Genomic DNA, 57,671 nt, shown 5'->3' with positions numbered 1-57,671 from the left:
TACCACCTGTTTTTGTATAGTAATCTTGAGCCGTCATTTGAGCAGCAGTACCACCAGTTGTAACCACGTTTACCATACCGCCATTAGTGTTTCTGGCATTTGCCGATGCTTGAGATACACCGTAAAAATCGTTTACAGCTTCGGTAACACTCACAACATCGCCACCAAATTTTCCATCAATTAAAAAGTTTAAAGAGAAATTTTTAAAGTCGAATGTATTGTTCCATCCTAATGTAAAGTCTGGTTGTGCATGAGCAATAGTTTCAAAATCTGTAGCTTCAATAGTTAAACTTCCAGAACCATCGTCGGTTACTAAAGGTAAACCGTCTGCATTTCTTTTAATTGAACGTCCTCTGATACTTCCAAAATCTTCACCTTCAACTAAGGAATATCCATAACCATTAACTCCAGGAGCTGTTAAAATAGCTTCACCGTTATCAAGCGATGGATGTACAGAAACCACCTTATTTTCGTTAGTTGCAAAGTTTAAAGCGGTATTCCATTTTAAATTGCTACTCTCTATTGGTTTAGCATTTAAAACAAGCTCAATACCTTTGTTCGAAATTTCTCCAGCATTCACGATGTTTTGAACATACCCCTGAATATTAGGTTGTGCAGCAATAAAGAATATTTGATTTTCTGTATTCGAACTGTAGTACGTCAAATCTAAACCTAAACGGTTGTTAATAAAACGCCATTCTGTACCAATTTCAAACGATTTTTGGTTTTCTGGTTTTAAAGTTTCACCTTCTCTAGGTGCAAATGTTGCTTGGTTTGCAGAACCAATTGTCCCTCCAGAACCTGTAGTTCCAATAGTTCTTAATGGAATGGTTGCAAAGGCTGGAATATCTTTACCTACTTCGGCATAAGATACACGTACTTTTGAGAATGATACAGATTCTGGCATTTCAAACATTTCGGTCAATATACCTGTTAAACCAATAGAAGGATAAAAGAATGAGCTTGAAGCAGTGTTTACTAAAGTTGATGACCAATCGGTTCTTCCTGTAATGTCTAAATATAGCATGCCTTTATATCCAAAATTAGCAGCTCCAAAAACAGATTGTACCTCTCTATTTGATACTTTTTGAGCAATTCCATTTGAAGATTCAAAATTTGCGATAGTAAATTCGTTAGGGAACTTTAATCCTTCAGGTCCTGAATCTAATAAAATTTGATCGCCTGTTGAATATTTTGTTAAACTTGTTCCTAAGGTTAAACCAAACTCTAGGTCCTCAGAAATGTTTTTAGAATAGTTTGCAATTAAATCTAAATATTGTTGCGTGTTTTCTGTTTTTTCAAGAATGTATCGTCCTGTTGTTGGTACAAAGGTTAAATCACTACCGGCATACATTCTTTTATCGAATGTGAAGAATGATTTATCAAAACTTCCACGAGATTGTAAAGAGAAATTATTGGTAATTTGATATTTCGCGCTTACACTTGCTAGTACCCTTTGAACAATATCTTTACTGCGGTTACGGTTAATAATCCAATATGGGTTTTGTTGAATATTTTCATCAAAAGACGTTGCGTATTGGTCCATCATATTAGTTGCAGTATTGAAATATTCAAACTTATTTTTATAAGTATTTAAATCAATTCCAACAGGGTTTAAGTATAAACCAGTTAAAGCATTTGAATATAAACCGTTGGTTGGGCGGTTCCAAATTCTTTGGTCGGACAAACTAATGTTTGCAGAAACCTCAATTTTATTATCCAAAAAAGCAGCGGTTTCACGTAAGTTCAAAACATTTCTGTTTAATCTGTTTTCTGGCATCACGCCATTTGCAGAAGTATTGGCAAACGAGAAATAGGTTTGAGCCTTTTTAGTACCAGCACTTAATGAAAGCGCTTGTGTTGCCGTATAGCCTGTTTGGAAAAAATCGTCTACTGTATTAGATAAACCGCTGGTTTTGGCACCCCAAGATTTAGGGTTGGTTACTCTACCATTTTCGGCAATGGCTTGTCCTACAGATGGCGATTGGTATTGCGTTTGAAGCTTAGGTAACGAAATAACCTCATCAACAGTAAACGTTGAATTTATATTCACTTTAAGCACACCTTCTTTACCACTTTTTGTTGTAATTAAAATAACACCATTGGCACCTTGACTACCATATAATGCTGCAGCCGAAGCTCCTTTAAGTACGGTCATGCTTTCAACATCATCTGGATTAATAAGCGATGTAATGTCTCCACCATCTCTGTTTCCAATTTGACTACCAAAAATACTGGTTCCTGGTTCTTCGCCATTTTGCCCATTTCCGCTATTAAGCATTGGAACACCGTCAATAACATAAAGCGGGTCGTTGTTACTTGTAGAAGAGTTTCCTCTTAAAACAACTTTTGTAGCACCACCCACGCCAGATGAACTTCTGGTAATAGTCAATCCAGCCGATTTTCCAGATAAACTATTAACTGGGTTGGTTTGTTTTACTCTAGTTAAATCGTCACCTTTAACATCTTGGGCAGAGTAGGTAAGTGTTTTTCTTTCCTTTTTAATACCTAATGCCGTAACAACAACTTCGTTTAGTTGCTGAGCATCTTCTGCTAATTGTACATTAATTACATTAGACGCTCCAACAGTAATTTGAATACTTGTCATTCCAATGTAAGAAAATGATAAAATGTCTCCAACAGAAGCAATAAGTTTGTAATTGCCATCAAAATCTGTTTGAGCGCCAGTGGTAGTTCCTTCAACCAATACATTTACCCCAGGTAGAGGAATGCCATCAGCTTTAGAAGTAACCGTTCCTGTAATTTCTTTTTCCTGCGCAAAAGTTACTTGAGCAGTGAATAATAAAAAAGAAAACAAGAAGATAGTTCGTAAGGTTTGTTTCATAATTTGATTATTTTAATGAGTTAATTTGAATCAATATTATTTATTAAAAAAATAGTTTTAAAAAAAAATATCTAAACGACGGGATTTTACACATAGACAACGGATAATGGTCGATAAGTGATTTCTTAAAATAAAGAATCAACAATATAATTGTTATTTTGATATTATATTCCTAAAATTGCTTCATATTTAACGATTTATTATTAATGTTTTAATCTTAAAGAAACAGTTATTATTATATTCAGTAAAAATATCCGTCATAACATCCCTGCAAAATATCATGTACTATTTTGGTTGGGTTATTTCACCTTTAATGTAGTAAGGTGGGGGAGCTATTTTGATGATTATTGGTATTCATTCAAATCAAATTTAGTTGAGTTTCCTATACATATTATTGTAGTATATATTAATGTATACTATTTAATACCCAAATATATTTTAAGGAAGAAATATCAAAAATACATTGCATCGGTAGTTTTAATGTTGATTTTGGTTTATTTGGTAAGAACCGGATTGAATTACCTTTTGGTTACAAAAGAAATATGGCCAGAAGCAGAAAAAGCAGGAAAATTTCTAGAAACCAATCATATTATAGCAGTTGTATTAGGTGAACTTTATGTTTTGGGTTTTGTTACCGCTATTAAATTATTGATTGATTGGCCTATTGAATTGAAACGAAATGAGGAATTGGCAAAACTTCAATTAAGTACAGAGCTTAAATTTTTACGAGCTCAAATACAGCCCCATTTCTTTTTTAATACCTTAAATAGTTTGTATGCTTTGACCTTAACAAAATCGGACGAAGCTCCAAGGTTGGTTATTAAATTGTCCGATTTAATGCAATATGTATTATATGAAGTAAAGAGCTCTAAAGCAAGTTTGTTTGAGGAAATCAAGCATTTAAACAATTATATTGATATTGAACAGATTCGATTTAAAGACAGGATTGATTTAGAAATGGACATTACCGGAAATATTGAAAATGTAGAAGTGCCCCCGCTTTTGTTTTTAAATTTTGTTGAAAATTGTTTTAAACATGGTTTAAAGGAAAACGAAAAAGTAAAAATTAACATGAGTTTTGAAGTTTCAAAAGAAAATTATTTGGAATTTAAACTTGCAAACAGTTTTAGCCCTAACTCAAACCAAAAAAGTAAGCAAGGTATTGGTATCAAGAATACGGAACGACGATTAAAATTATTATTTGCAAACGATTTTGTTTTAGAATCTAAAGTTGAAGGTGAAACTTATAACTTGTATTTAAAGATTCCTGTGAAACAAAATGAACAAGACTAAAGTTTAAGAATACTTGATATTTTTAATTTAGAAAGTCATATTATTACTAAAAAAATAAAAACAGATGAAAATAAAATGCGTAATAATAGATGATGAACAATTAGCTATTAGTGTCATTGAAAATCATTTAAAAAACTTTGATCATTTTGAGGTTGTAGGTACTTTTAATAACCCCATAAAAGCATACTCCTTATTAGAAAAAGAAAAAGTGGATGTTATTTTTTTAGATATAAATATGCCTCAAATGACAGGGTTTTCTTTTATAGAAAATTTAAATTCCAAGCCATTGATAGTCATTACAACGGCCTATAGAGAGTATGCTGTAAAAAGTTTTGAATTGAATGTGTTAGATTATTTAGTAAAACCAATTCCGTTTGACAGATTTTTAAAATCCATCAATAAAATATATCAACAATTATATACCAACAATGCTGTTGGAGATACAAGTTTACAACAGGAACCCCATATTTTTTTAAAAGTAGATAAAAAGTTGTTGAAAATAAATTTGAATGATATTCTTTATATTGAAAGTCTTAAAGATTACATAAAAGTAATAACAAAAATAGGTGATTATGTGGTACACAAATCACTTACGGCTATTACTGAGGAATTACCATTGTCCAATTTTTTAAGAGTACATCGGTCATATACTATTTCCATAAATAAAATTTCAGCCATTGAAGGCAATACTATTGAAATTGCAAATAGAAGAATCCCCATTGGGCGAAACTATTTAAAACAAACCAAAGAACGAATTTTAAACACCAACGAAGATTTAGAAAACTAAACCCAATTATAATATTACTTAAAATTAACTAAAAGCATTATGTCGAATACCACTCAACAGTCGCCTCAACCAAAAAATAGCACTTTAGTGCCAATCATGATAATCGCTGGATTATTTTTTATTTTCGGATTTGTAACATGGATTAATGGAGCTTTAATTCCATTTATGAAAACCATAAACGAGTTAACCGATGCGCAATCGTATTTAGTGGCGTCTGCTTCCTATATTTCTTTTGTAGTTATGGCGTTACCTGCATCGTACATTATCAATAAAATTGGTTATAGAAAAGGGATGTCCTTAGGTTTAATTGTTATGGGATTAGGCGCTTTAATTTTTATACCAGCTGCGGAAGCAAGAACTTATTGGATGTTTTTATTGGCCATTTTTATTCAAGGAGCAGGCATGACCTTGTTACAAACAGCTTCAAACCCCTATATTACTATTTTAGGACCTATTGAAAGTGCTGCTAAACGTATCGCGATTATGGGCATTGCGAATAAAGTAGCAGGTGCATTGGGGTCGGTTATTTTTGGAGCCCTATTGTTATCTGGTATCGATAAAATAAAAGATCAATTGCTTACCGTTTCTGATTCTGAAAAAACAGATTTATTAGATATAATGGCAGACAGTGTTGTAACACCATATATTGTTATGGCTATTGTGTTATTTATTTTGGGTGTTTTAATAAGAAAAGCACCGTTGCCACATGTAGAGGCAGAACCTATTGAAGCTTCCAAACCAGGAGAAACAGTAAAAACAAGTATTTTTCAATTTCCACATTTATGGTTGGGAGTGTTGGCATTGTTCGTTTATGTAGGTGTTGAAGTTATTGCTGGAGACACTATTATTTCTTACGGTATTTCATTAGATATTCCGGTTAGTCAGGCAAAGTTTTTTACCTTATTTACCTTACTTGCAATGGTGGGCACTTATGCTTTAGGTGTCTTTTTAATACCTAAATATATATCGCAATCTTTAGCCTTAAAAGCCAGTGCTTTTTTAGGTGTTGTTTTAACCTTTTGTATTGTATTTTCGAGTGGATTGACCTCTGTACTTTTTGTAGCTGCTTTAGGAATTGCAAATGCTTTAGTATGGCCTGCAATATGGCCTTTAACATTAAAAGGGCTCGGTAAATTTACTAAAACAGCATCGGCGTTACTTATTATGGCAATTTCTGGAGGAGCCATTATTCCACCATTATACGGTAAACTTGTGGACAATAATAAAACCGATTTGATAGCCCAAGGAATGGATAGCGTATTGGCTTCAGCAGAAGCTGCTACAAAAGGGTATTGGATTTTACTTCCTTGTTATATCATCATTTTATATTATGCTTTTTGGGGGCATAAGGTTGGACTAAAAAAAGCATAGCTATTTCACAATGAATAAGCGAATTGAAGCGGTTGATATTTTACGTGGATTTACAATAGTAGCTATGATTCTGGTTAACACATCAGGTTCTTGGAGCTATGTTTATCCACCTTTATTGCATGCGGAATGGCATGGATTAACACCAACAGATTTAATATTTCCGTTTTTTCTATTCATAGTGGGTATTTCAATATTTTACGCCTATCAAAATAAACCCAATGCTAAATCCACTTATTTTAAAATTGTTATTAGAAGTTTAAAACTGATAGGTTTAGGATTATTTCTCAACTTGTTTTTACCCTATTTTCCTTTTTTTGATAGTTTTGAAACGTTTAGAATCACAGGAGTGCTTCAGCGTATTGGGATTGTCTTTTTAGTATCTTCAATATTGTTTCTTAATTGCAATTGGAAAACATTGTTAGGTATTTCAGTAACCATATTAATTGGTTATTGGTTGCTTTTAGGTTTTGTTCCATTCCCTGACGGAACGCAACCAACATTTAATAAAGCGTCAAACAATTGGGCAAATTATATTGATTTAAAAATTTTAGGAAAGCATATGTGGCAACCCGATTATGACCCTGAAGGGCTAATAAGCACTTTTCCATCAATAGCTTCATGTATTTCTGGAATTTTAATAGGCAAGGTGCTTACAACGCTTCACAATAATGTATTAAAACTCGTTTTAATAGCTGTTTTGCTTTTCTTATTAGGATACTTGCTTAATATTTATTTTCCAATTAATAAAGCAATATGGAGCAGTAGCTTTGTATTGGTTACAAGTGGTTGGGCAACATTAATTCTTGCAATAATTTATTACTTAACGGATGTTTTAAAATTAAAGTTTGGATCAATCTTTAAGTATGTTGGCATGAACGCTATAACTATTTATTTTCTTTCCAGTTTTATATCAAAATCTTTTTACTTAACTAACATAGGTAAGAATAGTAATCTTCATTCTTATTTATATAATTCTTTGTTTGTCAATTCATTTTTTTCTGAAAAAATGTCGTCGCTTCTTTATGCTTTAACAGTCGTATTATTTTATATGGGAATGGGATATGTCCTTTTTAAGAAAAAAATATTCATAAAAGTTTAATTGGTTTTTTGTTGATCAAGCATTATATTTTTAAATAATCAGAGATTAGAATATATGTTGCTTAAGATGCTAAAAATAATAGATCCCTTTTTTACATCAGCAAGTAACTCATTATCTTATATTTAATACATTTTCACTGCTACTATTAATAGGTGTTAGTGTGTAAATACGTGATTGTTTTTACTTTTCTGAATCATAGAACAAAAAAATACAAGAAAAAATTCGATTAAACGCTTGTTTTTAACGATTAATTGCATAGATTTGTTTTTTGAACCCCTAAATCGTAAGTATGAAAACAAAAATTATTCTATTTAGTGTTGTTTTATTTTTAATGGCGGGTGTAAGTTTTGCACAAAAAAAGAATGAGCCCAAAAGCATTATTAGTGAAAAAGTAGCTATAAAAAAGTACCATAAAAAGGAAGAGTTGGAACGCATGCAAAAAGGCGAATTATTGACTCTTTATATGGAACGTATAGAGGTGTTGATTAAAACACTACCGTATATAGCATTTGCTACAAAACCAGGCATTACTATGTCTACTTTAGGAATTCCTAATGATAGTGATAATAGAAAAATATTAGATAACCAGTTTGAAGCTACTGATGATTATTTAGAAGCTACCAATGAATTTCAAACTAGAATATTGCCATATTCGGACACTAGTAAATTAGTTTCTGCAATTATTTTTTATGAAGAAATAATGAAATCTTTGCATGAATACAGTGCGTATAATTAAAAAATAAATTTCAGCTAGACCAAATAAGTATCAAATAATATTTAGTTACCATATTTAAATCAATCTTAAATTTTTAAGGTTGATTTTTTTTTCTTCAAATTACCTAAACCTTAGCAATTATTAAATTGTTCTAATTGCTTTTAAAATTAGAAAAGTTTGATTTTTTGTATAAAAACACGTTTTTAATCTGTTAAAAGTGCATTTCGTCGATAAAATTTATCTGTAAAATTACTTATTTTGTGTATTTTGGCGAAATATTTGGTATTTCATGGAATATTTGTATAAATTTGATAACTAATTCGTAGAAAAATCTTATTCAGTTTTAATAAAAAAATATCGTTATGAAAAACTTTACTCAAATAGTATTAATAGGTCTCTTTATAATTGGGAATGTCTATGCACAACAGGAAAAGGGAATTATAGGAGGTAATAATTGGTTGTACAACTGGACAGAGTTTAAACCAAACCAAAAACAATATGATGAACCTACACAAATATTGGCGGGTAATATTGATAAAGACACAAAACTATACAAGAGGGAAACTTACATGTTGCTCGGTAATGTTTTTGTAACAAATAACGCAACACTTTTTATAGAACCAGGTACAGTTATTATTGGTGATTTTGCATCAAAGGCATCTTTAACCATTGCTAAAGGTTCAAAAATTATTGCAGATGGTTTAGAAACAGATCCTATTATTTTCACATCAAATCGCGGTATTAAAAGATCTGGAGATTGGGGTGGAATTATTATTTTAGGTGATGCGCCAACTAATAAGTTTGGTAATGGTTCAGTAGCTTCTTTTTATACCGATTTATCTCAATCTGCATATGGTAATACAAATTTTGGAGGCACAAATGTAGAAAGTAATTCAGGTATTTTAAGATATGTAAGAATTGAATTTGCAGGAAAAAGAATTAAAAATGATGATTATTTCAATGGTTTATTATTGGCATGTGTTGGAAACAAAACAATTTTAGAAAATATAATGGTAAGCTATTCAGCAGGAGACTCTTTCGAAGTATGGGGTGGCGATGTTTGCTTAAATAAATTTGTGTCGTACAGATCGAACAGTAACGATTTTAAATTCAATTATGGATCACAATGTAAAATAGATAATTCATTAGCTATCAGATCACCTTATGTTTCAAGTAGTTCAGCAGCCAGATGTTTACAGGTTGCATCGTATGATAAAAAGGAGGAAGTAGATTTTACTAAAAAGGCAACCAATGTAGAAGCAAAAAACTTAACCTTTCTAAATGATAGTGAAAATTTAAAGTCTGATATAGAAAAGGGATTGGTAAAAGAGGCTGTTTATGTAGGTCAAAATGCTAATTTAGATATGAATAAAAGTGTAATTTCTGGATTTAACCCCGCAGTATTGTTAGAGAGCACCATTCATATCAACCAGCAAAATTTAGAAAAAATCAAGTTTGCCAATATGTACTTCAATAATTGTAAAGGAAATATTTTTGTTGAAAACGATTCTAATAATGAAGATTTAGAAAACTGGTATGGTAACAGTTCGTTTTTTAATGTGTATTCTAAAAGCAATAATGCAGAAACGTTTATTGATTTTGCAAATGAAAAACGACCAGATTTTAGATTGCGAATTAATAAAATAATAGCTTCAAAAGATGCTGTTTATGCCAAAGAAGATTTGAGAATTAACGAAAACTAAGCTAATAAAGAAAACACGCTATTTAGTTGATGAAACTCTAGGTCCTTTACTTTCCTTTTTCGCCCTAAAGAATTAAAATTCTTTTGTAATTAAGGTTTGATAACGATAAAAGTTTCTATAAGTTTTATTTTAAAAAGAAAACAATATCGCATGAAGAACTTTACACTAATCAACTTTGTTGTTTTTTTTGTATTCTTTTCAGTTGAAACTATTAATGCTCAACTGGTTATTGGTAAGCCTAGTTTGGGTTTTAGTCAGGCGTGTGCGAGTCCTTCTTTCAATACCTATAACACAACGTTTACTTTTTCGCCAGATACAGCTTTAAGTGGAACGAATCAATTTATTATAGAATTGTCGGACGATACAGGTAGTTTTACAAATCCTACAGTTATATACACATCGGCTCAAGGAAGTGTTACAACTTCACCTGCAACTTTAAGTTTTTCTTTACCTACTACAACAGCTGGTGAAGCTTATAAAATTAGAATTAAAAGCACTGCTCCAATAGCAAGTAGTGTCCCATCTAATGCATTTGCAGCATATTATAAATTGCAGGATACACCATTTACAATCAATAATTTAATTGCAACGGGTGCTTATTGCGCTGGAGGTAGTTATTTGCTAACTATAGATAATCCAGGAACAGGAGATAACGATTCACCATTAAAATACCCATCACTTACTTTTAATTGGTATAAAGTTAATGAAGCAACAAATACCAATGTATTTGTTGCTTCAGGCGAAACTTTATCGGTAAGCACTCCCGGAACTTATTTTGCAAGAACAAATTATGGCACTTGTACTTCAGATTCGTATTCAAATCGTGTAACGGTTAGTGAAGCTTCAACCAGTGGAGCATTTTCAATTAGTTCTAGTTTAGGAAATCCTTATTGTTCAAGCGAAGGCGCTACTACATTAAGTGCTATAAACGGAAATAGCTATAAATGGTTCAAAAATGGTACAGAAATACAGGGAGCTACCAGCCAAATGTATGTAACAAATGAAGCGGCAACTTACTCTGTAACAGTTAATTTAGGAAGCTGTACTACAAATGCATCCATAAATCTTGAAAATAGCGGATTTACAAGTAGTATAGATGTGCCAGAGTTTAATACCATTGCAACTGGTGAAACCTTGGAAGTTACCGTAACTACAGATGCCAGTAATCCAGAATTTGAATGGTATTTTAATGAAACCATTATACCAAGTGCTTCTAGTAATAGTTTTGAAGCTTCTGAAATGGGAAATTATAAAGTAATCGTTACCCAAACTGATGGTTGTATAGCTTCAGCTGAACATGTTTTTTCAATATCAGAACCCTTTCCCGATGTGGCAAAGATACCTAATTTAATAAGTCCGAATAATGATGGTATTAATGATACTTGGGTTCTTCCACAAGAATATGTAGCAGGTACCAATACGCAAGTGGTTATATTAAGTTCTCAAGGGAAAGTGGTACTTCAAACAAACGATTATCAAAACAATTGGCCAGAGAATCAAATTGATTTTAACGCTACAAATCCTGTTTATTACTATATCATCACAACTTCAAATAACAAAATAAAAAAAGGCTCCATAACCGTTGTTAAATAACATGATAAAGCGTTTGTTGTATATAGTAACATTTATCTGTGCTGCACAGATACTCCATGCTCAACAAGAGGATGGTGTTGTTGCTTTTAAATTACCCGTTAGAAATTCTTTAAAATTCAACAAATACGCAATCAACCCAACTTTTAGTCTTGTAAGAGAGCAGAACAAATATTTGAGTTTCACTAATAAACGCGAATGGGTTCAGTTTGAAAATGCTCCACAAACCTATCTATTTAGCTATTCGGGCAGATTTTCAGAAAATACAGGAGTTGGTATTGGTTTGTTTCAGCAAAATTATGGTGTATTAACCACTTTTGGAGGCGTTATAAATTATGCTTACAATGCTGTTTTAGATAGAGATAGTAACTTAACTTTTGGAATGAACTTAGGGTTTTATAAAAGTGGAATAAACGAAGGAAACGTAATTACAAACTTTCCTGATCCGTCATTGCAAAACATTCCTTCAAACATGTTGATTACCGTAAACCCCGGAATTAACTACGGTACTACCTTTTTTGATTTTGGGGTTTCATTGAATAATATAGTAACCTATAATTTAAAAACATCACAAATACTTAAAGAAAACCCAGAACAGAGTATTCAAGGGCACATTATGTATACGGGCTATGTAGATAGTCGTGGTTTTTTTGATAACAGTAAGTTTTCAGGGTTAGTTCGGTCTGAATTTAAAAAAGAACAAACCGTACTTTCCGGTATCATGATGCTTACCACAGCAAAAGGTATTTGGGGACAAGCAGGCTACAATACGTTATATGGTATGTCGGCAGGCATCGGACTAAATATTACAAGTCAAATTGCTTTGGAATATAATTTTGAAAAGGAAGTGGGGGACTTGTCAACTTTTGGAAATTCGCACGAAATTACTTTAGCGTTTAGATTCAATAAAAAATACAGATATAATTATGGTGATGAAGACGAAGATGATGTTGCCTTAATTTCACCAGCAAGAAAATCAAGAAGTACCTCATCAAAACGAAATACATCTAATGGCGGAAAAGTAGATAGAGAAGCCATTGCAGAATCGAAAAAACAGGCTAGAGCTGAAGCATTAGCTAAATTGGAAGCTAAAAAAGCAGCTAGACTTCAATCGATTGAAGCTGCTAAATCTAAACAAACTACAGATACTCAGGCCAAAGCGGAAGAAGCAGCTAATATTAAGTTAGCACAAGAAGCTCAAACTAAAGCTGATGAAGAAGCCAAAATTAAACTTGCAGAAGAGACTAAAGCCAAAACTGAAGAAGCTACTAGAGTTAAACTAGCGCAAGAAGCTAAAGCCAAAGCCGAAGAAGCCGCTAGAGTTAAACTAGCGCAAGAAGCTAAGGCTAAAGCAGAGGAAGCAGCCAGAATTAAACTAGCGGAAGAAGCTAAAGCCAAAGCCGAAGAAGCCGCTAGAGTTAAACTTGTGGAAGAAACAAAAGCCAAAGCCGAAGAAGCTGCTAGAATTAAACTAGCACAGGAATCTAAGGCTAAAGCAGAAGAGGAAGCCAGAATTAAACTAGCAGAAGAAGCTAAAGCCAAAGCCGAAGAAGCCGCTAGAGTTAAATTAGCGCAAGAGGCTCAAGCTAAAGCTGAAGAAGCAGCTAGAATAAAGGCAGAACAAGAAGCAAAAATTAAGCAAGAAGAATTAGACGCTGCTTTAATTTTAGTACCAACGGATGCTACAGGTATCGCTATGAACAATTTATCAAAATTAGCTACAGATTCCAAAATAAAACAAGAAGAGTTATTAATAAAACTTAACGAAACCGTAGCAAATAGAGAGAAAGACTTAAAAGATTTAAAAGAGGAAAACGATTTAAGCGAACAAGGTATTTATAAAGAACCAAAACCATTTAAAAGTGTATCGGCAGAAAATGCAGCGTTAGAATCTTTAACAATTGAAATTGATGACATTATAAAATCGCAAGATTTAAAAATAAAAGAATTAGAAAACTTGTATAAAGAAAGACTTAAAAAAGTTCCAAATGAAGAGGATTCTGTAAACATGATTTATCTAAATGAAATTCTTATACTTAAAGAAGCACAAGCAAAAGCTAAGCGCTCTAAAGAAACTTTGGTGTCAGAATTGGAAAGCATTAAAATAGCGACAGAAATTGAACGTAAACGCCGTATAAAACGTGCTGCTTACGATAACGAGCAAGATAGATATAATAAAGATAAATTAGCTCTTGAACAAATCAAGAAATTCACTGAAACAAGTGCAGTTCCGCTTAAGAAAGAAGATTTTGATTTTGGTGATGCACAAAGCGACAATATTAAAATTGTTAAAGATATTAGAAATGTTGAAAGTGGTTATTATTTGGTGCTAGCAGTACATAGTGATGTTGCTAAAAGAGATGAGTTTTTAACTAAGGCAGTAGCAGCAGGACAAAACAATATTAACTTCTTTTACGATGTAGCTACAAGTAAATATTATATTTACTATGAGAAATTTGATGACATAAACAATGCAAGAAATGCTATGCAATCTAAAGGAAGTACTCCATACAATGCTAATATGTCTATGGTTAAAATTGAAAACTAATCAAAAAATAAACTTTACACACTTAATGAGATACTACCTATAAGCAATTGCCCATGCACCCAAAACCCTGTGCATTATTAATATCTTTTTATAAGATAAAACCAAAGCGTTACACTATTTTTGCATTTTAAAAATACAGCGTATTTCGTGTTTTTATAAAGGTAAATTATAGTATCACCAATGGAGTTAAGGCAAAAGCAGCGCATTGCATTAAGTATATATTTTTTTCTATCCGGTATTTGTTTTGCATCTTGGGCATCACGTATTCCGACCATTAAAGAATTTTTTAATTTGAATGAAGCCCAACTCGGTACCATTCTATTGGCAATGCCTATAAGTTCTTTGTTAGGTTTGCCAATTTCGGGTTGGTTGGTCTCAAAATTCGATAGTCGTATACCGCTTATCGTATCATTTATTTTCTTTTCAATAGCTTTAACATGCATTGGTTTTGCAACCACACCGTTTTTGTTGGTAGCATCGGTATGTTTATTTTCATTTTCCATGCGTATATTAAATATTTCGGTAAACACGCAATCCATTACCTTACAGAAAAAGTTCGAAAAGCGTGTGGTAGGTGCTTTTCATGGGTTATGGAGTACGGGTGGTTTAATAGGTGTTGCTTTTTCAACGTTGATGGTGAAAATGGATGTATCAATTCAAATACATTTGTTAAGTATTTCAATTGCAGCATTAATTATAGCATTTGTAACCTTTCAATTTACCATAAAAGACGATAAATCTACCACAGGGAATAAACTTATTTTCGGAAAACCAGACCCGTTTATTTTGTATTTAGGCGTCCTTATATTTTTTGGAGCCATTTGCGAAGGTGGTATGTTCGATTGGAGTGGGGTTTACTTTAAAGATGTTGTAAACGAAGAAATCTTCACCTACGGTTATTTAATGTTTATGACCACCATGGCACTTTCGCGGTTTTTTTGCGATAAGCTTGTGGTTAAATTTGGCTTGCAAAAAATGTACATACTAAGTGCGGTATTAATAGCGTCGGGTATCGCTATAGCGGTTATTTTTCCATTTTTTTGGTCAGCTTTGTTGGGGTTCTGTTTTGTGGGTTTTGGTACAGCGGCCATTTTCCCCGTTACCTTATCGTTGGCAGGAACTTCCAAAAAATATTCACCCGGAATGGCAATTTCCATAGTAACTACCTACGGTATTGTAGGCATGCTTATAGGGCCACCGCTCATTGGGTATTTAGCCCAAGCTTTTAATTTACAAAACGCCTTTATTTTGTTTATAATCATTGGTTTAATGTTTATTCCCGTTTCGCGCGCATTCTTTAAGTTTCAGGCAAAGAATAATTTATAAGATTTAGGGCGCTTCCCTCATCCTGAAACAAGTTCAGGAACCGGGTCGGGTTATCCACTACGAGTCCTCGTTCGTGCCTCACTGTGGGCTTTCCGTTACTACCCCTTGCACGGGCGTATTTGCAAAGCAAAAGGCTTACCTAAAAATAGAAGTGATTTTGTAAAAGAACTTTCCAATGCTGCTGCGTTCAATATCACCATTTTTTATTTTTTGTCTATGAGCTTTGTGCTGTTTTTTGTAAAACTCTAAACTATTGGATCTTCTAAATTTGTTTTGCTTTTTACGTTCTAATTCTTCAGGAGAGTAAACGTATTTTGTTTCACTTTCATCTATAACCCCATATCCAACCACAACCATACCACCCAATACAGCTTCATCCATAAGAAGAGTTATGTTGTTTTCTTTTTCTGTAATTTTTAATTCTTTAGTTTCAAATCCAATATAACTCATCATTAAAACATCTCCTTTGTTTGCTTTCAAAGAAAATTTACCGTCAAAATCCGTAGTTATTCCGTTGCAAGTTCCTTTTACAATAACATTCACACCAGGTAAAGGTATGTTGTCCTCATCCGTTATAATACCGTTGACGAGGTTTTCATCTACCAAAGGTTTTGGTTTTATCTTACCAACAATATGGTTATGTTTAGTAGAATCTGTTTGAACCATTTTAGGTTCACCTTGTGCATGCATATATGGACTTCCTAAGCCCATAAAGGCAAAAATTCCAGAAGCTAAATAAGTAGCGTAGCTGTTATTCTCTTTTCTACTTAAAACAATATCTCTTTGTAGTTGTGTGGTTTTAAAACGCCCGCAAAGGTTTTTGTTTTGCTCAAAAGTTTTAATTATTTGCTCGTCGGTTTTGGTAGTAAAATCAAAAACGTTTTTTTGGCACGTAGCACAATGTCGCCCTTTTTCATTTGGCGTCATATTATTCCAGTTTTCGCTACAAGGCTTCGGAATATCTATATTCATTACTTTTCTCATAGTTCAAATTACTACAAGAAAAAGCAAAATTAAAAGTTAGAATGAGTGAGCGTGCTGTTTTGTTGAGTAACGTTTACTTTTCAACAATTTCAACCTCAAATAATTTGTCCCAACGTTTTCCAGTTACAAAAATGGTTTTAGTATCAGGATTGTAAGCAATACCGTTTAAAACATCTAAACCTTCATGCTGTGTTACTAATTTTTTTAATGGAGAAAAATCAATAACACCAATTACAGCACCGTTTTCAGGATTAATTAAAGCAACACCATCTTTTTGGTAACGGTTGGCATATATAATACCATTAATCCATTCCATTTCGTTAATCTCAACAATTTTTCCTTTGTTGGTATAAACTTGTATGTGGTCTTCTTCAACTAAAGTATCAGGATTTAAAATCCAAATATTTTCGGTACCATCACTTTTATAAAGTTTCTTTGAATCGTTGCAAATGCCCCAACCTTCTTTACTGTTTCCGTATTTAAAGCTATTTAATTTTTCAAACGTATTCACATCGTAAATAAAACCGGTTCCTGCTTGCCATGTTAGTTGATAAATTTTGTCGTTAAGTACGGTAAGCCCTTCGCCAAAAAAAGCATCGGCTAAATTAACATTCTTTAAAATTTCGCCTGTTTTGTAATTAACTTGTCTTAATTTCGATTCTTTACGTTGTCCTGTACTTTCGTATAAATTGCCTTTATAGAACTCCAAACCTTGTGTGTACGACGTTATGTCGTGCGGGTATGTATTTATAATTTTATAGGTATACACTTTTGGAACTTCACTGTTTAAAATGGTAACCGTTGTAGTGGCCACTTGCTTGTCATTATTAAAATAAATGGTAGCATTTATGTTGTGCTTTCCTAACTTAAAACTTTTTAAATTGGATGTGTTGCTTATTTTTTTACCATACAAAGTATAGCTTACAGAGTCAATTGGATGGTTTTTTTTGTTTTCTATGGAGAGATTTAAGGTCTCATTATTAGAAATATCGCCTTTAATAGCATTGGTTTTTATAATAAAATCACTTTTATTTTGCCCTGTATTAGAACCACAAGAAATAATAATAGCGCTTAATAAAATGATTAATAGGTGTTTAAATGTATTCATCTGAAATATTAAATTTGAAGCAAGATATTTATTTAAAATCAGTTTAAAAAATCATTGTGAAAATTTTAAAAGGTTGTATCTTTGCAGCGGCAAGTCCTACACAACCAGCTCCTGTTGAATCCTCCAGGGCGGGAACGCAGCAAAGGTAAATGGTCGTAGCGGTGTGATGTAGGTAGCTTGCCTTTTTTTGTGCCTTATTGTGAGGTACTAAATCTCACGTTTTTCTGCTCAAATTCATTCAAAAACTTTCTTTTTATCTGGTATTGTCAAATTCATTCTTAATTTTACATTATCAATTATCAATTATCAATTATCAATTATCAATTATCAATTATCAATTATCAATTGAAATATGCCTAAAGTTGTATTAATTACAGGAGGTTCTTCTGGAATAGGAAAATCGGTAGGTGAGTACCTTACCGAAAAAGGATTTAAAGTTTATGGAACAAGCCGAAATCCCGAAAACTATAAAGCCAGTAAATTTTCTATTTTAAAGTTGGATGTAAAAAACATTGAAACCATACACCAAACCGTAAAAACAATTATAGATGCTGAAGGTAGGCTAGATGTGGTTATAAACAATGCAGGTGCTGGCATTACGGGTGCTATTGAAGAAATTCCGGAAGCTGAAATTAAAGCAAATTTTGACACTAATTTTTTTGGCCCCATTAACGTTATTAAAGCCGTATTACCACAAATGCGCAAACAACAAGCTGGTTTAATAATAAATATAACCTCAATTGCTGGCTACATGGGTTTACCTTACAGAGGTATTTATAGTGCCAGTAAAGGTGCTTTAGAACTGGTTACTGAGGCTTTTAGGATGGAAATAAAGGACTTCAATATAAAAATGACCAATATAGCCCCTGGAGATTTTGCAACCAATATAGCTACTGGCAGGTATCATGCACCACTTTTAGACAATTCACCCTATAAAAAACCGTATGGTGATACTTTAAATTTAATGAATACCCATGTGGATAATGGTAGCGACCCAAACATGATGGCGCAAGCGGTACTAAAAGTTATAAATACCGAAAACCCAAAAGTACATTACAAAGTAGGGGAGTTTATGCAGAAATTTTCGATTGTGTTGAAACGAATTTTACCAGATAAGGTTTATGAAAAAATGCTGATGAAGCATTATAAATTATAAGTTATTTTCTATTTATAGCTCCTAAAAGTTGTTCTTCAAAACCCATTGAAAAAATGTTTGTATTGCTATAAACTATTTTTTTGTATTTATCTATAACAATGGTTTTGGTCATAGGTTGAATAGCCAAAACTTCAATAGATTCTTTTGGATTTTTAAATTGATATTCATCTTTAAATTTGAATCTGTTCTCCTTTAAAGAAGTTTTTGGTCTTTCTGAACCAAAATCATCAATATTAATAACAATAAACCTTACTTCAGGATACTTTTCTTTAAGTTCATCAAGTTTGTAATGACTTTCTTTAAAGTGATTATAATAGGTATTAGACCAAAAACAAATTACCGTAGGCGATTTAATTAAATCTTTAACATCAAATACACTGTTTTTATAATCAACAATTTTAATATCAGGAAAACTAGCGCCTACTTTTAAGTTGTTTAAAGACGCTGCAAAACGTTTTATTTCAGTTTTCTTTGCTTCATCAGTACTTATATCTAAGTAAGTATTTAAAAGCATTTCATTGTTTTCTGAATTGTTGCTTTTTGAAAGATGGTTGGCAGTAAAGTAATAAAGCAGTTCGTTTTTAACGGCTTTGTCGTTAATTAAACTGTCAACAATTTTAAGTCTGTCTAAATTATAGCATATGGAGCTTCTTTTAAACACATCGTCATCACTGCTATGTTTTAAATGCCCTCTTAAAGATAGATTGTTCACAGTATATCTTAAAAAAGAATTGTAGTGGTTGTGTTCTTTAAAAAAAACATCATTATAATCAATATGCTTTCTATAATTATAAAAATCTTTAGGAAGCGAATTTAAAATTTCAGCTTTGTTATTGCCATGATGCACAAACGGATATACTTCTTTACTTGAATAATAACTGTAATCTATATTGGCATTTGCTATTTTATCAAATAAAGGCGATGTACCGTATTTAGCTTTAAAAGTATTTAACTTATCTAATTTTAATGCTTTTAAAGAATCGACCCTTCTTTCGTAAGTGTCCGGATTTAATTGGCAAAATTTAAAAATTTTCTTTTCTTGAATTTCATTTTCTAGAAATTCGTTAACTAAGTAGTTGTTTTTTTTGTCACCAATTCCGGTAAAAACCAGCGACTCGTCAAACTCAAGAGTATTCAATCTAAAAAGCAAACTGTCTTTAGGTTCCAATAAAACCATTTGAATTTCCCCACCATGGTAAAATGTATATAAACCTTCTTTTAAATCGTTAATTTTATAAAGAAACCTATTTCTATTATCTAACTTTATGGTATCAATTACCTCATCAGCTTTAGATAAGATAACAAAATCGCTATTCGGATTCATAATCTCACCCCCTAAATAAGCATAATTATTCTCTGAATTATTGCTGTCTTTTTTGCAATTAAACAATGTAAGTATAGTTATTAAGCCTAAAAAGTAAAATTTCATAATCCCTTATCACTGTGTTTATCGTAACACAATTATATTATACAAAAATATGTGTTGTATTTATAAAGTGTTGTTAATGCGCTGTTAAATGTTTCAATGTAGTAAATACGTTCAAAAATGGCATATTTTTTTTAATGGACAAAGTATTGTATTTAAAATAGTAACTAAGTTTCGACTTACGGTTTGAATTTTTTACTTTTGCAGCAAACTTTCAAAAAGAGGGATGTTTAAGTATAAATCTTAATATGATTGAAAGTTCACGACGGCTTATATAAGCTATTAAAAATAATCTGAGTAAATTTAAAATACCCACTATGTTATCAGTATCAAACCTTTCGGTTCAATTTGGCAAACGCATACTTTTTGATGAAGTAAGCACCACCTTTAATACAGGGAATTGCTACGGAATTATTGGCGCTAATGGTGCTGGAAAATCTACTTTTTTAAAGATAATATCTGGTAAACAGGATCCCACGTCTGGACAAGTACATTTAGAACCAGGTAAACGAATGTCCGTTTTAGAACAGGACCATAATTTATACGATGCACACACCGTTTTGGAAACTATTTTAATGGGAAACAAGCCATTATATAAAATTAAGACGGAAATGGATGCGCTTTATGCAGATTATTCAGATGAAAATGCTGATAGAATAGGAGAGCTTCAAGTACTATTTGAAGAAATGAACGGATGGAATGCCGATAGTGATGCTGCTGCCATGTTATCAAATTTGGGTATCAAAGAAGAATTCCATTATACTTTGATGGGAGAATTGGATGGTAAACAAAAAGTGCGTGTGCTTTTGGCACAAGCCTTATTTGGAAATCCAGATGTGCTAATTATGGATGAGCCTACCAACGATTTGGATTATGAAACCATCTCTTGGCTTGAAAACTTTTTAGCTAATTATGAAAACTGCGTGATTGTTGTATCGCATGACCGTCACTTTTTAGATGCTGTTTGTACACATATTTCAGATATCGATTTCGGAAAAATTAATCATTACTCTGGTAATTACACCTTTTGGTATGAATCGTCGCAATTAGCAGCGCGTCAACATGCACAACAAAACAAAAAAGCCGAAGAGAAGAAAAAAGAATTGGAAGAGTTTATTCGTCGTTTTTCTGCAAACGTTGCAAAAAGTAAGCAAGCAACCAGTAGAAAGAAAATGATTGAAAAATTGAACATTGCTGATATTAGACGTACAAGCAGAAGGTATCCAGCAATTATTTTTGAACGCGATAGAGAAGCTGGTGATCAAATATTAAATATTCAAGGGTTGGCCGCATCGAGTGAAGAAGGTGAAGTATTATTTAAAGACATCGATTTGAATCTGGCTAAAGGCGATAAAGTTGTTGTGTTTTCTAAAGATTCCAGAGCCACTACAGCTTTTTATGAAATATTAAACAATAATGAAAAAGCGGATGCTGGTAAATTTGACTGGGGAGTTACTACAACACAATCATATTTACCATTGGATAACAGTGAATTTTTCAATAACGATTTAACATTGGTTGATTGGTTACGCCAATGGGCAACTACTGAAGAAGAGCGTGAAGAAGTAAATATAAGAGGTTTCTTAGGAAAAATGATTTTTAGTGGTGAAGAAGCCCTAAAAAAATCGAATGTGCTTTCTGGAGGTGAAAAAGTACGTTGTATGTTGAGTAGAATGATGATGATGAGAGCTAATGTGTTAATGTTAGACGAGCCAACAAACCACTTAGATTTAGAAAGTATCACGGCGTTTAACAACTCGCTTACCAATTTTAAAGGTACTATGTTGTTTACAACGCACGATCACGAATTTGCGCAAACAGTAGCAAATAGAGTGGTTGAATTAACACCAAATGGAATTATTGATAGATATACTACGTTTGATGAATATATGCAAGACCCTAAAATAAAAGAATTGCGCAATAAAATGTATGCGGTTACCGTATAGGTGACTATTATATAAACAGAAAAAGGAGCAATTTTTACAAAAAATTGCTCCTTTTTTATGGAAGTAGGTAAAATTACGCTTCCAGTTCCGAAGTTATATCATTAACTACTTTTGTAGCTTTTTCAAGTTCATCTTTATGTACGTAAACTTCTTGGAAATCAGGAGCCAACGTACCACCAAATCCGCCTAAAATAGCAGATTCCGCTTGGTCCTTAACCACAGGGTTAATATCCATATCATTTAATTCTATTGTAATTCGCTTTACAACAGCAAAATTACCTGTGTATATTTTTATATAATTTGAATCTGTCATAGCATGAGTTTTAAGTGTTCATTAAATATACGCTATTTTTAATCTAAATCAAATGAAATAAAAGTAATTGTGCTCTTAAATAACGCTTTTATGAACAAAATAAAGCTGATTTTTAGTATCTTTAATAAAGATCTCGAATTTGAAACATATTGAATATTACTTTCTGTTGTTCGCTTTTCTAGCTGAAATTATTGGTACTGTTGGAGGCTTTGGTTCTTCAGTTTTTTTTGTACCTATTGCCAATTTTTATTTCGATTTTCAAACAGTTTTAGGAATTACAGCGGCGTTTCATGTGGTTAGTAATTTAAGTAAAATAGCTTTGTTTAAAAAAGGTATAGATAAAAAACTTATTGTTTATATTGGAATTCCCGCCGTTTTATTTGTGATTATTGGAGGGTTTATAAGCAAATTGTTAAACACCCGATTTTTAGAAATCATTTTAGGTGTTTTTTTAGTAACATTGAGTTTGTTATTCTTAATTAAGAAAAACTTAATCGTTAAACCTCATAAAAAAGAAGCCATTATTGGAGGTACTTTATCTGGATTTGTAGCTGGTATTTTAGGAACCGGTGGTGCAATAAGAGGTTTAACCATGGCAGCTTTTAATCTTGAAAAAAACGTATTTATCGCAACTTCTGCCATTATTGATTTCGGGGTTGATTTAAGCAGAACCATCGTGTATTATTTTAATGGATATATCACAAAGGAGATCTTAATTTACATTCCTTTTTTAGTGGTTATAGGTGTTGTTGGTACGTATGTAGGGAAATTGCTACTCATTAAAATATCTCAGGATAATTTTAAAAAATTCTCTTTGTTTTTAATTTTAATAATTGGCGTCATTACTGTTTTTAAAACTATCTTACAGTAAAAAAGTCGACAATTGCCGACTTTAAAATATTCTTATTAAAGCAAACTATCTCAACTCCGCACCCAATTGATTTTCAAACTGGGTTTGTAGCGTATTCATTATTTTATCTATTTGTTTATCGGTAAGCGTTTTGTTTTCATCTTGCAATGTAAAACTAACCGCGTAACTTTTTTTACCTTCGGGTAAGTTCTTACCTTGGTACACATCAAACAAATTCACGCTCTTTAATAACTGCTTTTCACTTTGTTTAGCAATTTTATATATAGATTCAAATGTAACTTTGTCATCTAGTAATAAAGCAAAATCACGACGCACTTCTGGGTATTTAGGTAATGTTTTAAAACTAACCGAGTTGCGCTTAATGACATCTAAAATAGCATCCCAGTTAAAATCGGCATACATAACTTCTTGCGAAATATCAAAATGCTTTAAAATTGGTTTTTTAATCAACCCAAAATCTACCAACTTCATTTTACCTAAACCAAAACTCAAACCTTCACTAAACAAATCATTATCAATAGGCGATTCGTTAAATCTTGAAATCCCTAAACGCTCCAAAACACTTATAATGTTTCCTTTCAGGAAGAAAAAATCGCTTTTTCTGTTTGGTACATTCCAATTTTCTATATTTTGGTTTCCTGTTACAAAAACAGATAAATGTTTGAATTCTTCACGTTTATCGCCATAACCATGATAGGTTTTTCCAAATTCAAATAATTTTAAATCAGCACGTTTTCTGTTAATGTTAAATGAAATGGCTTCCAAACCAGAAAACAATAGCGATTGTCTTAAAACCGACAAATCGCCACTCAACGGATTCAAAATATTTATGTTATGTTCGTTTTTCAACTGTTCGCTTAAGGCTACATAATTAGGCGTAGTCAATGAGTTGGAAAGGATTTCGAAAAAACCTTGTGACGCTAATTGGTTCCCAACTAAATTTTGAATTTTATGATCTTCAAAACGGTTAGAATTTGAGATAGAAGCATTTAACTTTTCAGTAGTTTTAATATTGTTATAACCGTAAACACGTAGTATTTCTTCAATAATATCGGCTTCACGGGTTACATCGTTTCTGTAAGCAGGTACCGTTAATCCCAATCCTGTTTCAGTAACGTTATTCACTTTAATTTCTAAAGAGGTTAATATACGTTTGATAATTTCCTTCGGAATTTCTTCACCTATCAGTTTTCTAGCATTTTCAAAACTTAAACGCACTTGGAAATCCTCAATCTTATTTGGGTAAATATCTACAATATCACTGGTTATTTCTCCTCCAGCTACTTCCTGAATTAATAAAGCGGCACGCTTTAAAGCATATTCTGTAATATTTGGGTCAATACCACGCTCAAACCTGAAAGAAGCATCGGTATTTAAACCATGACGTTTAGCCGATTTACGAACGCTAACAGGATTAAAATAAGCACTTTCCAAGAAAACACTAGTAGTTGCTTCCGTAACCCCCGAATGTACACCACCAAAAACACCCGCAATACACATTGGTTTTTCGGCATCACAAATCATTAAGTCATCTTCGTTTAATTCTCTTACCACACCATCTAAAGTGGTGAATTTTGTACCCGCAGGCAAGGTTTTAACCTCTACTTTGTTGCCTGTAATTTTAGCAGCATCAAAGGCGTGAAGTGGTTGCCCTAAATCGTGCAATACATAATTTGTAGCATCTACAATATTATTAATAGGGTTTAAACCAATGGCTTTTAGGCGGTGTTGTAACCAAGCGGGAGATGGTTTTACCACAATCCCAGAAATGGTAAGTCCGCAATAGCGTGGCGCCAATTCCTTGTTTTTTACGTCTACATCAATACGCAAGGTGCGGCTATCAACATGAAACGCACTTACAGATGGGGTAATAAACTCTAAATTTATGTCCTTTTGTACCAAGCCAGCTTTCAAATCGCGGGCAGTACCTAAATGGCTCATGGCATCGGCACGGTTTGGTGTTAAGCCAATTTCAAAAACCTGGTCGTTTTCAACCTCAAAAATAGCGGCAGCATGTGTCCCGACTTTAATATTTGCATCTAAAACCATAATACCATCATGACTTTTTCCTAAACCAAGTTCATCCTCGGCACAAATCATACCGTGGCTTTCTTCACCTCTAATCTTACCTTTTTTAATGGTCCAAGCTTCGCCTGTTTCAGTGTATAAGGTTGTACCAATAGTTGCTACAGGCACTTTTTGTCCAATAGCCACGTTAGGTGCGCCACATACAATTTGTAATGGGGCATCTTCACCAATATTTACAGTGGTAATTCTTAATTTATCAGCATTTGGGTGCGGTATACAGGTTAAAACCTCGCCAACAACAACGCCTTCCAATCCGCCTTTAACCGATTGATAGACTTCTATACCTTCAACTTCCAATCCTAAATCGGTAAGTAATTCGCTAGTTTGTTCTGGCGTCCAATCAATCTTAATAAATTGTTTTAACCAGTTGTATGAAATTTTCATAGATTAATTCCTATTTTAAAGTGTGCAAAAATACATATTTTATTTCTAAAAAACTTTATAAAGCACGCTTAGAAGCACTGACTTTTGAACATAATAAAGCACAAGAAAATTGAAAACAATAACTTTTTGTGAGCGTTAACTAAAGGTCGGGCTATTTGCTGTGAATGAAGTTTGGAACGTTCAGAATACTAATTCATTTCAATGGTTTATATTCACCAATAAGTGAATTTAGTCTTAAAAAATCAATATGTAGTCTTGTAATTATAAACGAAGTTTTCAACAATCACAACTTATTTCATGGAATGTAAACCAAACATATTGCCTTCAGTATCGGTGGCCAATACAATAAATCCATATTCCCCAATAGACATTTTGGGTCTTACTACTTTACCGCCAGCGGCTTCAATGTTTGCTTCTTCGTGGCAGTCTTCACTATAAAAATATACCAAGGTACTATTGCCACCGGCATTAAAACCTTCCATTTTCACTAAGGCACCTCCAGAACCGTAACTGGTCATGTTGCTGGGAAAAGTGTGCATAATCAAACCTCCTTCTTCTTCAGGTGCGGGAAGTTTTTCTAAAGTGGTTTGAAATACAGCTTCGTAGAATTTTTTGGCTCTAGGCATGTTGTCTACATAAATTTCGAACCAAACTATAGGATTAGATTGTGGATTTTCCATGATTTTAAGTTTTAAAGTTTCTTAAAATTAGAAAACAAAAGTGGAATGTAAAAACAAAGATTTGTATAATTATAAATCTTCCAGCATCAATTTAAAATCGTACTGCAAATCTTCATGAAGCGTAGAAACTATTCTTTTTATCAGTGTTATTTGCCTATTATACATGTTTTGTAACTGTGTGCTGTACTTAATACTGGGAGAAAAAGCTTTTAATTTTTCGCAAAAATAGAGGAGAAGTGTCGCTTCGGTTTCCTTGTTCTGTGAATACCTAATGAATTTTTTTGTATTGGTGAGAATTTTCCGGGTGCTTTTTCGGATGTAAAAATAACTGGCAGTGTTAATTAACTCAAATTGCTCGTCTATATAACTTTTAACAGATTCGATATAGCCTTCTTCATTATGGGATTCAAAAAGTAGATAAGTAAGGAGTTCTTTGTTTTCTTTTTTAAATCTGGCAAGACGCAAGCAAAGTTCCGCCATGTCATCATACGATTTATGGCTTAGTTCTTTTTTTATTTCAGCAAGTGAAGCACCTTTCAAATGTATCTATTTTTTAAACCCGTCAACTGAATATTTACCAGCACCAGTGAAAAGTAAGACTAAAAAACCAAATAAGAATAGTAATGCTTTTTCTTTAACATTTAATGGGTCGTTGGCGTGTATAACAAAAGCAGCTACAAACATGGTAATAACAGCTGGTATGGCAGCTAATTTTGTTTTGAAACCAATTAAAATTAAAAGAGGAGCTACAACTTCGCCTATTAAAGCTAAAATTAAAGAAGTTGTTTCGCCAAGACCAATAGGATCTGCAAATTTTATGGAACTTTCAAAAAGTGAGTTTATTTTTGGGATACCGTGAGTAAGCATCAAACTTGCAAAACCAATTCTTAGAATTAGTAAACCTAAATCGGGGAAATTTTTATTCATTTAAATATTGATAATTACGTGAAATCTATCTTAATTTGGGAAATTCACTTGGATTAACTTCATGCATAACACCATAAACAGCTTCAAAAATATCTTCGGCCGATGGTTTTGAAAAATAATCACCATCATTTCCATAAGCTGGTCTGTGTGCTTTAGCTGTGAGGGTTTTTGGTTGGCTATCTAGATATTGATACGCATTTTGAACGTTTAATATTTCATTCAAAATGTAAGCAGAGGCACCTCCTGGTACATCTTCATCAATAATCATAACACGATTGGTTTTTTTGATACTTTTAGTGATATCATGATTTAAATCGAATGGTAACAGCGATTGTACATCAATTATTTCGGTATCAATACCAACTGCTAATAAATCTTTAGCTACTTGTTCTACAATTCGAAGTGTTGAACCGTAAGATACTAAAGTAATATCTGTTCCTTCTTTTACGGTTTCAACCACACCAATTGGTGTTTGAATATCACTTAAATTGCTTGGTTTTTTTTCTTTTAATCTATATCCGTTAAGGCATTCTATAACTATAGCGGGATCATCACCTTTTAATAGTGTGTTGTAGAAACCTGCAGCTTTGGTCATGTTTCTAGGTACTAATAAATTAACGCCTCTAACCAAATGTAAAATACCACCCATTTGAGAACCTGAATGCCAGATGCCTTCTAATCTATGGCCGCGTGTTCTAATAATTAAAGGCGATTTTTGTTTCCCTTTGGTGCGGTAGTGTGTGGTAGCTAGATCGTCGCTAATAATTTGAAGCGCATAAAGAATATAATCTAAATACTGGATTTCCGCAATTGGGCGTAAACCGCGTAGCGACATGCCAATACCTTGGCCAACAATAGTAGCTTCTCTAATACCAGCATCTGCAACCCTTAACTCGCCATATTTTTCCTGTAAACCTTCTAAACCTTGGTTTACATCACCAATATTTCCTGTGTCTTCCCCAAAAACAAGTGCCTCTGGGTAGTTACTGAAAATAGCATCAAAATTATCACGAAGAATGATGCGTCCGTCTACTAGTGCTGCATCTTCATCATACAACGGCTTTACTTCTTTTATAAGGGCATTGGAGCGGTTGGTTTCAGAATATAAATGTGAACTAAAATTAGGTTGAGTATTTTCGAATACTTTATCAATCCAATTTTTAAGTTGTTCTTTTTCTAAAAAGGATTCTTTTGCAACAAGCACTAAGGTTTTACGGGCTGCTGACAAGATATCTTTTCGAGTAGGCTCATCTATAGCGGATAATGTATCTTTTATCTTTTCAATAAAAATTGCGTTAGCGCTGTTGGTAGCTACTTGTTTTAATATGGATATTAATTCGGTTTGTTCTTTTAAAATGGGCTTTAAAAAAGTATTCCAAGCATTTTTTTTGGCTTCTCGTACCTCTCGTTTTATTGCTCTTTCAATTTCTATAAGGGCTTCATTGCTTGCAATACCGCTTTCAATAATCCATTCGCGCATTTTGGTATTACAATCATGTTTTGCTTCCCAAGTCAGTCGTTCAGCGTTCTTATAGCGTTCGTGCGAACCTGATGTGGAATGGCCTTGAGGTTGGGTTAATTCCAAAACATGTATTAAAACCGGAACGTGTTCTTCGCGAGCAATAACGGCAGCTTCTTGATAGGTTTCTATTAGGTTAGGGTAATTCCAACCTTTAACACGAAGTATTTCAAAACCCTTTTCTTCGTCGGTTCTTTGGAATCCTTTAAGAATTTCAGAGATGTTTTCTTTAGTGGTTTGATGCTTAGCGTGTACTGAAATTCCATATTCATCGTCCCAAACACTAATCACTAAAGGGACTTGTAAAACACCTGCTGCGTTTATGGTTTCGAAAAATAAACCTTCGCTGGTACTTGCATTTCCAATGGTACCCCAAGCCACTTCATTTCCATTTACTGAAAAGTTGGTAGTATTGATACCCTCTACTTGTCTGAAAATTTTAGAAGCTTGTGCTAACCCCAATAAACGCGGCATTTGAGCTGCTGTAGGCGATATATCGGCACTGGAGTTGTATTGTTTTGTTAAGTTTTTCCAGCTGCCATCGTTATTTAAAGAATGGGTTACAAAATGACCACCCATTTGACGACCGGCAGACATGGGTTCTAACTCCAAATCGGTGTTGGCGTATAAACCTGCAAAAAACTGTTCGGTAGTTAGCTCGTCTATTGCCATCATAAAAGTTTGGTCTCGGTAGTAGCCTGATCTCCAATCTCCTTTTTTAAAGGCTTTGGCCATGGCTAATTGTGGTACTTCTTTACCATCACCAAATATCCCGAATTTTGCCTTTCCTGTAAGCACTTCACGACGACCTAGTAAACTACATTCCCGACTTTTTACAGCAATTTTATAATCGTTTAAAACTTCTGCTTTAAAATCTTCAAATGATATATTGTTTTTCAAATCTGGAATAGTGTGCATGAATAGAATGCTTTAACTTTTGCAAAAGTAGTTAAAGTTTGCGGTTTTTCCAATTAAAATATTGATGTGTGTAATTGTGAAATTATTAAAAATACCAACAAATAATACTTTTGATTATTAATTGTTTATTTAAAACTTGAATTTAATGATAATTAGATAACAATATGAACTCTTAGAACCAGCGTCTTCTAAATAAACCTAGAAGCGCTTGTGGATCTACTGTAAATTTAAATCGTATTTTTTGATCGTAATGAGGTTGCCCGATTTCCCAACCTAAGTTTGAATATATTGGTAGGTATATTTCAAAATAATCGGTAACTAAATTAATGCGAATGCCAGAATCGTAAACAAAATGAGCATTGTCGAATTTGTTTTTAACCAATCCAATATCTCCATACATTAAAACATATTTCCATAAAGTGGTACTGGCATTTAAGGTGGAAATCCACTGATTTGCAAATGGTGTATCTAATTTTGATTTGAAACCACCTTCAGCATCAATATATTGCTGACTAAAAATACCTGAAGCTTCAGATCTTCCTAAGTAAGGGTATTCAAATAAATAATCTGTTGGTCTATCCAATGCGAAACTAAAGTAATTAGAGTTAGGGTCGTTATTGTTTTTTAAAAATGTACCTGCAAAAAAACGTAAGTTTAATTGTCTGTTGCTTTCAAAAAGGCGTCTATATTCATAATTAAATGAAAGTTTACTAAAGTTTTTTGCTATTTGAACATCGGTGTACCACTTGCTGAAATTAATTAAATTATCGTTGGAATCTATATAACGCGCATTAAACACGCCGTAATTGGGTTCATTTGATGTTAAAATGTTGTTTATGTCTTTGTCTCTATGTATATCTACATACCTAAATGTAAGGGATTCTCTTTTGTTTGATCGAAAATCGGTTTTCTCTCTAAAAAGAAATGTTAATGAAGGTGAAATTTGCCTAACGAATAAGTTTGGAGCATAAGATGAATATCCAGCACCTATGCCATAACTGATGGTATAAAGGTCGCTGTTTTCTAAATAATGGGTCATATAAAGAACGGCGGATCCTGTGAGTGTTCTGGATTCCAATGAATATTGTGGTTTAATACTATAGTTAAATGGTTTTCTTAAAACGGTTTTGTTATAAATTCTTAAGCCTAGATTTACTCCATCATAAATATTATTAAACTCAACAATAGGCATAAAAAACACTTGATTGTAATAGGGGTCTTCAATATCTTGAAAAAGTCTAAATTGTAGAGGTTTATTGTTGAAGAAAAAACCCTTTAATGATTTCCAATTATCACGAAGGTTAATTTCGGGAATGATACTATTGTAGTTCAAAACAAGCTTGTTGGCATTGTTTCTAGGAATGGTAATGGTTTTGTTTTCATAAACATTTTCAACCCATGTTTTTGAAACAATGCTATCGTTATTTAAAGCATATAACGAAACAGGCATGCTGTTGTTTTGCTTGTTTTTAACTATTAATGTGATGGAGTCTTTTGTTTTAGAAACTTTTCTTATTTTAAAATCTAACTTTTTGCGCGTGTTTAAATAATCGGTAAAAAACCAATCGATGTTTTTATCGGTTCTAGACTTTATATAGGTTTCAAAATCTTTAGTTGTTACGGGTTTTAATTTGTTTTCTATAACGAAAGATGATAAGCTGTTTTCAACGATGTCATGGTTTATGAAATCGCCCAAATACTTTAAACCTACACCAGCTTTATATTTATTGGCAATACTATTATTGAATTTCAATAATGAATCTTTAGGCATAGTAAGCGGTTGGTCTTTATTGGTACGTGCCATAATCATATAGGCTAGCACGTATTTATCGTTAAATTTCATATCGGCAGCATGAAACGAGCGAACACCCCAAAAATTAGCCAAAGAGCCTAAAAACTTCATGTTTGGATAATGCTCGTCAACATAGTCCATTAAATAATATATCTGTATACCGTCAAGCAACCACTGTTCGGTCCTTGGATTTAAAAGGAGCGTGTTTTCTAAATAATTGTGAAGTGCCACTTTTAGTAGTTTTAATTCGTACTGAAAGTGGGGTGGGTAAGTTTTAATAAAATTTGGTAAAAAATTTAAGCCATAAACGGGGTCTTTGTTGTAATCTATATCGGTTAAAACAAGTTTGTTTTGTGGGTGTTTCCCAAGTTTGTCTTCAATAAAAGTTGTGACTCTTTCAGTAATTAAAACCTTGTCAATCATTTCTAAACCATCATCATTAATGTTAGAAATAAGAGAGAATCCATTCCTTTCGATAGTATTGAATGTTGATGCTTTACTTAAGAACAATTTATTATTTAAAACATTTTTCCCTTCTAAAGTAATTAATTGTCTGTTAGACAGTTGAACCCTGTTACTTTCATTTAATTCTGAAGTTAATTTATATTCCTTAGGATAATCAATTTCAAGATGCACATCGGCAGGAGGTATGTACAAATCATCTAAATCCTTATTGCTGTAGTAATGCCATTTACCATTGTAAATAGCGGGTGTAATGTACCAATACCTTAAGTTTACATCGCCTGTACTTGTAATACCGTAGCTTGTGAATTTGTCGCTAGGTATTTGCACTAAATATTCTAATTCAATGGTATAAAACCCATTTGGTTTTAAAGGTTCTTTTAGTTGAACCTCAATAACATCTATTTGACTTTTTAGTTGCTTAAAAATTAAAGCTTCTCCATTTTCTTTGATGGATGTAATAACAGAATAACCTCTTTCTTCATTTTTAGCTAAATGAAACACATTTTTGTATTCATCTGCCAATCTTTGCGCAAGAGGTGTTTTTTTTGTTGAATAACTATTGTTCCAATCGTTTAGATAAATAGTTTGAAGTTCATCTTGAGTTGTGTTTTCATATCGAATGGTTTGCGATATTCTTATTTGTTTATTTTCAATATCAAAAACCGCCTTTAAGTCAATTTTATTTTGACCAAAGCCTGCATAACATACAAATGCATATAACGTACAACAGAAAAGACGTAATTTCAATTTAATTTTAAACATTTAGAGGTTAAAAATTCGTAAGGCGTTGCAAGATAATAAAATAAACCTGCAATTTTTTGTTTGCAAGTTTAAGTTAGAAATTAGGACTTAATCCAGACCCATTATAAAAAGAGTCTAGAATGGTAACCACTTCTTCATCAGTATCTACAAGATGTATTAAATCTAAATCTTTGGCACTTATATTTCCAAATGAATCTAAAAGAGTGGTTTTAATCCAATCTAAAAGTCCTTCCCAAAACTTTGTTCCCACTAAAATAATGGGGAATTTTTCAATTTTATGTGTTTGAATAAGTGTGATAGCCTCAAACAACTCATCTAAAGTACCGAAACCACCGGGCATGACAACAAAGCCCTGTGAATACTTTACGAACATGACTTTACGAACAAAAAAGTAATCGAAATCCAAGCTTTTATCAGAATCGATATAAGGGTTATCGTGTTGTTCAAAAGGCAGTTCTATATTCAATCCTACCGATGTACCGCCACCTAAATGCGCACCTTTATTTCCCGCTTCCATAATACCAGGGCCGCCACCGGTAATAACACCATACCCAGCTTCTACAATACGTTTTGCAATTTTTTCTGCAAGAAGGTAGTATGTGTCTTCTGGTTTTGTTCTGGCGGAACCGAATATGGATACACACGGACCAATTTTACTTAGTTTTTCATAACCATTAACAAATTCGCCCATGATTTTAAAAATAGCCCAAGAATCGTTTGTTTTAATTTCGTTCCATGCTTTACTATGTTTTTCTAATCTCATATTGTGTTTATTTGTTTGTTGTTAAGTTGTTTGTTGTTAAGTCGAGTGTAAATTAAACGACTCCACGACAAACAACCAAACTAAATTTAATTATCAATTGCCAATGGAGCTAATTCCTTTTTAAGAAACTTAGCCGTATAGCTTTTTTTGTGGTTGGCCACTACTTCGGGAGTACCTTCAACAATTATTTGTCCGCCACCTCTTCCACCTTCATAACCTATGTCAATAATGTGGTCTACGGTTTTAATGACGTCCAAATTATGCTCAATAATTAATACCGTATTGCCTTTATCTGCCAGTTTATTAAGTACGATCATTAACACCCGAATGTCTTCAAAATGCAGGCCAGTTGTGGGTTCATCTAGAATGTAAAACGTGTTTCCCGTATCGCGTTTACTTAATTCGGTTGCCAATTTAATGCGCTGTGCTTCACCTCCAGAAAGCGTTGTACTTTGCTGTCCTAAAGTGATGTAGCCTAAGCCAACATCTTTAATGGTTTTTAATTTATTGTGAATTTTAGGAATGTGTTCAAAGAAAGGCACTGCTTCGTTGATGGTCATATCCAACACATCGCTGATGCTTTTTCCTTTATATCGAATTTCTAAAGTTTCACGATTGAAACGCTTGCCTTGACAGGTTTCGCATTCTACATATACATCGGGTAGGAAATTCATTTCGATAACCCTTAAACCTCCACCCTGACAGGTTTCACAACGCCCACCTTTTACATTGAAACTGAAACGGCCTGCTTTGTAACCACGAATCATAGCTTCAGGAATTTTTGCAAACAAGCTGCGAATTTCGTCAAACGTTTTAGTGTATGTGGCAGGATTGCTTCGTGGTGTACGACCGATGGGCGACTGGTTAATATCAATCACTTTATCAATATGTTCTAAACCGCTAATGCTTTTATAGGGCATCGGTTTTTTAACGCCATTAAAGTAATGAGCGTTTAAAATAGGGTAAAGGGTTTCGTTAATTAAAGTCGATTTTCCACTACCAGAAACGCCTGTAACCCCAATCATTTTTCCTAAAGGAATTTTAACAGATACATTTTTTAGATTATTGCCTGTACAGCCTTTAAGCTCGATAAACTTCCCATTGCCTTCACGTCGTTTTTTAGGAATTTCAATTTGTTTAGTACCGTTTAAATAATCGGCCGTTAGGGTATGGTGTGTTAAAAGCTCTTTTGGGGTGCCGATGCTTATTATTTCGCCACCATATTTCCCAGCTTTTGGTCCAATATCAATCACATAATCGGCACGCTCAATCATGTCTTTATCGTGTTCCACTACAATTATCGAGTTACCAATATCACGAAGTGAGACCAGTGAATTTATCAATTTTTCGTTATCACGCTGATGTAAACCAATACTAGGTTCATCTAAAATATAAAGGACACCAACCAATTGCGAGCCAATTTGTGTTGCCAATCGAATGCGCTGTGCTTCACCACCCGAAAGAGATTTTGAGCTTCGGTTTAGCGATAAATAATCTAAGCCAACATCCAATAAAAATTGAAGTCTCGATTTTATTTCCTTTATAACTTCTTCAGCAATTTGTAATTGTTTATCAGATAAATGATGGTGTAAATCGTTGAACCATTGGGTTAACTCCACAACATCGGCATTAGCTAGTTCAGCAATATTTTTGTTGTTTATCTTGAAGAAAAGTGATTCTTTTTTTAAACGAGACCCTTCACATTCTGGACATTTTACTTTATCCATATAATCTTTAGCCCATCGCTTTAAAGATGTAGATTCGGCTGTTTTATATTGGTTTTCAATAAAATTAGCGACACCTTCAAAATCAATTTTATAATCGCGGGTAACACCCAAGGTTTTGCTTTCTACCGAAAATTTTTCATTCCCTCCGTACAAAATCATTTGTTTGGCTTCTTCTGGAATGTCTTTATAAGCATCGGTCAATTTAAAATTGAAACGTTGCGCAATGGTTTCAAACTGTTTAAAAATCCAACTGCTTTTTTCGGGTCCGTGTGGCGCAAGAGCACCAGCTTTTATAGAAATACTATCGTCTGGAACTATTTTCTTTTCGTTCACCTTGTAAAGTGTACCAATACCATTGCAGGTATCGCAAGCGCCTTTTGGCGAGTTGAAAGAGAAATTGTTGGGTTCCGGATTTGGGTATGAAATACCTGAAGTAGGACACATTAAATTCCGACTAAAATAGCGGGTTTCATTGGTGTCTTGGTCTAAAACCATCAGCACATCATCACCATGATGCATGGCGGTATTTATGGTTTCGGTAAGTCGTTTATCGTTATCTGCTGAATCGTCAATAACCAATCTATCTATAACAATTTCGATATCATGAGTTTTGTATCGGTCCAGCATCATGCCTTTGGCAAGGTCTTTTATCTCGCCATCCGTCCTCACTTTTACAAAACCTTGTTTTGCTATTTGTTCAAATAATTCACGGTAATGCCCTTTACGTGAACGTATTACAGGGGCTAAAATATTAATGCGCTTGCCTTTAAAATCGCTAATAATGAGTTCTTTAATTTGTTCATCACTATAGCTTACCATCTTATCGCCCGTATTGTAACTGTATGCATCACTGGCACGAGCGTATAAAAGACGAAGGAAGTCGTAAATTTCTGTGATGGTACCCACCGTAGATCGTGGGGATTTGCTGGTTGTTTTTTGTTCGATGGCAATTACGGGGCTTAAACCATCAATTTTATCAACATCTGGACGCTCCAATCCACCTAAAAACTGACGCGCATACGCCGAAAACGTTTCAATATATCTACGTTGTCCTTCAGCATAAATAGTATCAAAGGCCAATGATGATTTTCCACTACCAGATAAACCTGTAATGACTACAAGTTTTTCACGAGGGATAGATACATCAATATTTTTAAGGTTATGGACTCTAGCGCCTTTAACTTCAATAAAATCGTCAAATTGGGTCATAAATTGGCAAAAGTGCAAAGTTACGATTTTAGTTGTTAAATTCTTGTGAAGATTTATTTCATCTTTAACTACTGTCTATTATTTCTGAAGATAAAATGAAATACTAGAATTTTTAATTCTCAAGCGGTTCTTCAAGCACTTCAAGATTTACAATTAAATACCCACGTAATTTAAATTTGGCAATTTCCATGAACGCTTTTTTTGATAAATCGATTTCTCTGCCTTTTACAAAAGGACCTCTATCGTTTACAGTTACAATAACCGATTCGCCATTAACCGTATTGGTTACCTTAACTTTAGTGCCAAATTTTAGGGTTTTGTGCGCAGCGGTGTATAAGTTGTTGTCAAATTTCTCTCCACTTGCAGTTTTTCGACCATTGAATTTGTCGTGGTAGTAAGATGCGTGTGCATTTTCCAGATATGGTGTATATGCAGTTGACGTAGAATCTATAAATGTTGAATCGCTTAAAATGGAATCTATTTGAACAATATTATAGGAAGCACTTTTTTCAGTTCTAGTATTTGAAGACTTAAAGCTGCTTAAAATAATAAGTAACCCTAAAAAACCTATAATTTGAGTCGTTAACTTCATGTACTTCTTTTAATAATTCTTATTAGTAACGAAAGAATTGATTTTTAATTATACGCCTAAAATAACTTTTTGGACTTTTTGTTTCAAAAAAAAAGAAGCTATGTCCTTTAGGACATAGCTTCAATTTGCATGATTTATTCTGTTTTTACGGATTAACTTTAGACATTTCTCCAGAAGTTAATGCTTTTGTGTAGTTAGCTTCTACATGTTTTACAACTCCAAAAAATTTGGTGTTGTCTTCGTTTTCTAATAGTACTTTTGTATGGCCATTTTCATTATTAACAACCTCTTTTACCACAACACGCTTTCCATGTACACTTTTGTAATTAGCAATATTTCCTTTTTTTGCTATGATGTTTAATTGTGGAAAATCTATATGGTTATACTTAATATTGGATGTTGAATTGATTACTAAAACGTCGCCAACTTTTGGGTCGTTTTGTATCGATTCAAGTGGTTGGGTGTTATTAGCAAAAGTAAAACCAGACACGAGTAATAGCAATAAATAAATTTTTTTCATAACTAATATTTTTAAAGATTATTAATGTTCGAAGACTAAAATAGGAACGAAAAATCAATTTCTAATACCGTTTAGAATTGTTTAACTTTTTAAGAATTTTTGAATAAAAATGAACAACCCTATCTAAATATGGGTATATATAATGGAAGAAGATATTTAATGATTTTTTGGTGTTCTTTTTTATGTGCTAAGGTTAAATAATAGATGGTTTATGTAATTTTCACCCTTTAAAAAATATGGGTGTTCTATAGGTTTAATTTTTAAATAATTAACAAAAAATTAACGTTTATATATGCTTAACAAATTTCTAATTTTTCAAAATTCAATTTAGGTTTTTGTGAAGTTTTAGTATCATTGTAAATAGAATTAACTTAAAAATATCAATATGAAATTATTAGGAATAGGCTCCAGGATTAACCATGCTGAACACGGAAAAGGTGTTGTAACCAATGTAACATCGCAACATTATTGGGTAACTTTTATAGAAAATGGATTGGAAACTATTGATTTAGATAGTGAATTTGAAGTTATTGAAGCTGCCGATGGCGATGTGGATACCGTAAGTTTTTTTGATGTTGAAAGTAGTTTGGTGAGCATTTTAAAGAAGTGGAGCGATGCTAGTGAAATTGTTCCAATTGCCGATAAATATAAAGGAGGGAAACTTATTTTAGAGCCAGCAGATAGCAATTTAAAGTCATACGAATTGCCAATTGACACTTTTTTTCATAAAATAACCATGGTGCGCGACCGCTTACGTGTTATGGAGCAACGCATTAATGCCAGTGATTTGGATGAGCAAGGTAAAATAGATTTGCAACAATATATTACTAGAATTTATGGCAGTTTAACCAGTTTCAATATTCTGTTTAAATCGGATAGCCACCGTTTTGTGGGGCAGAAGGGGAGTTAGTACTTAGTTTGCAGTCGTAGTCGCGGTAGCGATTTTTACTGAAAACCGAGACTGTGATTGCAAACTTAGTTCGTTCCTTTAATATGGCTAATTTCTAACCCAAAAACTCCCATTTTATGGAATGTTGGCAATTCAGCGCCACTTTCTGTTGTGGTCCAATCGTTCCAAGTAGCTGTTAAACCATTAATAGGCAAAATATCAACCCACATTTGAAATCTTATGGGTTTTCCGTTATTATCCAAATGCCATAAATACGAATCTCCTGGAGTTGTACCGCCAGAAGTGTAGGTAACCAAAAGGGCTTTCTTATTGTTTTCTAAGTTTACCATTCTGCGTTCAGCCCCTTTGTCAAATACTTTGTAAGGAGCCACCAACCAAAACGAATCGTTGTTAAAGTATTTAACGGCTTTTTCAATAAGCTCTGTAGATAAATCTTCATCCATTACTTTAAAACTATGAACAAATGCTTGATTTTGCGATGCATCGTTTAAATCAAGGCTTACCTTATAATCTTTCCAGTAAACATCACAGGTGTTTTTGTTTTTCTGCCACTTAAACAGGTGTCTTCGTTTAAAAGTCCATTCTAAATAGTCTGTATTTTCAAAAGCTTCATAATTAAGTGCTTCCAACATTTTGTAAGCTAAAGCATCCGCTTCCTTTCCTTTAGCGCCTTCGGGTAAATCTTCGTTATACTTAAAATACAAAAAACAAAAAAACAGTAAACTGGGCAGTGTAAAAAACACGAGAACTCCGGTGGTTATTTTTACAATTTTTTTTGATTTCATTTAAGAGTGTTCAGGTAATAAAAATTCTAAATTATTAATTACTAATATATTAATCAAAGAAAACTGTTAAAAACCGACAGCGGCATGGTCTATTCGATTATCTGTATGTCTGTTTGCATTTCATCCTTGAAATTAGGATGCTATCGAGCCTGATTTTAATCAAAATTTATTGAATACTCTTTTAGTTTTTCTTTTGAAAAGCTTATAAGTTCATCGAAAAAAGAGGAGAATTCTGCTTCAAACTCATTGTAAAACAGTTCTAGTTCATTAACGGCTTCATCCATTCCGGAAACATTCTTGGTACGTCGGTTCATACCTGCCAAAACTCTAGAAATTCCTTCTATGGAAGCATAACTCAACAACCAATTATCGGACAACATATAAGGCATCATTTTTTGAATACGCAATGGCAGGATCTCATAATTATTTTCTAACGAATTATAAAACGTCTCAACATAGTTTTTTAATGGAACTTCACTGTATGTGTTCCAGTTTTTTGCTAGAAAATGATCGTATAGAATATCTACTATAATACCTGAATAATGCCCATATTTTTCATGCAATCGTTTGGTACTTAACCTAACGGTTGGGTGCGCATCGGTAAATGTGTCAATATTTCGATGAAGCAAAATACCAATTTGAATGTCTTTCGGATATTTTTCATACGATTTTCCTTTAATGCCATCTGCAATAAAGTTTCCTATGGTAATCAAATCGTTATCTCCAGACAGGTAAATGTGCGCTAAATAATTCATTTGTGAAATTTACGAATTCCGAATTTAGAATTACAAGTTTGAAATCGCAATTAATAATTCTTTTAAAAAATTAAGCACTAATAAAGATAAAGCGATACCATATGACTATAAAAAACAATAAAATATACATATGAAATGGTATATTTGTTTAATAATATGAAGAAAACTTTATGACACTTATAAAATCAATTTCAGGAATTAGAGGAACTATTGGCGGAAATGTGGGTGATAATTTAACACCTATTGATGCTGTAAAATTTGCAGCCGCTTATGGTGTGTGGTTAAAACAACAACGCCAAAAGGATACTTATAAAGTAGTGGTTGGTAGAGATGCACGTATTTCTGGAGCCATGATTCAGAATTTAGTAATGAATACGTTGGTTGGTTTGGGTATTAATGTAGTTGATTTAGGTTTGTCCACAACACCCACTGTTGAAATGGCTGTACCTATGGAACATGCCGATGGCGGTATTATTTTAACGGCAAGCCACAACCCAAAGCAATGGAATGCTTTAAAATTATTGAATGAAAAAGGGGAGTTTTTAGATGCGGTTGAAGGCGCTAAAATTTTAGATATTGCCGAAAGTGATGACATGAGTTTTGCCGATGTAGATAGTTTGGGTAAAATCACAAAAAACAAAGCATATATAGATTTACATATTATAGAGGTTTTAGATTTACAGTTGGTAACCGTTCCTGCCATTGAAGAAGCCCGTTTTAAAGTGGTGGTAGATGGCGTTAATTCTACCGGAGGTATTGCTATTCCATTACTTTTAGAGCGTTTAGGGGTTGAAGTTGTGAAACTATATTGCGAACCAAACGGACAGTTTCCGCACAATCCGGAGCCTTTGAAAGAACATTTAACAGATTTGTCTGAAGCTGTAAAAAAACACAATGCTGATTTTGGAATTGTAGTCGATCCAGATGTAGACCGTTTAGCGTTTATGGACGAAAATGGCGAAATGTTTGGTGAAGAATATACCTTGGTTGCTTGTGCCGATTATGTACTAAGCAAAACCCCAGGAAACACAGTAAGCAATATGAGTTCTACCAGAGCATTGCGTGATGTAACCGAAAAACATGGCGGCATGTACGAAGCCAGTGCGGTGGGCGAAGTGAATGTGGTAAAATTAATGAAGAAAAATAAAGTGGTTATTGGTGGTGAAGGTAATGGCGGTATTATTTATCCAGAATCACATTATGGTCGTGATGCGCTTGTTGGCATCGCCTTATTTTTAAGTTTATTGGCAGAAAGAGGTATTTCGGTAAGTGAACTTAGAAAAAGCTACCCTAATTACTTTATGAGCAAGAAGAAAATTGAATTAACGCCAGGGTTAGATGTTGATGGTATTTTAAAGAAGATTGAAAACCGTTACCAAAACGAGCAATTAACCACTATTGATGGTGTAAAAATTGATTTTTCTGAAAGTTGGGTACACCTACGTAAAAGCAATACCGAGCCCATTATTAGAATCTATACCGAAGCAAAATCACAACAGGAAGCTGATACTTTAGCTGATAAATTTATTGCAGAAATTGATAGTATAGCGAAAACTTAATTATAAAAAACACAAGCATGAAACACACAGATACATATAGTCTATTCATTTTAATAGTTATTTTGTTCTTTAATTATTCATGTGAAAAAGAAAAAGAAATAAGTTCGGTGCATCCTACAAACTGGAAACACCGAACTGTTAACCATCCTTTAAGCGATAGTTTGGAAAAAGGTAAAACCTATTTATCTGTTTATTCTGAAATTTATAGTGAAACCGAACATAGGGTACATAGTTTAACAGCTACTGTTAGTCTTCGAAATATCAATACAAACGATACGGTTTATATAGATAAAGCTATATACTACAATACCCATGGTGAAGCTATTAGAACCTATTTTAATGAAACCATTTTTATAGCGCCTATGGAAACTGTTGAAATTGTAATAGACGAGCATGATAAAACAGGAGGCACCGGAGCTAATTTTTTATTCAATTGGAGTATAAAACCACAATCTAACGCTCCTTATTTTGAAAGCGTTATGATTTCCACTTCGGGTCAGCAAGGTATTTCATTTACAACACAAGGAAAAACCATCAACTAATAAATTACTTAATTTTCACTTAATTAGTTATGTCAACTAAGCCTATAAAAGCGTTGCCATCTGAACAAAAAGAAGCACTAATCAAGACACTAAAAGTTCGCTTTGAAAAAAATACCAAACGTCATTTAGGTATGGATTGGTCTCTTGTAGAATTGAAGTTACGCGCTAACGAAGAAAAACTTTGGTCATTAAATGAAATGGAAGTAACAGGCGGCGAACCCGATGTGGTTGCATATGACAAAACCTCCGATGAATTCATTTTTTACGATTGTTCTGGTGAAAGCCCCAAAGGACGAAGAAGTTTTTGTTACGATCGTGAAGGCTTAGATGCCCGAAAAGAGCACAAGCCAAAAAATAGCGCAATTGATATGGCTAAAGCTATGGGAATTGAAATGCTAACAGAAAATCAATATCGAGAATTACAACAACTTGGTGATTTCGATTTAAAAACATCCAGTTGGTTAAAAACCCCCGATGATATTAGAAAACTTGACGGTGCTATTTTTGGAGATAAGCGTTATAACAACGTTTTTGTATATCATAATGGTGCGCAATCGTACTATGCCGCTAGAGGGTTTCGTGGTATGCTAAAAATTTAAAATTAAGTTCTTACTGCTCGCTTTTTCTTTTGTGTTTCCAACGTTTGTGTGTCCAAAAATAGTATTCAGGTGCTTCGTAAATTTGTTTTTCAACTTCACGCAAAAACATATCGGTTAGTTGGTAATCTTCATATTCATTTGGGTTTTCAGCAAGCGTCTTAATTTCAGCTTTATAATGTCCTCGTTTAATTTTTGTCACTTTAAAAAAAGCGGTAGATAAATCTAATTTTTTAGCAAGTCGTTCAGCACCAGTAAAACAAGGCGTTTCAATACCCATAAATTCACCCCAATACACTTCTTTTGTGCGTTTGGGAGATTGGTCGCTTAAAAAACCAATGATACTTTTAATACCCTTAGCTTCATTTTCATTTATTACAAAAATGGTTTCTTTTGTGCTTATTAAATCGGTATTGAATTTTGAACGTATATCCCTCACTAACTTATCGAAATATTTATTGGCCAACTTTTTATAAACAGCCAGCCCCTTAAAATTTATGTAATTCTGCAAAACAATAGACCATTCCCAACTTGCATAATGTCCAAATGTAAGAATCACACTTTTGTTCAAACTTTCTAAACGTTTTAACTCTTCAGGATTAACAATAATAAAACGTTTTTTCAGTTGTTTTTCAGAAATGGTCATGGTTTTTGCCATTTCTAAAAACATATCACATAAATGCTTAAAGAATTTTTTTTGAATGAGCTTTAATTCTTTTTCAGTTTTATTAGGCAAAACAAGTTTTAAATTGCTGTAAACTACCTTTTTGCGGTACCCAATTATATAATAAAGGAATAGGTATAAACCATCGGAAATTAAGTACAGCAATCTAAACGGAAGTATGGAAACCATCCATAAAAGTGGATAAACAAGAATATATGCTAAAAGTTGCATGAATTAATTTTAGATTTGTAGCAGCAAATATATGTTAATTTGAAATTAAACGATTACACTTCATGGGCAATTTAGATTTAATAACCATCATTATTATTGCAGCAAATGTTATTATATCCTATAAAGGATTTGGCGATTATGCTTTTTTCGATACCTATAAATTCAATATTGGTGGCGTTCAAAGGGGTGAAAAAATACGCATGTTTAGTTCCGGTTTTTTACATATAGACACACAACATTTATTGTTTAACATGTTAACCTTGTACTTTTTTGCAGGTACGGTAATTGATTATGTAGCACCCTTAGGCTTCATTATAATTTATGTGGTTAGTTTGCTTGCAGGAAGTTTGCTGTCGCTGTATTTTCATAAAAACGAATACCATTACAGTGCCGTTGGTGCAAGTGGCGCGGTAACAGGGATTTTATATGCTGCTATTTTGTTGCAACCCGGTATGAAACTTATGATATTTTTTATACCCATTGCTATTCCTGCATATTTATTTGGTATTGGTTATTTGTTGTATTCTATTTATGGGATGAAAACCCGAATAGGCAACATTGGTCATGATGCCCATTTTGGTGGTGCCATTGGTGGTTTTCTCGCAACATTAGTATTAGCACCTTATTTGTTTCAAACCAATTTGCTTATGATTGGGTTACTACTAATGCCCATCATTTTATTGTTTGTTTTGAAGAAAGCCAGAAAAATATAAATTCGTAATTCTTAATTCAACATTCGTAATTTCAATATTGGCATAGCTATTGAATTTATATACTGAATGAATAGGATATAATTGTTTTAAATTATTGATATTCAGAACAATATTGTTTTTTGTAAATTATTAAAAATTAAGGATTCAATAGTTTTTATGACATATTGACCTAAATACATATATGAAAAAATCTAATTTTATATCTCTAGACAGTTTGTCATTACAGGATTTTGATGAAAATTCAGAATTAATCCCGTTAATGACACCTGAAGACGAAGAAGAAATAAATAACGAAAAGTTACCCGAAACACTGCCTATTTTGTCTTTGCGCAATACGGTATTATTTCCAGGGGTGGTTATTCCTATTACTGCCGGTCGCGATAAGTCCATACGATTGATTAATGATGCCAATAAAGGCAGTAAGGTTATTGGAGTGGTGGCTCAAAAAGATGAATCTGTTGAGAATCCAACAGCAAAAGAAATTCACGAAATAGGTACGGTTGCCAAAATTTTACGTGTTTTAAAAATGCCCGATGGTAACGTAACGGTTATAATTCAAGGTAAAAAACGTTTTAAAGTGGCTGAAGTTCTTACAGAAGAGCCATACATGAATGCCACTGTTAGGGAAATTCCAGAAGCACGACCTGCACTAAAAAATAAAGAATTTATAGCCATCATTGAGTCTATTAAAGATTTGGCTCTTAATATCATCAAGGAAAGCCCAAACATTCCAAGTGAAGCTTCTTTTGCTATTAAAAATATAGAAAGTGATTCGTTTTTAATCAATTTTGTGTCGTCTAACATGAATTTGTCTGTTGAAGAAAAACAAGCACTTTTAGAAATTGACGACCTAAAAAAGCGTGCGCTTGCAACACTTAAGTTTATGAATATGGAGTTCCAAAAACTGGAACTTAAAAACGATATTCAGTCTAAAGTGCAGATGGATATGAGTCAGCAACAACGTGAATATTTTCTGCATCAACAAATGAAAACCATTCAAGAAGAATTGGGAGGTGTTAATCATGAAGAAGAAATTGATGAAATGCGTTTACGTGCTGATGAAAAATTATGGGACGAAAAAGTGGCAAAGCATTTTGAAAAAGAGCTTGCCAAAATGCAACGCATGAATCCGCAGGTGGCAGAATATTCCATTCAACGCAATTATTTAGAGCTGTTTTTAGATTTGCCTTGGAACGAGTTCAGCAAAGATAAATTCGATTTAAAACGTGCCATGAAAATTTTAGACCGCGACCATTTTGGTTTAGAAGATGTTAAGCGTCGTATTATTGAGTATTTAGCGGTTTTAAAACTGCGAAACGATATGAAGTCGCCTATTTTGTGTTTGTACGGACCTCCAGGAGTTGGTAAAACATCTTTAGGAAAATCTATTGCAGAAGCTTTAGGTAGAGAATACGTGCGTATTTCATTGGGTGGTTTGCGCGATGAAGCTGAAATTCGTGGCCATAGAAAAACCTATATTGGTGCGATGCCTGGACGTATCATTCAAAGTTTGAAAAAAGCAGGAACATCCAACCCGGTTTTTGTTTTGGATGAAATTGATAAACTTTCAAATTCAAACCAAGGCGACCCATCTTCTGCTATGTTGGAAGTATTGGATCCAGAACAAAATAGTGAGTTTTACGATAACTTTTTAGAAATGGGTTACGATCTTTCTAAAGTGATGTTTATAGCAACGTCGAATAGCTTATCAACCATTCAACCTGCATTGAGAGACCGTATGGAAATCATTAATGTAACGGGGTATACCATTGAAGAAAAGGTAGAAATTGCAAAACGCCACTTACTTCCAAAGCAATTAAAAGAACACGGTTTAACCGAAAAAAACCTTAAAATAGGTAAAGTACAATTAGAAAAAATTGTTGAAGGTTATACCCGTGAATCTGGTGTGCGTGGATTGGAAAAACAAATCGCAAAAATGGTGCGTTATGCGGCCAAAAATATTGCGATGGAAGAAGATTACAACATTAAAGTAACGAATGAAGATATTATTGAAGTATTGGGTGGTCCTAAAATGGAACGCGATAAATATGAAAACAATAATGTGGCAGGTGTGGTTACCGGTTTAGCGTGGACCAGTGTTGGTGGCGATATTTTGTTTATTGAATCCATATTGTCAAAAGGAAAAGGTACGTTGAGTATTACCGGTAATTTAGGTACGGTTATGAAAGAATCGGCTACTATTGCTATGGAATACATCAAATCAAATGCTGATGAATTTGGAATTAATTCTGAAGTTTTTGAAAAATACAACGTACATATTCATGTGCCAGAAGGTGCTACCCCAAAAGATGGGCCAAGTGCAGGTGTAACCATGTTAACATCCTTAGTGTCATTATTCACACAAAGAAAAGTGAAGAAAAGTTTAGCTATGACTGGAGAGATTACACTGCGCGGAAAAGTACTTCCTGTGGGTGGTATTAAAGAAAAAATTCTGGCGGCAAAACGTGCTCGAATTAAAGAAATTTTATTATGTGAAGAAAACCGTCGTGATATTGAAGAAATAAAACCCGATTACTTAAAAGGTTTGACGTTCCATTACGTTACCGATATGAGTGATGTTATAAAAATAGCGCTCACAAATCAAAAGGTTACAAACGCAAAAACGTTATAGAAGCTTGGATATAACAGGTCTGTTCGAGCGCAGTCGAGAACTATATTATTTTGGAAATATTAAAAAAACATCTCGACTGCGCTCGATGTGACTTAGTAAATCTGTCTTATCTCTTTTTGCTTCATTTAAAATAAAAGATACATGCTACCGTTTTAAGATAGATTTACTTACTTTGCGATGTAAATATGCTGAAAAAAATTATCACGCTTTTTTGTTTGCTTCTTACAGTCTTAACCTATGCGCAGGTAGGGGGTGAGTCTACCTACCAATTTCTGAATTTGGTATCATCGCCACGTCAGGCAGCTTTAGGGGGAAAAGTGCTTACCATTGTAGATTATGATGTAACACAAGGACTTTACAATCCGGCAACCATAAACGCTAATATGGATAACCAATTGGCATTAAATTATATTAGTTATTTAGGAGGTATCAGTTACGGTACGGCGGCGTATGCCTATACGGTAGATAGACGCACACAAACTTTTCACGCAGGTATTACTTATATTAATTATGGGTCATTTGATGGTTACGATGAAGAAGGCAATTCAACAGGAACCTTTTCAGGAAATGAAGCCGCCTTGTCATTTGGGTATGCAACTCAAATTGGGTACTCCGATTTTTATTTAGGAGCCAATGCAAAACTGATTACGTCTAAGTTAGAACAATATAGCTCTTTTGGTGCTGCGGTTGATATTGGTTTGCTATACATCAATGAAGATATCGATTTTCATGCCGCTTTAGCTATTAGAAATTTCGGAACACAAATTACAACCTATGCAGGTTTAAATGAAAAATTGCCTTTTGAAGTCGATTTTGGTATGTCGCAAAGTTTAGAGAATGTCCCCATTCGTTGGCATGTTACTTTAGAAAATCTACAAGAGTGGCCTATAGCTAGACCCAATCCTGCGCGTTCTACAAGCGATTTAAGTGGCAACCAAACCGATGAAAAAATTGGTTTTTTGGGTCAAGTAATGCGACACACTATTTTTGGTGCTGAAATTTTTCCTGAAGGCGGATTCAATATTCGTTTAGGCTATAATTTTAGACGTGCCGAAGAATTACGGATTGTAGACCAACGTAACTTTTCAGGCTTATCCGCTGGTTTTTCAATAAAAATGAACAAAATGCGCTTTAGTTATACACACGCCAAATATACAAGTGCTGCCAATTCAAACTTTTTTGGTTTACAGATAGATTTACAATAAAAGTTTATAAAGTTTGCATGTTGAAAGTTTGTAAAGTAAAATTCAATTAAATAATAGAACTTTTTAACTTTACTACTAATTTGAATTTAATGAAAAACATCACAATCGCCATAGACGGGTTTTCGTCTACAGGAAAAAGTACGGTCGCCAAACAAATTGCTAAACATTTAGGCTATGTGTATGTCGATTCTGGTGCGATGTATAGAGCGGTTACTTTTTATGCCATGCAACATGGTTTTATAGATAAAAATCATTTTGATGTTGAAGGTTTGGTTGCAAGTTTAAAAGCTATTACAATCAGTTTTAAGTTCAATAAAGACGTGGGGTTTGCCGAAGTTTACTTAAACGGTACTAACATAGAAAAGGATATCCGCACATTAGAAGTATCAAGTTTTGTTAGTAAAGTTGCCGAAATATCCGAAGTACGCCAAAAACTGGTAGAACAGCAACAGCAATTGGGTAAAAATGGAGGCGTGGTTATGGATGGACGTGATATAGGCACCGTAGTATTTCCTGACGCTGAGCTTAAATTATTTATGACTGCTTCCGCCGAAACAAGGGCAGAAAGACGTTATGCTGAATTAATTGAAAGAGGTGAAACAGTTAGTTATGAAGCGGTGCTAAAAAATGTTCAAGAGCGCGATTATATAGATTCCAATAGAGAAGATTCACCCTTAACAAAAGCCAAAGACGCTATTCAAATAGATAATTCCAACATGAGTTTGCAAGAACAATTCGATAAAATTTTACAGCTTGTAAAAATGACTTTGAAAAACACAATTTAATACAGGCTAAAAAGCAAACCACGAATGCGTAAATCTTTAAATTATCGCTTATAAGCTATTTGTGTATTCGTGTTTAATAAATCTATTTTATATTGGGTATTATCAACTGTTGCCCTGGCTGAATTAAATCTGGATTATTCAAAACATTGGTATTGGCTCTAAAAATTTCATGATATTTAGAAGCACTTTTGTAATAATGTTTTGATATTCCTCCTAAAGTTTCACCTTTTTTCACCGTGTGCCTGTGGTAAAAACTTTCATCTGCAACAGTTATATTAGCTTGAATATCGCTAGGGTTTTCACCGCCAATTTCTTTTATTTTATCCCAAAGCAGATTCTTTTCATATTGGGTATTAGCCGTTCCTTTTACTTTTAAAACGCCGTTTTCTTCTGTTACATCACCATTTTGAATGTTTAGTTTTTCTCCCAAGTCTAAAACCGGTTGATATTTTGCTTTTACTGCCATAATTATAAATATTTTAATAGGTTTTGCTGTATAAATATACTGAATTAATCAGCTATATTTTATTAATTATAAGTTAACTTTAAGTCTTTGTTTTTTTGACACGAAAATTTGGTAGAAGTCACATTAATTTTATTCATTCATTTTTAGGTAATTACCTTAATAATATGTATTTTTGCACTCCTTTTAGCGAATTTACGGAAAGATAAGAGGAACAGGAAACGAAAATTAATAACACTTCTGTGTGTTAATCGCTTAAAATCTTCCGAAACATACAGAATACAAAACGTAGTTTAATGGGTTATTTAAAACTAAAAACCTTATTAAATTACTTAATTATCTTTTAAATGGCTGAAAAAGCAAATCAAGCTGAAGTTGAAGCAACTAACGCTCCAACAGTAGAAGCTCCAGTAGTATCTGAAGCTAAAGCAAACCCTGAAAAATTCTTAGCAAACTTTAACTGGCACAATTACCAAGAAGGTATTGATGAAGTTGATGAAAAGCAATTACAAGAATTTGAAAAATTAGTAGCTGAGAATTTCGTTGACACTTTAAATGATGAAGTTGTTGAAGGTACAGTAGTACACATTTCTGATAGAGATGCTATTATTGATATCAACGCAAAATCTGAAGGTGTTATTTCTTTAAACGAATTCCGTTACAACCCAAACTTAGCAGTTGGTGACAAAGTAGAAGTATTAATTGATGTTCGTGAAGATGCAACTGGTCAATTAGTATTGTCTCACAGAAAAGCTCGTGTAATCAAAGCATGGGACCGCGTCATTAAAGCTAACGAAACTGGTGAAATCGTTAATGGTTTTGTTAAATGTAGAACTAAAGGTGGTATGATTGTAGATGTATTTGGTATCGAAGCATTCTTACCAGGTTCTCAAATTGACGTGAAACCAATTAGAGATTACGATCAGTACGTAAATAAAACTATGGAATTTAAAGTTGTAAAAATCAACCACGAATTCAAAAACGTAGTAGTATCTCATAAAGCGCTTATTGAAGCTGATATTGAGGTTCAGAAAAAAGAAATCATTGGTCAATTAGAAAAAGGTCAAGTATTAGAAGGTATTGTTAAAAACATTACTTCTTACGGTGTATTCATCGATCTTGGTGGTGTAGATGGTTTAATCCACATTACCGATTTATCTTGGTCTCGTATCAATCATCCAAACGAGATTGTAGAATTAGACCAAAAACTTAACGTGGTAATCCTTGATTTTGATGAAAACAAATCAAGAATCCAATTAGGTCTTAAACAATTATCTAAACACCCATGGGAAGCATTAGCTGATACTGTAGCTGTTGGAGATAAAGTAAAAGGTAAAGTAGTTGTTATAGCAGATTACGGTGCATTTATTGAAGTAGCTGATGGTGTTGAAGGTTTAATCCACGTTTCTGAAATGTCTTGGTCTACACACTTACGTTCTGCTCAAGATTTCGTAAATGTTGGTGATGAAGTTGAAGCAGTTATTTTAACTTTAGATAGAGAAGAGCGTAAAATGTCTTTAGGTATCAAACAATTAACGTCTGATCCTTGGACTGATATTACAACTAAATACCCATTAGGTTCTAAGCACACAGGTATCGTTCGTAACTTTACAAACTTTGGTGTTTTTGTTGAATTAGAAGAGGGTATCGATGGATTAATTTACATCTCAGATTTATCTTGGACTAAGAAAATCAAGCACCCATCTGAATTCTGTGCAGCTGGTGATAAATTAGAAGTTATCGTACTTGAGTTAGATGTTGAAGGACGTAAATTATCTTTAGGTCACAAACAAACAACTGTAAATCCTTGGGATGCTTACGAAACTGATTTCGCTTTAGAAACTGTTCACACTGGTGAAATTTCTGAAATCGTTGACAAAGGCGCTACTGTAGAATTTAACGAAGATATCGTAGCATTTATTCCAACACGTCACCTTGAAAAAGAAGACGGAAGTAAACTTAAAAAAGGCGATTCAGCTGAATTTAAGATTATTGAATTCAACAAAGAGTTTAAACGTGTAGTTGCATCTCACACTGCTATTTTTAAAGCAGAAGAAATTGCTAACGTAAAAGCTGCTGCTAAGAAAATAGAAGCACAAGCTGCTGAAGCAAAACCAACTTTAGGTGATGCTAACGAAGCTTTACAAGCTCTTAAAGATAAAATGGACGGAAAAGCTGCAAAAAAAGCTAAGAAGTAATTTACTTTATCTAAAGTAAAACCATTTATAAACCAAAAGCCTTCAAGAAATTGAAGGCTTTTTATATTTAAAATTATCAGACCTGTCAGGTTTTAAAAACCTGACAGGTCTTTTTATAAAAATAGCGTAAGTTTTTAAATTTTACATTACATTTGTATTCCGAATACGTTTGGATAATCTATGAGTCAAAAAGTTTTACTTAACGAAAAAGAGGTAAACATCATTCTTCACCGATTGGCTTGTCAACTTATTGAAAAACATAACGACTTCTCAAACACCGTTCTTATTGGTTTACAGCCTCGTGGCGTGTTTTTGGCCGATAGAATCGCTAAAATTTTACGAGAAGATTATAAAGTTAAAAACATTCAATTAGGGCATTTAGACATCACTTTTTTTAGGGATGATTTTCGAAGAGGCGAAAAACCTTTAGAAGCCAACACCACCAAAATTAATTTTTTAGTTGAAGATAAAGATGTTGTTTTTATAGACGATGTATTGTACACAGGCAGGAGCATACGTGCCGCTTTAACCGCTATACAATCGTTTGGAAGACCCAACGAAATTGAGCTTTTAACACTTATAGACAGACGTTTCAGCAGGCATTTACCCATTCAGCCCAACTACAGAGGTAGGCAGGTAGATGTTATAAACAACGAAAAAGTAAAAGTAAACTGGAAAGAGCATGATAATGAAGATTCGGTTTACTTAATTGAAAAATAATTTTTTTGACCGAAGACGGTAGAAGGAAGTTTGTCAGGTTGAGCGCAGTCGAAACCTCAATACTTCAAAATAATTTAAAATTAACAATTATAAGTTTTAGTTTAAACAATGCGCTAGCAACTTTTAAACTTTCAACTTTTCAAACTTTAAACTAAGAAAATGAGCGAATTAAGTGTCAATCACTTATTAGGAATCAAATATCTAAACAAACAAGATATTCAACTTATTTTTGAAACTGCCGATCATTTTAAAGAAGTGATTAACAGGCCTATTAAAAAAGTGCCTTCGCTAAGAGATATTACCATTGCTAATCTGTTTTTCGAAAATTCAACCAGAACCAAGCTATCTTTTGAATTGGCTGAAAAGCGTCTATCAGCCGATGTGCTTAATTTTTCATCATCACAATCTTCAGTAAAAAAAGGAGAAACTTTAATAGATACCGTAAATAACATCTTATCTATGAAAGTAGATATGGTTGTTATGAGGCACCCAAACCCAGGTGCAGGTGTATTTTTATCAAAACACGTAAAAGCAAGCATTATAAATGCAGGTGATGGTGCCCACGAACACCCTACGCAAGCTTTATTGGATTCCTATTCCATTAGAGAACGGTTGGGTGGTGTTCAAGGAAAAAAAGTAGTTATTGTGGGCGATATTTTACACAGTAGAGTAGCGCTTTCAAATATATTTGCTTTGCAACTTCAAGGTGCTGAAGTTATGGTTTGCGGACCAAAAACATTGTTGCCAAAGTATATAAATGAACTAGGGGTAAAAGTTGAAACAGACTTACGTAAGGCTTTAAATTGGTGTGATGTAGCAAATATGCTTCGTGTTCAAAACGAGCGTATGGATATAAGTTATTTTCCATCAACAAGAGAATATACACAACAGTTTGGAGTTAATAAAGAATTGTTAGATTCTTTAGACAAAGAAATTACCATTATGCATCCAGGACCCATTAACAGAGGGGTTGAAATAACAAGTGATGTTGCCGATTCTAAGCAAGCCATTATTTTAGATCAGGTACAAAATGGGGTTGCCATTAGGATGGCGGTTATTTATTTATTAGCTTCAAAAATAAAACAATAAATTATGATTATAGATCAAGACGGAACCATTTCAATAATCACTCAAGAGAAAGCTACTATTGTTGAATTGGTTAAAAAAATTGAGGCGTTATACCCAAAGTTTAAAAACAATAACATTATTGTATCTCTATCTTCATTAAACAAATTAGGGTTGCAGGATATTGTTGAATTTCTAGCACTTTCAAAGAAACACAGAACTACCAATCATTCGTTTGTAATTGTTTCAGATAAAATAGATTTAGATGTAGTTCCAGATGAAATAGTTGTTGTTCCAACCACTCAAGAAGCATATGATATCATTGAAATGGAAGAAATGGAACGCGATTTAGGGTTCTAACAAAATAGTTGGTTGTTTAGTTGTATGTCGTTAAGTCGTTCAACTAAACAGCTCACAACAAACACCACACATGAAATTAACCATATTAGGTTGTTACAGTGCTACACCAAGAGCTTTAAACAATACCACATCGCAAGTATTAGAAATAAACAATCACATGTTTTTAATAGATTGTGGAGAAGGTACTCAGGTGCAACTACGCAAGCATAAAATTAAATTCAATCGAATAAAGCACATTTTTATTTCACATTTACATGGCGATCATTTTTTTGGATTGGTAGGTTTAATTTCAACATTCAGACTGTTAACCCGTGAAACCGATTTGCATGTTTACGGCCCTAAAGGCATTAAAGAAGTGGTAACGCTTCAAATGAAACTAGCGGATTCTTGGACCAATTACAATCTTATTTTTCATGAATTAACTTCAGAAAACTCAGAACTTATTTTTGAAGATGAAGAAGTAGAAGTTCATACCATTCCTTTAAACCATCGTATATATACCAATGGATACCTCTTTAAAGAGAAGGAAGGCAACCGTAAATTAGATATTAATTTGGTTGAAGAAGCCAATATTGATGTTGCCTATTACAGAAAGTTAGCACAAGGTTTTGATGTTGTAAATGAAGATGGTATCCTAATTAAAAATGACACGGTAACCAAACCGGGGTTAAAACCAAAAAGTTATGCTTTTTGTAGCGATACCTATTACAAAGAAGATATTGTACCTCTTATTAAAAACGTAGATGTTCTTTACCATGAATCTACTTTTTTAGATAAACACGAACATTTGGCGCTTAAAACAAAACATTCAACCGCAAAACAAGCTGCTTTAATAGCAAAACAAGCCAATGTAGAAACATTATTGCTTGGGCATTATTCAACGCGTTATGATAGCTTAAATGCATTTAAAGACGAAGCGCGAGAAGTATTTAATAATGTAGAATTGTGTGAAGACGGAAAAACGTTTAATTTCTAATTTCCTCAGGATTTAAAATCCACTGAACAGCCTCTTCTAAAGATTCGCAAAGTTTTACATTATTTTTTAAAAACATTTTTTCTAGAGTAGCACTCATAAAACCTGCATCGTTATACCAAACAATGGCAGCCGATTCAATAAAATCGTATTCTTTACTGAAAGTAACCCAAACAAAAGGATCTATAGAATAGGAATTTACTTTGTTGGATATAAAACCAATTTTTTTAGCATTGCCGTACTGATCTATAATCATATTGGCTATTCTTTGGATGATGGACCAATCTACATGTAATTCATGGTTTAATTCGGCCACCACAAACTCTTCACAAATAAAAAACTTCCCAAACGAAAGTTGTATTTTTTTATGAATAAATTTTGTTAGATATTTAGACTCTTCAAACTTCATTACGTAGTAATATACAACTTTTTTTTAAAACGTATATTTACTCACCGTTAAGAATGGATGAATAACAATTAAATAAGGTTTATTGGTTTGTTATTAAAGTTGTGATAAATTTATGTTAATTCAATTCCTTTAAACTTAAAACCCAAGTAAAGGCGTCATCAAGATTATCAGTTATTTTTACATTCTTTTTAGAGAAGCGTTTTTCAATTGAGGCATTCATTAAATTCATGTTTGTATAACAAACAGAAACGCTGCCAACAATAAAATTAAATTCATCAAAAAACTTTTTCCAAAGATCTGGTTCAAAAGAGTAGGAGTTTATTCTATTAGAAATATACCCAAGTTTGCAATCAGAATTGTAATGTTCAAAAATCTTTTCAATAACCGCTGCTATTTTTTTTTCATTGAAATGCACACCATAATTTATTTCAGCAATAACAATTTTGTCTAAAAAATAATAATTACCAAAATCTAATTCTTTTTTAGTGTAATTATACTTTTTGCTATGTGGTGAATTTTCAAATTTCATGGTTATACAAGTAGCTATTATCAAATGTATTCTATTTTAGTTAATTTCTTACTTATTATATGTAATTTATACTTCGTATCAAATATCTTTTTTTGCTATAATAATCGTATGCAAATTAATTTCAAAAACTCGTAAATTGCACACATGGAAAAAGACCTAAGCAATTATAGGAAATCTTACGAAAAAAGTGAGCTTCTTTTAAAAGATGTTCCCGAAAACCCTATTGAATTATTCCAAAAATGGTTTTATGAGGTTGATAAATTTTTTGTTGAAGACGAAACCAATGCCATGACTGTTTCTACCATTGGATTGGATGGATTTCCAAAAAATAGGGTAGTACTTCTAAAGCGCTTTACCCATGAAGGTTTTGTTTTTTACACTAATTATAATAGTGACAAAGGTAAAGCCATTGAGCTGAACCCAAATGTATGTTTGTCTTTTTTTTGGCATGGTGCCGAACGTCAAATCATTATAAAAGGTGTTGCCGAAAAAATAGCAGAAAATTTAAGCGATGGCTATTTTGAATCGAGACCAAGAGGGAGCCAATTAGGTGCTTTGGTTTCTAACCAAAGTGAAGTAGTTAAAGATAGAGATTACCTAGAGCAGAAACTTTTAGATTTAGAAAAGGAATTTGAGGGAAAGGAAATACCTAGACCAAAGTATTGGGGAGGTTATATTATAAAGCCTGTTGAGATTGAATTTTGGCAAGGACGCCCTAATAGATTGCATGATAGAGTGCGCTATAAGTTACAAGCAGATTATAACTGGGAAATAAATCGACTATCTCCGTAAAACACATGATGAAATGCACTTATTAATGTTTTAAAAATGCATTTCAACGATTAAATACAATTAAAATCGACGAATGACTTGTTTTTAATCGATTTTAACATTTCGTTAACATAAGCTTTAGATTAGGTGGCTAATTTTACAGAACCAAATCTAAATTTACCTACTTATGAAGTTATTAACGAAGTTGCCTTTATTGGCATTGTTAGCTATTTTAAGCTTTTCCTGTTCCACAGACAGTCTTGATGATAAAGCTGATGCTATTGAATTAAGCCTCATTACGCCAGAAACAAAAACAATAGAAGTAGAAATACTTGAACTCCTTAACAACCACAGATTGTCATTAGGACTAAATGCGCTTTCTGATATGACGGTTGTTAAATCTGTAGCATTTAGTCATACCGATTATATGGTAGATAATAATGAAGTATCTCACGCTAATTTTTATAAAAGAAGCGAATATTTAAAAACAAAAGCAGGAGCAATAAAAGTATCTGAAAACGTAGCGTACGGATATAGTTCTGCTACTACCGTTGTAAATGCCTGGTTAAAGAGTGAAGGACATCGAGCAAACATAGAAGGAGATTTTACTAATTTTGATTTAGCCGCCGAAAAAAATTCTGAAGGAAAGTGGTATTACACAAATATTTTTATAAAAAGATAACGTTGTTAATCTAGTAACAACTACAACATAACCTTATCATTTACTATGATTATAATAAGAGTTGTGCTTAACAATTAAGTTACAGCATAACATTTGATGGGTTATATTTAATAACTTCAATGTTATTAGATTTACTTTTGGTATAAATCCTCTCAATTCAGAGAGGATTTTTTGTTTTATATCGGTGTAGCTTTAGACCTTTTAAAATTTTTATAAGATTAATTTATAGGTTCAGAATTCTCAATCTGATTATTTAAGTAACGAGCTTATGCAAGCAAATCATTATTAATACACGATAATTTAATCGTAAAAAAAGCTTTTGTTATAACTTTAAAATAATAGGATATTAAAGAGTAATATGTATAATCAAAGTTAAACCAAGTCCTAAACGTCGAAGCTGCTTGAATGCCATACTTGTCCAATGCGGTTGTGGCAGTCAATAATCCCTGTTCTATTTATTGAACAACTTGTAGTTTTAAACTTAAACTGTAGTCTTTTTGCGTGCGCTTTTTGTAATTCGAATTTTGTGGTTCCATAAAAGATGAAGTGTTAAGTGTAACACTATACTATATACTAGGACGTGACAATATCTATAAAAAAAAACACTCGGCATTACCAAGTGTTTTTTATTTCAGTCTAAAAAACCACCGTCTTTGACGGTGGTCATGTTTTAAAGGCTTCGCCATTTTTTAGGTTT

At 33.1% G+C, this 57,671-nt stretch carries 48 protein-coding genes and 1 other RNA gene (1 of these 49 running past the window's edge); 28 read left to right on the top strand and 21 right to left on the bottom strand.

All coding sequences use genetic code 11. From position 1 onward, the window contains the following. A protein-coding gene (locus ACGK9U_RS12785) for a SusC/RagA family TonB-linked outer membrane protein (protein ID WP_394466774.1) crosses the window boundary here: on the bottom strand, window positions 1–2,845 show its 5' portion. Its footprint begins 266 nt before the window's first position; only the first 2,845 of its 3,111 coding nucleotides appear in the window; it begins with the start codon at window positions 2,843–2,845; its stop codon lies off the left edge, out of view. 294 nt (window positions 2,846–3,139) lie between these two features. On the opposite strand from ACGK9U_RS12785, the gene ACGK9U_RS12780 reads away from it, so the two are divergent. The 9 genes from ACGK9U_RS12780 (at window position 3,140) to ACGK9U_RS12740 (ending at window position 15,277) form a co-directional block, all read left to right on the top strand. Beyond that, window positions 3,140–4,138 (top strand): sensor histidine kinase, encoded by a 999-nt coding sequence (locus ACGK9U_RS12780; protein WP_394466773.1) that lies wholly within the window; start codon window positions 3,140–3,142, stop codon window positions 4,136–4,138. A 64-nt stretch (window positions 4,139–4,202) separates the two neighbouring features. Next, window positions 4,203–4,925, top strand: a complete 723-nt coding sequence (locus ACGK9U_RS12775; protein WP_394466772.1) for a LytR/AlgR family response regulator transcription factor — start codon at window positions 4,203–4,205, stop codon at window positions 4,923–4,925. A gap of 39 nt (window positions 4,926–4,964) precedes the next feature. Continuing rightward, window positions 4,965–6,296, top strand: a complete 1,332-nt coding sequence (locus tag ACGK9U_RS12770) for a sugar MFS transporter (RefSeq protein WP_394466771.1) — start codon at window positions 4,965–4,967, stop codon at window positions 6,294–6,296. 10 nt (window positions 6,297–6,306) lie between these two features. Beyond that, window positions 6,307–7,395, top strand: coding sequence for an acyltransferase family protein (locus tag ACGK9U_RS12765; RefSeq protein WP_394466770.1), 1,089 nt, complete (start codon window positions 6,307–6,309; stop codon window positions 7,393–7,395). Between the two features lie 289 nt (window positions 7,396–7,684). Then, complete coding sequence (locus tag ACGK9U_RS12760) at window positions 7,685–8,131, top strand: hypothetical protein (protein WP_394466769.1); 447 nt, start codon at window positions 7,685–7,687, stop codon at window positions 8,129–8,131. A gap of 341 nt (window positions 8,132–8,472) precedes the next feature. Next, window positions 8,473–9,813, top strand: a complete 1,341-nt coding sequence (locus ACGK9U_RS12755) for a hypothetical protein (RefSeq protein WP_394466768.1) — start codon at window positions 8,473–8,475, stop codon at window positions 9,811–9,813. Between the two features lie 150 nt (window positions 9,814–9,963). Beyond that, window positions 9,964–11,406 (top strand): gliding motility-associated C-terminal domain-containing protein, encoded by a 1,443-nt coding sequence (locus tag ACGK9U_RS12750; protein WP_394466767.1) that lies wholly within the window; start codon window positions 9,964–9,966, stop codon window positions 11,404–11,406. 1 nt (window position 11,407) lies between these two features. After that, complete coding sequence (locus tag ACGK9U_RS12745; protein WP_394466766.1) at window positions 11,408–13,951, top strand: PorP/SprF family type IX secretion system membrane protein; 2,544 nt, start codon at window positions 11,408–11,410, stop codon at window positions 13,949–13,951. 180 nt (window positions 13,952–14,131) lie between these two features. Next, the gene (locus tag ACGK9U_RS12740; protein WP_394466765.1) at window positions 14,132–15,277 is read left to right on the top strand and encodes an MFS transporter; all 1,146 of its coding nucleotides are present in this window, start codon (window positions 14,132–14,134) and stop codon (window positions 15,275–15,277) included. Window positions 15,278–15,412: 135 nt separating this feature from the next. On the opposite strand, the gene ACGK9U_RS12735 is transcribed toward ACGK9U_RS12740, so the two are convergent. Together ACGK9U_RS12735 and ACGK9U_RS12730 are read right to left on the bottom strand one after the other, a co-directional pair. Then, window positions 15,413–16,261, bottom strand: a complete 849-nt coding sequence (locus ACGK9U_RS12735; protein ID WP_394466764.1) for a carboxypeptidase-like regulatory domain-containing protein — start codon at window positions 16,259–16,261, stop codon at window positions 15,413–15,415. Between the two features lie 73 nt (window positions 16,262–16,334). Beyond that, window positions 16,335–17,369: a glutaminyl-peptide cyclotransferase gene (locus tag ACGK9U_RS12730; protein WP_394466763.1), complete on the bottom strand. Its 1,035-nt coding sequence runs from the start codon at window positions 17,367–17,369 to the stop codon at window positions 16,335–16,337. Window positions 17,370–17,456: 87 nt separating this feature from the next. Between ACGK9U_RS12730 and ffs the strand changes: the two genes are divergently transcribed. Both ffs and ACGK9U_RS12720 read left to right on the top strand, forming a co-directional pair. After that, an RNA gene (ffs, locus tag ACGK9U_RS12725) (signal recognition particle sRNA small type) lies at window positions 17,457–17,555 on the top strand. Window positions 17,556–17,721: 166 nt separating this feature from the next. Further along, entirely contained in the window at window positions 17,722–18,525 is an 804-nt protein-coding gene (locus ACGK9U_RS12720; RefSeq protein ID WP_394466762.1) for an SDR family oxidoreductase, read from the top strand. Between the two features lies 1 nt (window position 18,526). Here ACGK9U_RS12720 and ACGK9U_RS12715 read toward each other — a convergent pair whose 3' ends face one another. After that, a complete protein-coding gene (locus ACGK9U_RS12715) occupies window positions 18,527–19,915 on the bottom strand; it encodes a TlpA family protein disulfide reductase (protein ID WP_394466761.1) in 1,389 nt (462 codons plus the stop codon). A 353-nt stretch (window positions 19,916–20,268) separates the two neighbouring features. Between ACGK9U_RS12715 and ACGK9U_RS12710 the strand changes: the two genes are divergently transcribed. Further along, window positions 20,269–21,897, top strand: coding sequence for an ABC-F family ATP-binding cassette domain-containing protein (locus tag ACGK9U_RS12710; RefSeq protein WP_394466760.1), 1,629 nt, complete (start codon window positions 20,269–20,271; stop codon window positions 21,895–21,897). A 73-nt stretch (window positions 21,898–21,970) separates the two neighbouring features. Here ACGK9U_RS12710 and ACGK9U_RS12705 read toward each other — a convergent pair whose 3' ends face one another. Then, entirely contained in the window at window positions 21,971–22,210 is a 240-nt protein-coding gene (locus ACGK9U_RS12705) for a putative signal transducing protein (protein WP_394466759.1), read from the bottom strand. A gap of 139 nt (window positions 22,211–22,349) precedes the next feature. Here ACGK9U_RS12705 and ACGK9U_RS12700 point away from each other — a divergent pair, with 139 nt between their 5' ends. After that, entirely contained in the window at window positions 22,350–23,081 is a 732-nt protein-coding gene (locus tag ACGK9U_RS12700) for a sulfite exporter TauE/SafE family protein (RefSeq protein ID WP_394466758.1), read from the top strand. Between the two features lie 45 nt (window positions 23,082–23,126). Here the strand turns inward: ACGK9U_RS12700 and pheT are convergent, their stop codons facing one another. The 10 genes from pheT to ACGK9U_RS12650 all read right to left on the bottom strand — a co-directional run bounded on the left by pheT (window position 23,127) and on the right by ACGK9U_RS12650 (window position 37,427). Continuing rightward, the gene (pheT, locus tag ACGK9U_RS12695) at window positions 23,127–25,553 is read right to left on the bottom strand and encodes a phenylalanine--tRNA ligase subunit beta (protein WP_394466757.1); all 2,427 of its coding nucleotides are present in this window, start codon (window positions 25,551–25,553) and stop codon (window positions 23,127–23,129) included. Window positions 25,554–25,843: 290 nt separating this feature from the next. Then, on the bottom strand, window positions 25,844–26,233 hold the full coding sequence (locus tag ACGK9U_RS12690) for a VOC family protein (protein ID WP_394466756.1): 390 nt from the start codon (window positions 26,231–26,233) through the stop codon (window positions 25,844–25,846). Between the two features lie 69 nt (window positions 26,234–26,302). Further along, on the bottom strand, window positions 26,303–26,773 hold the full coding sequence (locus ACGK9U_RS12685; protein ID WP_394466755.1) for a hypothetical protein: 471 nt from the start codon (window positions 26,771–26,773) through the stop codon (window positions 26,303–26,305). Window positions 26,774–26,779: 6 nt separating this feature from the next. Next, a complete protein-coding gene (locus ACGK9U_RS12680; RefSeq protein WP_394466754.1) occupies window positions 26,780–27,160 on the bottom strand; it encodes a DoxX family protein in 381 nt (126 codons plus the stop codon). 25 nt (window positions 27,161–27,185) lie between these two features. Then, a complete protein-coding gene (locus ACGK9U_RS12675) occupies window positions 27,186–29,597 on the bottom strand; it encodes a thiamine pyrophosphate-dependent enzyme (RefSeq protein ID WP_394466753.1) in 2,412 nt (803 codons plus the stop codon). A gap of 172 nt (window positions 29,598–29,769) precedes the next feature. After that, window positions 29,770–32,616 carry a metalloprotease gene (locus ACGK9U_RS12670; RefSeq protein WP_394466752.1) on the bottom strand — a complete coding sequence of 949 codons (2,847 nt, stop codon included), beginning with the start codon at window positions 32,614–32,616 and terminating at the stop codon, window positions 29,770–29,772. A 73-nt stretch (window positions 32,617–32,689) separates the two neighbouring features. Further along, window positions 32,690–33,379 (bottom strand): TIGR00730 family Rossman fold protein, encoded by a 690-nt coding sequence (locus tag ACGK9U_RS12665; RefSeq protein ID WP_394466751.1) that lies wholly within the window; start codon window positions 33,377–33,379, stop codon window positions 32,690–32,692. Between the two features lie 86 nt (window positions 33,380–33,465). Beyond that, complete coding sequence (uvrA, locus tag ACGK9U_RS12660; protein WP_394466750.1) at window positions 33,466–36,315, bottom strand: excinuclease ABC subunit UvrA; 2,850 nt, start codon at window positions 36,313–36,315, stop codon at window positions 33,466–33,468. Window positions 36,316–36,427: 112 nt separating this feature from the next. Beyond that, complete coding sequence (locus ACGK9U_RS12655) at window positions 36,428–36,907, bottom strand: septal ring lytic transglycosylase RlpA family protein (RefSeq protein WP_394466749.1); 480 nt, start codon at window positions 36,905–36,907, stop codon at window positions 36,428–36,430. Between the two features lie 145 nt (window positions 36,908–37,052). Next, on the bottom strand, window positions 37,053–37,427 hold the full coding sequence (locus ACGK9U_RS12650; protein ID WP_394466748.1) for a hypothetical protein: 375 nt from the start codon (window positions 37,425–37,427) through the stop codon (window positions 37,053–37,055). A 385-nt stretch (window positions 37,428–37,812) separates the two neighbouring features. On the opposite strand from ACGK9U_RS12650, the gene ACGK9U_RS12645 reads away from it, so the two are divergent. After that, the gene (locus ACGK9U_RS12645) at window positions 37,813–38,337 is read left to right on the top strand and encodes a hypothetical protein (RefSeq protein ID WP_394466747.1); all 525 of its coding nucleotides are present in this window, start codon (window positions 37,813–37,815) and stop codon (window positions 38,335–38,337) included. 65 nt (window positions 38,338–38,402) lie between these two features. Here the strand turns inward: ACGK9U_RS12645 and ACGK9U_RS12640 are convergent, their stop codons facing one another. Both ACGK9U_RS12640 and ACGK9U_RS12635 read right to left on the bottom strand, forming a co-directional pair. Beyond that, window positions 38,403–39,122, bottom strand: coding sequence for a hypothetical protein (locus ACGK9U_RS12640; RefSeq protein ID WP_394466746.1), 720 nt, complete (start codon window positions 39,120–39,122; stop codon window positions 38,403–38,405). Window positions 39,123–39,277: 155 nt separating this feature from the next. After that, complete coding sequence (locus ACGK9U_RS12635) at window positions 39,278–39,877, bottom strand: ACP phosphodiesterase (protein WP_394466745.1); 600 nt, start codon at window positions 39,875–39,877, stop codon at window positions 39,278–39,280. A 170-nt stretch (window positions 39,878–40,047) separates the two neighbouring features. Here ACGK9U_RS12635 and glmM point away from each other — a divergent pair, with 170 nt between their 5' ends. The 3 genes from glmM to ACGK9U_RS12620 are packed head-to-tail and all read left to right on the top strand — an operon-like array spanning window position 40,048 to window position 42,577. Beyond that, on the top strand, window positions 40,048–41,436 hold the full coding sequence (glmM, locus tag ACGK9U_RS12630; RefSeq protein ID WP_394466744.1) for a phosphoglucosamine mutase: 1,389 nt from the start codon (window positions 40,048–40,050) through the stop codon (window positions 41,434–41,436). A gap of 17 nt (window positions 41,437–41,453) precedes the next feature. Further along, complete coding sequence (locus ACGK9U_RS12625) at window positions 41,454–41,978, top strand: DUF3124 domain-containing protein (RefSeq protein WP_394466743.1); 525 nt, start codon at window positions 41,454–41,456, stop codon at window positions 41,976–41,978. Between the two features lie 29 nt (window positions 41,979–42,007). Beyond that, window positions 42,008–42,577, top strand: coding sequence for a DUF4256 domain-containing protein (locus tag ACGK9U_RS12620; protein WP_394466742.1), 570 nt, complete (start codon window positions 42,008–42,010; stop codon window positions 42,575–42,577). A gap of 10 nt (window positions 42,578–42,587) precedes the next feature. Here the strand turns inward: ACGK9U_RS12620 and ACGK9U_RS12615 are convergent, their stop codons facing one another. Next, a complete protein-coding gene (locus tag ACGK9U_RS12615) occupies window positions 42,588–43,469 on the bottom strand; it encodes a lysophospholipid acyltransferase family protein (RefSeq protein WP_394466741.1) in 882 nt (293 codons plus the stop codon). A 62-nt stretch (window positions 43,470–43,531) separates the two neighbouring features. Between ACGK9U_RS12615 and ACGK9U_RS12610 the strand changes: the two genes are divergently transcribed. The 4 genes from ACGK9U_RS12610 (at window position 43,532) to cmk (ending at window position 48,804) form a co-directional block, all read left to right on the top strand. Continuing rightward, window positions 43,532–44,182: a rhomboid family intramembrane serine protease gene (locus ACGK9U_RS12610; protein ID WP_394466740.1), complete on the top strand. Its 651-nt coding sequence runs from the start codon at window positions 43,532–43,534 to the stop codon at window positions 44,180–44,182. A gap of 181 nt (window positions 44,183–44,363) precedes the next feature. Continuing rightward, window positions 44,364–46,814: an endopeptidase La gene (gene lon, locus ACGK9U_RS12605; protein ID WP_394466739.1), complete on the top strand. Its 2,451-nt coding sequence runs from the start codon at window positions 44,364–44,366 to the stop codon at window positions 46,812–46,814. A gap of 185 nt (window positions 46,815–46,999) precedes the next feature. Further along, complete coding sequence (porQ, locus tag ACGK9U_RS12600; protein WP_394466738.1) at window positions 47,000–48,019, top strand: type IX secretion system protein PorQ; 1,020 nt, start codon at window positions 47,000–47,002, stop codon at window positions 48,017–48,019. 89 nt (window positions 48,020–48,108) lie between these two features. After that, on the top strand, window positions 48,109–48,804 hold the full coding sequence (cmk, locus tag ACGK9U_RS12595) for a (d)CMP kinase (protein WP_394466737.1): 696 nt from the start codon (window positions 48,109–48,111) through the stop codon (window positions 48,802–48,804). 82 nt (window positions 48,805–48,886) lie between these two features. Here the strand turns inward: cmk and ACGK9U_RS12590 are convergent, their stop codons facing one another. Next, window positions 48,887–49,270: a LysM peptidoglycan-binding domain-containing protein gene (locus ACGK9U_RS12590; protein ID WP_394466736.1), complete on the bottom strand. Its 384-nt coding sequence runs from the start codon at window positions 49,268–49,270 to the stop codon at window positions 48,887–48,889. A 344-nt stretch (window positions 49,271–49,614) separates the two neighbouring features. Here ACGK9U_RS12590 and rpsA point away from each other — a divergent pair, with 344 nt between their 5' ends. The 5 genes from rpsA (at window position 49,615) to ACGK9U_RS12565 (ending at window position 54,586) form a co-directional block, all read left to right on the top strand. After that, entirely contained in the window at window positions 49,615–51,465 is a 1,851-nt protein-coding gene (rpsA, locus tag ACGK9U_RS12585) for a 30S ribosomal protein S1 (protein WP_394466735.1), read from the top strand. 180 nt (window positions 51,466–51,645) lie between these two features. Beyond that, window positions 51,646–52,185 (top strand): bifunctional pyr operon transcriptional regulator/uracil phosphoribosyltransferase PyrR, encoded by a 540-nt coding sequence (pyrR, locus tag ACGK9U_RS12580; RefSeq protein WP_346239647.1) that lies wholly within the window; start codon window positions 51,646–51,648, stop codon window positions 52,183–52,185. Between the two features lie 159 nt (window positions 52,186–52,344). After that, window positions 52,345–53,274 carry an aspartate carbamoyltransferase catalytic subunit gene (locus ACGK9U_RS12575; protein ID WP_209651597.1) on the top strand — a complete coding sequence of 310 codons (930 nt, stop codon included), beginning with the start codon at window positions 52,345–52,347 and terminating at the stop codon, window positions 53,272–53,274. Window positions 53,275–53,277: 3 nt separating this feature from the next. Next, window positions 53,278–53,610: a ribonuclease Z gene (locus ACGK9U_RS12570; protein WP_394466734.1), complete on the top strand. Its 333-nt coding sequence runs from the start codon at window positions 53,278–53,280 to the stop codon at window positions 53,608–53,610. 70 nt (window positions 53,611–53,680) lie between these two features. Beyond that, complete coding sequence (locus ACGK9U_RS12565; RefSeq protein ID WP_394466733.1) at window positions 53,681–54,586, top strand: ribonuclease Z; 906 nt, start codon at window positions 53,681–53,683, stop codon at window positions 54,584–54,586. On the opposite strand, the gene ACGK9U_RS12560 is transcribed toward ACGK9U_RS12565, so the two are convergent. Together ACGK9U_RS12560 and ACGK9U_RS12555 are read right to left on the bottom strand one after the other, a co-directional pair. Then, on the bottom strand, window positions 54,576–54,992 hold the full coding sequence (locus ACGK9U_RS12560; protein ID WP_394466732.1) for a hypothetical protein: 417 nt from the start codon (window positions 54,990–54,992) through the stop codon (window positions 54,576–54,578). The two genes, ACGK9U_RS12565 and ACGK9U_RS12560, sit on opposite strands and share 11 nt — an antisense overlap. Before the next feature lie 115 nt (window positions 54,993–55,107). Continuing rightward, window positions 55,108–55,521, bottom strand: coding sequence for a hypothetical protein (locus ACGK9U_RS12555; protein WP_394466731.1), 414 nt, complete (start codon window positions 55,519–55,521; stop codon window positions 55,108–55,110). A gap of 144 nt (window positions 55,522–55,665) precedes the next feature. On the opposite strand from ACGK9U_RS12555, the gene pdxH reads away from it, so the two are divergent. After that, the gene (gene pdxH / locus ACGK9U_RS12550) at window positions 55,666–56,313 is read left to right on the top strand and encodes a pyridoxamine 5'-phosphate oxidase (protein WP_394466730.1); all 648 of its coding nucleotides are present in this window, start codon (window positions 55,666–55,668) and stop codon (window positions 56,311–56,313) included. A 166-nt stretch (window positions 56,314–56,479) separates the two neighbouring features. Further along, window positions 56,480–56,974, top strand: a complete 495-nt coding sequence (locus ACGK9U_RS12545; protein ID WP_394466729.1) for a CAP domain-containing protein — start codon at window positions 56,480–56,482, stop codon at window positions 56,972–56,974. Window positions 56,975–57,671 lie beyond the last annotated feature (697 nt).

It is taken from the genome of Mariniflexile sp. HNIBRBA6329, assembly GCF_043558645.1.
GTDB lineage: Bacteria > Bacteroidota > Bacteroidia > Flavobacteriales > Flavobacteriaceae > Mariniflexile.
The sequence above is the reverse complement of the archived record's forward strand: the minus strand, read 5'-3'. Positions and strand labels throughout refer to the sequence as shown.

Excerpts from the sequence above, each read along its gene's own strand:
- ACGK9U_RS12775 (WP_394466772.1), top strand. The coding sequence starts at position 4,203 with ATGAAAATAAAATGCGTAATAATAGATGATGAACAATTAGCTATTAGT.
- ACGK9U_RS12770 (WP_394466771.1), top strand. The coding sequence starts at position 4,965 with ATGTCGAATACCACTCAACAGTCGCCTCAACCAAAAAATAGCACTTTA.
- ACGK9U_RS12765 (WP_394466770.1), top strand. The coding sequence starts at position 6,307 with ATGAATAAGCGAATTGAAGCGGTTGATATTTTACGTGGATTTACAATA.
- ACGK9U_RS12760 (WP_394466769.1), top strand. The coding sequence starts at position 7,685 with ATGAAAACAAAAATTATTCTATTTAGTGTTGTTTTATTTTTAATGGCG.
- ACGK9U_RS12755 (WP_394466768.1), top strand. The coding sequence starts at position 8,473 with ATGAAAAACTTTACTCAAATAGTATTAATAGGTCTCTTTATAATTGGG.
- ACGK9U_RS12750 (WP_394466767.1), top strand. The coding sequence starts at position 9,964 with ATGAAGAACTTTACACTAATCAACTTTGTTGTTTTTTTTGTATTCTTT.
- ACGK9U_RS12745 (WP_394466766.1), top strand. The coding sequence starts at position 11,408 with ATGATAAAGCGTTTGTTGTATATAGTAACATTTATCTGTGCTGCACAG.
- ACGK9U_RS12740 (WP_394466765.1), top strand. The coding sequence starts at position 14,132 with ATGGAGTTAAGGCAAAAGCAGCGCATTGCATTAAGTATATATTTTTTT.
- ACGK9U_RS12735 (WP_394466764.1), bottom strand. The coding sequence starts at position 16,261 with ATGAGAAAAGTAATGAATATAGATATTCCGAAGCCTTGTAGCGAAAAC.
- ACGK9U_RS12730 (WP_394466763.1), bottom strand. The coding sequence starts at position 17,369 with ATGAATACATTTAAACACCTATTAATCATTTTATTAAGCGCTATTATT.
- ACGK9U_RS12720 (WP_394466762.1), top strand. The coding sequence starts at position 17,722 with ATGCCTAAAGTTGTATTAATTACAGGAGGTTCTTCTGGAATAGGAAAA.
- ACGK9U_RS12710 (WP_394466760.1), top strand. The coding sequence starts at position 20,269 with ATGTTATCAGTATCAAACCTTTCGGTTCAATTTGGCAAACGCATACTT.
- ACGK9U_RS12705 (WP_394466759.1), bottom strand. The coding sequence starts at position 22,210 with ATGACAGATTCAAATTATATAAAAATATACACAGGTAATTTTGCTGTT.
- pheT (WP_394466757.1), bottom strand. The coding sequence starts at position 25,553 with ATGAAAATTTCATACAACTGGTTAAAACAATTTATTAAGATTGATTGG.
- ACGK9U_RS12690 (WP_394466756.1), bottom strand. The coding sequence starts at position 26,233 with ATGGAAAATCCACAATCTAATCCTATAGTTTGGTTCGAAATTTATGTA.
- ACGK9U_RS12680 (WP_394466754.1), bottom strand. The coding sequence starts at position 27,160 with ATGAATAAAAATTTCCCCGATTTAGGTTTACTAATTCTAAGAATTGGT.
- ACGK9U_RS12675 (WP_394466753.1), bottom strand. The coding sequence starts at position 29,597 with ATGCACACTATTCCAGATTTGAAAAACAATATATCATTTGAAGATTTT.
- ACGK9U_RS12670 (WP_394466752.1), bottom strand. The coding sequence starts at position 32,616 with ATGTTTAAAATTAAATTGAAATTACGTCTTTTCTGTTGTACGTTATAT.
- ACGK9U_RS12665 (WP_394466751.1), bottom strand. The coding sequence starts at position 33,379 with ATGAGATTAGAAAAACATAGTAAAGCATGGAACGAAATTAAAACAAAC.
- uvrA (WP_394466750.1), bottom strand. The coding sequence starts at position 36,315 with ATGACCCAATTTGACGATTTTATTGAAGTTAAAGGCGCTAGAGTCCAT.
- ACGK9U_RS12655 (WP_394466749.1), bottom strand. The coding sequence starts at position 36,907 with ATGAAGTTAACGACTCAAATTATAGGTTTTTTAGGGTTACTTATTATT.
- ACGK9U_RS12650 (WP_394466748.1), bottom strand. The coding sequence starts at position 37,427 with ATGAAAAAAATTTATTTATTGCTATTACTCGTGTCTGGTTTTACTTTT.
- ACGK9U_RS12645 (WP_394466747.1), top strand. The coding sequence starts at position 37,813 with ATGAAATTATTAGGAATAGGCTCCAGGATTAACCATGCTGAACACGGA.
- ACGK9U_RS12640 (WP_394466746.1), bottom strand. The coding sequence starts at position 39,122 with ATGAAATCAAAAAAAATTGTAAAAATAACCACCGGAGTTCTCGTGTTT.
- ACGK9U_RS12635 (WP_394466745.1), bottom strand. The coding sequence starts at position 39,877 with ATGAATTATTTAGCGCACATTTACCTGTCTGGAGATAACGATTTGATT.
- glmM (WP_394466744.1), top strand. The coding sequence starts at position 40,048 with ATGACACTTATAAAATCAATTTCAGGAATTAGAGGAACTATTGGCGGA.
- ACGK9U_RS12625 (WP_394466743.1), top strand. The coding sequence starts at position 41,454 with ATGAAACACACAGATACATATAGTCTATTCATTTTAATAGTTATTTTG.
- ACGK9U_RS12620 (WP_394466742.1), top strand. The coding sequence starts at position 42,008 with ATGTCAACTAAGCCTATAAAAGCGTTGCCATCTGAACAAAAAGAAGCA.
- ACGK9U_RS12615 (WP_394466741.1), bottom strand. The coding sequence starts at position 43,469 with ATGCAACTTTTAGCATATATTCTTGTTTATCCACTTTTATGGATGGTT.
- ACGK9U_RS12610 (WP_394466740.1), top strand. The coding sequence starts at position 43,532 with ATGGGCAATTTAGATTTAATAACCATCATTATTATTGCAGCAAATGTT.
- lon (WP_394466739.1), top strand. The coding sequence starts at position 44,364 with ATGAAAAAATCTAATTTTATATCTCTAGACAGTTTGTCATTACAGGAT.
- porQ (WP_394466738.1), top strand. The coding sequence starts at position 47,000 with ATGCTGAAAAAAATTATCACGCTTTTTTGTTTGCTTCTTACAGTCTTA.
- cmk (WP_394466737.1), top strand. The coding sequence starts at position 48,109 with ATGAAAAACATCACAATCGCCATAGACGGGTTTTCGTCTACAGGAAAA.
- ACGK9U_RS12590 (WP_394466736.1), bottom strand. The coding sequence starts at position 49,270 with ATGGCAGTAAAAGCAAAATATCAACCGGTTTTAGACTTGGGAGAAAAA.
- rpsA (WP_394466735.1), top strand. The coding sequence starts at position 49,615 with ATGGCTGAAAAAGCAAATCAAGCTGAAGTTGAAGCAACTAACGCTCCA.
- pyrR (WP_346239647.1), top strand. The coding sequence starts at position 51,646 with ATGAGTCAAAAAGTTTTACTTAACGAAAAAGAGGTAAACATCATTCTT.
- ACGK9U_RS12575 (WP_209651597.1), top strand. The coding sequence starts at position 52,345 with ATGAGCGAATTAAGTGTCAATCACTTATTAGGAATCAAATATCTAAAC.
- ACGK9U_RS12570 (WP_394466734.1), top strand. The coding sequence starts at position 53,278 with ATGATTATAGATCAAGACGGAACCATTTCAATAATCACTCAAGAGAAA.
- ACGK9U_RS12565 (WP_394466733.1), top strand. The coding sequence starts at position 53,681 with ATGAAATTAACCATATTAGGTTGTTACAGTGCTACACCAAGAGCTTTA.
- ACGK9U_RS12560 (WP_394466732.1), bottom strand. The coding sequence starts at position 54,992 with ATGAAGTTTGAAGAGTCTAAATATCTAACAAAATTTATTCATAAAAAA.
- ACGK9U_RS12555 (WP_394466731.1), bottom strand. The coding sequence starts at position 55,521 with ATGAAATTTGAAAATTCACCACATAGCAAAAAGTATAATTACACTAAA.
- pdxH (WP_394466730.1), top strand. The coding sequence starts at position 55,666 with ATGGAAAAAGACCTAAGCAATTATAGGAAATCTTACGAAAAAAGTGAG.
- ACGK9U_RS12545 (WP_394466729.1), top strand. The coding sequence starts at position 56,480 with ATGAAGTTATTAACGAAGTTGCCTTTATTGGCATTGTTAGCTATTTTA.